This window comes from Arthrobacter sp. 05N429, from assembly GCF_056397045.1.
This window is the reverse complement of sequence record NZ_JBFTMQ010000003.1, coordinates 227,408-284,221: the sequence shown is the minus strand read 5'-3', so window position 1 is coordinate 284,221 and position 56,814 is coordinate 227,408. Positions and strand designations below refer to the sequence as shown.

Sequence of the window (56,814 nt, the reverse complement as noted above, 5' to 3'; positions counted from 1 at the left end):
CTGCTCTTCGCCTTCGGCCGGATCGACTGGAATGTCGTCGGGCTGATCGCCGTGAGCTCGCTGATCGGCGGCGTGATCGGCTCCAAGGTCGGACGCCGGCTCTCACCGGTGGTCCTGCGCGGGGTCATCTTTGTCCTGGGCCTCGTCGCCCTGGGGTTCATGATCGCCAACCTGTTCAAGTGATCCCGTCCCGTGACTCCTGAACCTTCCCCGAATTACTCCGCTGAAATGGCCCGCCCATGACCTTCCACCATCTTGAGTCCGCCGACGACCCGCGGGTCTCCGACTACACCCAGCTCACCGACGTGCACCTGCGCAAGCTCCGTGAACCCGCCGAGGGCATGTACATCGCCGAGTCCTCCCGGGTGCTCCGCCGCGCCCTCGCGGCAGGACACCGGCCGCGGTCCTTCTTCCTCGCCGAGAAGTGGCTCGAGGACCTCGCCGACGTTTTCGAGCAGTACCCGGACGTCCCCGCATACATCGGATCCGCCGCCCTGCTCGAGGACATCACCGGCTTCCACCTCCACCGCGGCGCCATGGCGGCCATGCAGCGCCCAGAACCGGTGCCGCTGCCCGAGCTCCTCGCCGGGGCACGCCGGGTCGCCGTGCTGGAGGACATCGTGGACCACACCAACGTCGGCGCGATCTTCCGTTCCGCCGCAGCCCTCGGCGTCGACGCCGTCCTCGTCTCCCCGCGCTGCGGGGACCCGCTGTACCGCCGCAGTGTCCGGGTCAGCATGGGAACGGTGTTCCAGGTGCCGTGGGCCCGGCTGGAGAACTGGCCGGGGGACCTCCAGGCACTCCGGGACCAGGGCTTCACCGTGGCCGCCATGGAGCTCACCGGCGACGCCGTGGACCTCGATGAGCTGGCTGCCCGCCAGCCGGGGAAACTCGCCCTTGTCCTCGGCACCGAGGGTGCCGGGATGAGCGCAGGCACCCTCGCCGCCGTCGACCTCGCCGTCAAGATCCCCATGCGCCCGGGCGTTGACTCGCTCAACGTCGCGGCCGCGTCCGCCGTCGCGTTCTGGGAACTCCGGCCGCGCGACTGAACCGTGTGGCTGAACCGCGCGACCGAACCGTATGCCGGGAAACGGAACAGCTGGTCAGGCGGCGAACGCGCCGATCTTCCGCTATGATTGATAGCTGGTCGTCCGGTACATTCCGCCGGCCATCCCATTCATACCTGGCAACTGGCAAAATCCAGTTGTGCGAACAAAGGTCCAATTATGAAGTCTAATACTCACCCGAAGTACGAAGCTGTTGTTTTCAACGACCTGGCTTCCGGCGTCAAGTTCCTGACCAAGTCCACCGTGTCTTCCAAGAAGACCATCGAGTGGGAAGACGGAAACACCTACCCGGTTATCGACGTCGAAATCTCCTCCGAGTCCCACCCGTTCTACACGGGCAAGCAGCGCATCATGGACTCTGCAGGCCGCGTCGAGCGCTTCAACGCTCGCTTCAAGGGCTTCGGCGGCAAGAAGTAACTTCTTCTCCCCAAGGTCTTTTGGAAAAGCCCGCACCGGCGACGGTGCGGGCTTTTTGCGTCCTGCGCCACTGTGCCTGCAGGCCGGCCGCCGCGTGGCAGGATTGAGGGCATGACAACCCTTCGCCCGGATCCCGGTTCCAACAGCGCTGACGACGGCGGCACGCGCCGCCACGGGGAGTACAAGGTTCCCGGCGGCAAGCTCGTGGTGGCCGATCTCGACGTCGTCGACGGCGCCCTCGCGAACGTCTCGCTCAGCGGCGACTTCTTCCTGGAGCCGGACGAGGCGCTGCTGGCGATCAACCGGGCGCTCACCGGCCTCCCGGCGGAGTCCGGCGCGGCGGACATTTCCGCCGCCGTGGCGGCTGCCCTGCCCGCCGACGCCGTCCTGTTCGGTTTTTCCGCCGACGCCGTGGCGGTCACCGTCCGCCGTGCCCTGGCGAAAGCCACCGGCTGGGCGGACCACCACTGGAACATCATTGGGCCCTCTGTGCTGCCCACCCACATCAACGTCGCTCTCGACGAGGTCCTGACCGAAGAGGTCGGCGCGGGCCGCCGCAACCCCACCCTGCGCTTCTGGGACTGGGAGGAACCCTCCGTCGTGATCGGCAGCTTCCAGTCCGTCCGGAACGAGCTCGATCCGGACGGCGTCGAACGCCACGGCATCAGCGTGGTCCGCCGGATCAGCGGCGGGGGAGCGATGTTCATGGAGGCGGGCAACTGCATCACGTATTCGCTGTACCTGCCGCAGACCCTGGTGGATGGCATCAGTTTCGCCGATTCCTACGGCTTCCTGGACGCCTGGGTGATGGCAGCCCTCGAGAAGATGGGTATCAGCGCCTTCTATGTGCCGCTGAACGACATCGCCACGGAGCAGGGAAAGATCGGCGGCGCCGCGCAGAAACGGCTCGCGAACGGCGGCATGCTGCACCACGTCACCATGAGCTACGACATCGACGCGGACAAAATGGTGGAGGTCCTGCGGATCGGCAAGGAGAAGCTCTCCGACAAGGGCACCCGCAGTGCGAAGAAGCGGGTGGATCCGCTCCGCCGGCAGACCGGCCTGGCCCGGACCGACATCGTCGCGGCCATGATGGACGTCTTCGCCGAACGCTACGCTGCGACGCCGTCGGAGCTCACCGACGCCGAACTGGCCGCGGCCCATCACCGGGTGGAGTCCAAGTTCGGCACCGAGGAGTGGCTGCACCGCGTCCCGTAGGGCCCCACCAGCGCGTCGGTTGCTCCGCAACAGCCCCCAGAGCACGTCCACAGCGGCCGTTTGCATCGGATGGGTGGCTGGGCACGCGGCGCTCTTCATCGACGCGCCACAAGTGGCCGCTATGCCCACCCGTCTAGCGGCCATTCGTGTCAGTTGGTCGCCCCGGGCCGCAGCATGGCGGCCATTCGCGTCAGATGGGTGTCCAGACGGACGGCGCTCCTCATCGATTCGCCACAAGTGGCCGCTATACCCACCCGTCTAGCGGCCATTCGTGTCAGTTGGGCGCCCCGGCCCGCATCATGGCGGCCAATCGCGCCAGATGGGTGTCCAGACGGACGGCGCTCCTCATCGATTCGCCACAAGTGGCTGCACCGTGTTCCGTAGGCCGCTTGAGTTCCAGGGCCCCCACCACCCGTCGATTGCTCCGCACCGGCACCCTCGCCTCGCAAGCTCGGCCAGGGAACCCTGCCGGCGTGGGCCCAGCTGCCGTTATGGGCCGCCAAAAGGGCCGTTACGGAGCAATAGATGGGGAGTTAGTGCACGGCCTGTGCCGTGAGGGAGCGGTGCAGGTGGCTGCGCTGTTCGATGATGATGCGGCGCAGCGCCCGCGGGGCGTCCGCGTGCCTGGCAAGCCACTCATCTGTCCGGACGACGACAGCGTGCGTGTCCGGAGTGCCGCCGTCGAGGTCCTGGCCCGCCGGGTACAGCCCGCGGACAAGCCGGCTGGCGATTTCAATGCTGCGCCCGGCCCACACGTCCTCCAGGCACTCAAAGTAGCGGTCCACGAATCCACCCAGCAGGGCCGCCGGGGCCGTGTTGAAACCGGCGATCGTGGCGCTCAGCAGCTGGTTGGAGAGCGAGGTGCCATGCACCGCCTCCTGCCAGGCCGCCTCCCTGACGGCGGTCTCGGGGCGGGCGGCGAGGGCGGTGGCAAGCCCGGATTTTCCGGCGGCAGTGTTGTCCCGCGCCAGTTCGCCGTGGAGCTCCTCGACAGTGGCTTGTCCGTTGGCGGCCAGGGCGTGCCAGAGGTTCCACCGGAGCTCCGCATCCACGGACAGGCCGTCAATCACGGTGCTGCCGTCCAGGATGCCGCGGAGCAGGTCCAGCCGGCTGCCGTCGTAGCGGCTGGTCGCGGCGACCGTGCGTGCCCACGCCAGCTGCTGGTCGGAGCCCGGCGCGGCCCGCTGCAGCTCGTCGGCTGCCAGGGACAGGAAGCCATGGCGGACCGCGTCCCGCCGGGACGCGGGCACATAGCGTTCGATCGCCGTGGACGCGTTGCCCAGGACGTTCAGCAGCACTCCGATGCCGGTCTCCGCGGGGCCGAAGCGCTGCACGGCGTCCACGTAGAGGGACGACGGCGTGACGGCGTCACGCGCCGAATCCCAGAGCGCGGTCCAGCACAGGGCCCGGGCCATCGGATCCGTGAGCGCGCCGAGGGAGGCCCGGACGGTGGCCTCGGAGCGCGGGTCCAGCCGGACCTTGGCGTAGCTGAGGTCATCGTCGTTGACCAGCAGCAGGGCCGGTTGAGGCTTGCCGGACAGGGCTGCCACCTCGGTCCGGGCGCCGCTGACGTCGGTCTCGATGCTGTCCGTGCGGACCAGGGCGCCGGCGTCGTCCATCTCGTACAGGCCGATCCGCAGGCGGTGCGGCCGCGGCTCTTGCCGGCCCGTCGTCGGGTCCTCGGCGTCCTGGTGGAGGGTCACGGTGCCGAGGACACCGTCGTGCTCCTCGATCCCGGTGGTGAGGGTCGAGATCCCGGAGGTCTGCAGCCACTGGCGGGCCCAGTCCGCGAGGTCGCGGCCGGAGGCGGCGCTAAGCGCGGCCAGCAGGTCAGCCAGGGTCGTGTTCCCGTAGGCGTGGTCCTTGAAGTACCGGCGCGAGCCGGCGATGAAGTCTTCGAATCCCACATAGGCGACGAGCTGCTTGAGTACCGAGGCGCCCTTGGCGTACGTGATGCCGTCGAAGTTCTGCTTCGCCGCCTCAAGATCGGGGATGTCGGCGACGATCGGGTGCGTCGTGGGCAGCTGGTCCTGCACGTAGGCCCAGGCCTTGCGATTGTTCGCGAAGTTCACCCAGGCGGTGGCCCAGTCCGTGGTGCGGTCCACGCCGAGGGTTCCCATGTAGTCCGCGAAGGACTCCTTGAGCCACAGGTCGTCCCACCACTGCATCGTGACGAGGTCGCCGAACCACATGTGGGCCATCTCGTGCAGCAGGGTGTTGGCTCGGGCCTGGTACTGCGAATCGGCGGCCCGGGAGGTGAAGACGTAGTTTTCCGTGAAGGTCACCAGTCCGGGGTTTTCCATGGCGCCGAGGTTGTACTCGGGCACGAAGGCCTGGTCGTACTTGCCCCACGGGTACGGGAAGTCGAAGAGCTCGTTGAAGAAGTCCAGGCCGTTTTTGGTGAGGGTGAAGAGCGCCCCGGGGTCGAACGACGGCGCCATCGATGCGCGGCAGTAGAGGGCGAGGGGCACCTCCAGGCTGCTGCCGTCCCCGAGGGTCCCGCGCCAGGAATCCTCGGCCTTAAAGTAGGGGCCGGCCAGCACGGTGGTGATGTAGGTGGACATCGCCTTGGTGGGGGCGAAGTCCCAGCGGCTGGTGTCCGGGTCGCTGGTCAGGAGCGTGCGTCCGGCCTCGACGCCGTTGGAGGCCACCTGCCAGGCCGAGGGGGCCATGACGTGGAAGGTGAATTCCGCCTTGAGGTCGGGCTGTTCGAAGTTCGCGAAGACCCGGCGGGCGTCGGCGGGCTCGTACTGGGTGTACAGGTAGCACTGGCCGTCGGCCGGGTCGAAGAAGCGGTGCATGCCCTCCCCGGACGTGCTGTACAGCGCGGTGCCAGTGACGGTGACCTGGTTCTCCGCCTGGAGGTTGTCCAGCCGGATCCGGGAACCGTCCACGACGTCCTTGACGTCAAGGCCCTTGCCGTTGAGGAAGACGCTGTGCACCTCACTGCTGATGAAGTCCAGGAACGTGGAGGACCCGGTCTCGCCGGCGGAGAAGTTGATGACGCTGCGGCTCGTGTACCCGGCGACATCCTGGTCCGCAGCCTGCCGGACGTCCAGGGAGACGTCGTAGCTGTGCGTAGTGATCAGGGCTGAGCGGGTTGCGGCTTCATCGCGGCGCAGGTTCTGGTTCGACACCCAGCTATCTAATCATGAGGAACGCGGCGCCCAGCCCCAGCGCGGCAATCAGCAGCCAGGACGCCAGCGCGGCCAGCAGGGCCCGCGAGCCCGTGTGCAGCAGCTGGCCCACCCGCACCGCCGAACCGAGGCCGAACAGGGCCATCCCCAGCAGGACGTCCTGAAGCACCGCGGCGGCGTCGAGGACTGCAGGGGAGAGCCAGCCCGTGGTCCGCAGGGCCGCCAGGGCGACGAACCCGAGCACGAACAGCGGGACGATGGGGGGCCGCTTCAGTCCTTCGCCGGCGTCGGCGGTGCTGCGGTGGTGCAGGCCCGCGGCGGCGACGATGGGAGCCAGCAGGATCACCCTGGTGAGTTTCACGACGACGGCGACCGCCAGCGCCGATGCCCCCGCGGTCTGCGCGGTGGCCACCACCTGTCCGACGTCGTGCACCGAGGCCCCGGCCCAGGCGCCAAAGACTTCCGGGCTGAGTTCCAGCGGCCGGATCAGCAGCGGCATCACCCCGATGGCCAGGGTCCCGCACAGGGTCACCAGGGCGACCGGGAGCACAGTGTCGTGTTGCCGGATGCGGCGCACCGCCGCCATCGCCCCGATCGCCGAGGCCCCACAGATGGAAAAACCGGTGGCGATCAGCAGCGATACCTGCGGCGGCAGCCGGAACAGCCTGCTGATCCCGTACGTTCCGGCGAAGGCCGCCAGGACCACGCCCGTGATCAGCAGCAGCGCGCTCCAGCCGAGACCGAGCACATCCACCAGGCTCACCTTCAGGCCCAGGACCACGATCCCGGCGCGCATCAGGTGCTTGCCGGCAAAATCCAGGCCCGGCCGGCCCGCTCCCGCAGTCCAGCCGGAGAGCCCTGGGACGTTTGCGGCGAGGAGTCCGAACGCCACGGCCAAAGTCATGGCCGGGAGGACGGGAACCAGGGTGTGGACGGCCAGGGCCAGCACGACGGCGGCTGCCGCGGCCAGCAGGCCCGGGGGCAGTCCCGGGAGCGGGCTGGCCCTGAACAGCGGGCGGAGAGTTATCAGTGGCACGCACCAACTTTGCCCCAACGGTCGGGAAAAGCCTTAACCGCCACGGCTGCCGCCAGGTGGTGCGCGCCGGTTTCCGGCCCGCAGACCCCCTTCCGCCAGGCCTTCCCCCCGCTGCCGGCGCCACCCTGCCGCCGGTCCGGAAATGAATTCGCAACAAAAAATGTGATTGTCTAGTGACCATGTCTGACCTATTCCAGGATTACTCAGTGGCCGCCGAACGCACCGGCGCCTACGACGAGATGTTTACCCCCGGGCAACAGGCGCGGAAGTCCTACGGGCAGGTGGCCGGGGCCCTGCGTGAACTCTCGCTCGCTGATGTCACCGCCCGCGCCGACTCCATGGCGCGGACCTTCCTGGACCGCGGCGTGACCTTCGACTTCGCGGGGGAGGAGCGGCCCTTCCCGCTCGACATCGTGCCCCGGGTCATCCCGGCCGACGAGTGGACCGTGCTGGAGCAGGGCGTCGCCCAGCGCGTGCGGGCGCTCGAGGCGTTCCTCAACGACGTCTACGACAAGATGGCCGTGGTCACCGACGGCGTCATCCCGCGCCAGCTCGTCACGACGAGCGCACACTTCCACCGCCAGGTGCACGGTTTCGAACCGGCCGGAGGCGTCCGCGTCCATATCTCCGGCATCGACGTCGTCCGCGACGCCGCCGGGACCTTCCGTGTGCTCGAGGACAACGTCCGCGTCCCCTCCGGAGTCAGCTACGTCCTGGAAAACCGCCGCGCCATGGCCAAGGGCCTGCCCGAGGCCTTCGGCCAGCAGCTCATCCGGCCGGTCGAAGAGTACCCCCGCCGGCTGCTGTCCGCCCTGCGCAAGACGGCACCGTCCGGCGTCGACGACCCCACAGTCGTGGTCCTGACCCCCGGCGTCTTCAACAGCGCCTACTTCGAGCACACCCTGCTCGCCGGCCTGATGGGCGTGGAACTCGTCGAGGGCCGCGACCTCATCTGCCGCGGCAACCGGGTCTACATGCGCACCACCGCCGGGGAACAGCGCGTGGACGTGATCTACAAGCGCATTGATGACGAGTTCCTGGATCCGCTGCAGTTCCGCGCCGACTCCATGCTCGGCTGCCCGGGCCTGGTCAACGCCGCACGCGCCGGAGGCGTCACGATCGCCAATGCAGTGGGCAACGGCGTCGCCGACGACAAGCTGGTCTACAGCTACGTCCCTGACCTCATCCGCTACTACCTCAACGAAGAACCCGTGATCGCCAACGTGGACACCTTCCGGCTCGAAGAGAAGGAAGCCCGGGAAGAGGTCCTGGACCGGCTGGACGAGCTCGTGGTCAAGCCCGTGGACGGTTCCGGCGGCAAGGGCCTGGTGATCGGCCCGGATGCCTCCAGGGAGGAACTCGATGCCCTGCGCAAGCGGGTCATCGCGGACCCCCGCGGCTGGATCGCGCAGCCGGTCCTGCAGCTCTCCACCGTCCCCACACTCAGCGGCGACAAGTTCGGCCCGCGGCACGTGGACCTGCGCCCCTTTGCCGTCAACGACGGCGACGACGTCTGGGTCCTGCCTGGCGGCCTGACCCGCGTGGCGCTCAAGGAAGGCTCACTCATCGTGAACTCCAGCCAGGGCGGCGGCTCCAAGGACACCTGGGTCCTCGCCGATTCGCCGGAGGTGCCGGTGGAGACTCTGCCGCGCCCGGCCATCACCGTCCGCGAACGGGTTTCCGTGTGGCCGGTCGAGAGCAACTGGCGCGACAGCCAGAAGGAGCAGCAGCAATGACCTGCGGCACCGCGTCGACCAATTTTCCGCTGACCTGCTCTTTTCAGATTTCCGATGCGCTGGAGGTAACCGCGAATGCTTAGCCGTATCGCCGAGTCCCTGTTTTGGATCGGCCGCTACGTGGAACGGGCCGACGGCACCGCCCGGATCCTCGACGTCCACCTTGAGCGGCTCAACCACCTGCCCATGGAGGAACAGCGCAGCGTTGCGCAGGAACTCCTCGCCGTCATGGGCGCCCGGGCGCAGAGCGAGGACTTCGGCCTCCCCGAACTCCTCAACGCCCTCGCGTACGACAAGCAGAGTGCCACGTCCATCGCCGGCTCCCTCGGCGCGGCGCGGGAGAACGCCCGCCGTGCCCGGGAAACCGTGTCGTCCGGACTGTGGGAGAGCCTGAACACCACGTACTACGGGCTGAACCAGCACCGCAAGGACGTTGTGGGCACCTACCGCTTCTGCAACTGGGTGCTGGAACGCACGGCCATGGTCAGCGGCCTCGCGGACACCACAGTGAGCCACGACGAGAGCTGGCAGTTCCTGGTCCTGGGCCGCTCGCTGGAACGCGCCGACATGACCGCGCGGATGCTCTCCACACGTGATGTGCTCTCCGCCGGGATGTCGTGGGTGAACATGCTCCGCTGCGCCGGTGCCTACGAATCGTTCCTGCGCACCCGCCGGGCCGCCTTCGGCGACCAGCATGCCGCCGAGTTCCTGCTCCTGGACCGGTTGTTTCCACGCTCCATCGTGTACGCGCTGCGGGACGCCGACGAGTGCCTCGCGAAGCTGGACCCCTCGGCCCAGCGCGTCGGCTTCATCAATGACGCCCGCCGGATCGTGGGCCAGGCCCGTACCTTCCTCGAGTTCCACCGCACCGACGATCTGATGTCGGAGCTGCCGGAGCACATGGAACGCGTGCAGAAGGCCGTCTCACAGGCCTCCGACGCCATTTCCCGTAAGTACTTCAATCAGGCAGACGAACTGGCCTGGGTGGGAGAAGTTTCATGACCCGGCTGAGCATCATCCACAAGACGGCGTACAAGTACAACAAGCGGGTCACACTCTCTTACAACGAGGCCCGCATGACCCCGCTGACGGATCCCCAGCAGGTGGTGCTGGAGTCCTCGCTGAAGGTCTCGCCGTCCCAGGCCGCGCTGAGCAGTTACCGCGACTACTGGGGGACCCGGGTTTCCGCGTTCGACATGCAGATGCCGCACGAGCACCTCGAAGTCCTGTCCACCACCACCGTTGAGGTGCACCGGGTGGAGCGGATCCCCTCCGAGGCGGACATCGTGGGCTGGGACGTCCTGGAGGCCCCGGAAACCCTCAACAAGTTCAGCGACTGGATTCCGCAGTCGCAGCTCACGGGTCCGGGCGCCGAAGTGCTCGCGATCATCCCCGGCGTCGTCGAGGGCCGCAACCCGCACGAGGCCGCCATGGCGGTCTTTGAATGGATGCGCGGGGAAATGACCTACATGAAGGGTTCCACGGGCGTCACCACCAACGCCGAGCAAGCCTGGAACCAGCGGCAGGGCGTCTGCCAGGACCTGGCACACCTTGCGATCGGTGCGCTGCGCAGCCGCGGCATCCCGGCCCGCTACGTGTCCGGTTACCTGCACCCGCGCTCGACGGCGGACCTCGGCGAGACAGTCGCCGGGCAGTCGCACGCCTGGCTGGAATGGTGGGACGGCGAATGGCGCAGCTGGGACCCCACCAACCACAAACCGGCCGGCGACTTCCACGTGACCGTGGCACGGGGCCGGGACTACCGCGACGTGCCGCCGCTCAAGGGGATCCTGTCGGGCGGCGGCGGCTCTGCCCTCAGCGTGAGCGTGGAGATCACCCGCCTAGCCTGAGCCCCGGCGCCAGCCAGCAAACGTTGCGCTATCAGTTTTGGGTGCTCTGAAGCCCTCAGAACAGCCACAACTGATAGCGCACCGGGGGTACGCGGGGATTATTCGAGGCCGGAACGGGTGGCGTCGTCCAGGGGCGTCCACCAGGTCAGTGGCGGGGCCACCTTGAATCGGCGTCCCGTAACAGTGTCCGGGGTGATCCGCACGAAGTGCTCCTTCTTGCCCGCCTGCCACGGGAACAAGAGCAGACCCACGGTGTCCAGGACCTCCTGCTGGTTCTGCACCGGCGCGGCCTGTCCCTTGACCACTACACTCCAAGCGATGCCGCTGTCCGCGTCCACACCGTCGGCCTCGACCGCCACCGGCGTGTTGCCGGTGGCCGCCTGGAGCTTGGTCCCGTCTGCCGTGCGGAACACGAGCGAACCGTGGTCCACCTTGTAGTTGATCGGGAAGATGTCGGGATGATCGTCCACCCACACCGCCAGCCTGCCCACGGAGACGCCGCGTAAGAGCCGCCAGCATTCGTGGTGGTCAAGGTTTTCGACTTCATACGCCTGTTGGTGTTTGCCCAGGTTCGGATCACTACTCATGGCGCCGAGCCTACGCCCGGACCGCGGCGGGGAGTAGGGCATAAGGTCACAATCCAAGGCAATATAGTCCGACCTCTAGGGTCTTTGAACCCGCTACGGGGTATTCTGGCATCACCATCGTCAGCGCCGACGATCGTTGTGTTCGTTGTAGGGAATTGGGGCCATGAGCATGCATTCAAGCGGGGGAAATCCGGACCAGGCAGCCGCTGAGCCGCAGCCCATGATTGACGGCGTGCTGAAGGGGTTCGTGTCCCGGGCCGAGGAACTGCTCCAGTCCCAGGAGCGGACGGCGGGGCTGCTGGAAGCAGTCGTTGCCGTCGCCGAGGACCTCAGCCTGGATGCCGTGCTGGAGCGCGTGGTGCAGTCCGCGTGCCGGCTTCTTCACGCCCGCTATGGCGCCCTAGGCGTCATCGGCGATGACCGCGCGCTCAGCCACTTCATCACGGTCGGCATCGACCAGGAACTGGCCGACCGGATCGGGCCGCTGCCTACCGGTCATGGGGTCTTGGGCCTGCTGATTTCTGAGCCCCGCCCGCTTCGGCTTCACGATCTGCGCCGACATCCGGAGTCCTATGGCTTCCCGGCGAACCACCCGCCCATGCAGTCCTTCCTCGGCGTCCCGGTGCGGGTCCGGGATGTGGTCTTCGGCAACTTATACCTCACGGAAAAGGAAGACGGCAGCGACTTCTCGGACGAGGACGAGGGCCTCGCCGTGGCGTTGGCGGCGGCCGCCGGGGTCGCGATTGAAAATGCCCGGCTCTACGACGACGCGCGGCGCCGCGCCCGCTGGCTGGAAGCCTGCATGGACGTCGCCGGGCTTATGCTCAGCAACGACCGCGACTACACCTCCGGGGGACTGGACCCCATCGCAAGCCGGGCACTGCAGGAGTCGGGCTCCCACCTTGCCCTGTTGGTGGCACCCGCCGCAGACGGCAACGGCCACATTGTGGCCGGAGCCGCCGGCCAGCGCAGTCCGCAGTTCTCCGGCCGCCGGCTCACACTGGACTCACCCTTGCTTGAAGGCGTGCTCGACGGCGGGGAGCCAGTGGTGCTGGATAAGGCCTCCGCCCTGTTCGGGGAGATCGACGGCGGGATCACAGGACCGCTGCTGGCGGTGGCGCTCAGCACCCAGGGCGCGCATCACGGACTCCTGCTGCTGGTCCGGGACCCGGGCGCGCTCCACTTCGCCCGCACGGACATCGAGATGGGCGCGGTTTTCGGTTCCCATGTCGCCCTCGCCCTCGAGCTCGCCCGCGTCCACCGGCTCCGCGAAGAACTGCTGGTCTTCACCGACCGGGACCGGATCGCCCGCGACCTCCACGACCTCGTCATCCAGCGGCTGTTCGCTGCCGGGCTGAGCGTCCAGAGCCTGACCCGCTTCACCAGGGATGAGCTTGCCACCGAACGGATCCGCACCATCACCGGCGAGCTCGACGAGGCGATCCGAAGCCTGCGGGACACCATCTACTCGCTGAAAAGCAGCGGCGGGGAAACGGAGCTGCTCAGCGGCCGGATCCGGCGGGTGACGCGCAGCTCGGCGAAGTCCATGCCGTTCACACCGCGCCTGACCATCACTGGACCCGTGGACGCCGTCACGCCCGACAAGGCGGACAATGTCGTGGCGGTGGTGTCGGAGGGCCTCAGCAACGCCATCAGGCATTCCGGTGCGGACGCCATCTCCGTCTCGGTCGGCGTCGTCAAGGGCAGGGTCACGGTTGTCATCACGGACAACGGCGCCGGCTTCGACGAACCGGAAAAACGCAGGGGACTCGCCAACCTGGAGGATCGGGCGCGCATGCTCGACGGCGAATGCACCATCACCAGCGCCCCGGACGCCGGTACCAGCCTTGAGTGGTCAGTGCCGGTTTAGCTGCTGCCGGTCACAGCGGGCGCGGACGATCAGCTAGCGGACGCTGTGCGGGCGGCCGGCTTCGGCATGGCTTCCGGGCGCTGCTGGCAACGCGGGACCGGCGATGAAGACGGCGGCCTGGGTGCGCCGTTCGAAGCCCAGCTTTGCCAGCAGTGAGGAGACGTAGTTCTTGACGGTTTTCTCAGCGAGGAACATTTCCGCGGCAATCTGGCGGTTTGTGAGCCCCCCGCCCACCAACTCCAGCACCCGGCGCTCCTGGGGCGTGAGGGAGGACGTCCGGGGGTCAACATCTTCGGCCTCGACGAGGCTGTCGACGACGCCGGCAGCGACTCCCTCCGCGAAGATCGACTCTCCCGCGGCCGCCCGGCGCAGCGCCCCGATCAGGTCGGTGCCGCCGATTTCCTTCAGGACATACCCGCTGGCGCCCGCCAAGACGGCCCCACGCAGGGCTTGTTCGTCGTCGAAACTGGTCAGGATAATGCAGTTGAGCGAGGGGTCCACGGAGCGTACGTCACGGCAGACCTCAATGCCGGTTCCGTCCGGGAGCCTGGCGTCGAGGACGCAGACGTCAGGATGAAGGGCAGGAATGCGGCGGGTCGCCTCGACGGCGGAACCCGAACTTCCCACCACCAGGAACCCTTCACCCTCTAGGAGCTCCTGGAGGCCACGCCTGACGAGTTCGTGGTCATCCAGAATGAAGACACGGATGACAACCGGAACCCCGTCGGGTGCAGTGAGACCTGCGTCTGACCAGGCAATCATGGTTCTCCTGTCGGGCAGCTTGTGCTGCCAATTATCGTGCGGTGCTCCCCAGCGTGCTCCGCAGACCGAGCCTGCGGATCGTGCGCGCTCAGTCTATTGTCGCCGACTTAAGCGTCGCTGTCGCCGTTGCCGACTGCTGCAATTTTGCGCTCCGGCCCGAACCCGGACAAGGGTCCTTGGTCCTGCTGCGGCGTCACCATCGCTGCCCTAATGACTTTTGGCCCTTGCTGTCCCCATGGTTGCCGGGACATTCTAGGCTGGACGCGCCGGCTGCTCGACGAAGGGAACTGCAATGACGGAAGCCAGGGACATTCGGACCATCGTGGTGGGGGTTGATGGTTCCGGTGCGTCGGTGGAAGCGCTGCGCCAGGCTCAGAGCCTCGCCGTACCGCTCTCGGCGACGCTGGTTGCAATGGCCAGCTGGGACGTCCCCCCGGTCTATGACGGCTACGTGGCCATGGGCATCAACGACTTCGACGTCCGTGCAGGCGAAATCCTGCAGGAGACGGTGGAGAAGGCGTTCGGGGTGAAAATCCCGGCCAACGTCGAAACGCGGCTCGTTCAGGGGCACCCACGGCACACCCTGATTGAGGCCAGCCGGGATGCCGACCTCGTGGTGGTGGGACGCCGCGGCCACGGGGGCTTCGGCGGAATGCTGATCGGGTCCGTGAGTTCTGCGCTGGTGGCGCATGCCCACTGCCCGGTGCTGGTGGTCCATTCCCCGGAAACAAAGGACAAGAAAGAGGCCAAGTAGCCGGGGTGAAGCGGGCCGCGGCCCGTCCGGTCTGCAGCCGGCTATTCGAAAGACGCCCGGCGGGGATCTGAGAGCCGCGTGCTCCACAGATCCGGCTTGTTGACCTTGAACCGGCGCCCGGTCATGGCCTTGGGGGACAGGCGCACGTAGTAGTTCTTGTCGCCTGGCTGCCACGGCTCGAGCAGTTGTTCGTCGACGGCGTCCTTCTCCTGCTGGCTTTCAATCAACTGGGCCTCGCCGCGGGCCACCACACTCCAGGCCTGCTGCTCGTGGGCGTCGTAGCCGTCGATTTCAAAGGCGATCGGCTTGGCCGTCATCGCCGCCCACAGCTTGGACCCGCCGGCGGTGCGGAACACAATGGAGCGGCGCTCCAGCGCGAAGTTCACCGGAAAGATCTCGGGATGGCCGTCCACAATCAGGGCGATCCGGCCCACAACTTCCGTATCCAGCAACACCCAGCACTGGTCAAGGGACAGTCCAAAATCGGGCGCAGGCGTCGTCTCAGTGTTCATGTGGACCCACGTTACGTTCCGGCCCGGGACCTCATCAGGGCCATAAGGCCCGTTGCCCGCAGGGACGGCCCTGCGTGCCGCGGGCGGTTACCAGGGGCTCGGCTTGTAGTCCTTCAGGAAGACCCCGAACTGGTCCTCGCCGGACTCGCCCATAACGATCGGGTCATAGACCCTGGCTGCCCCGTCGACGAGGTCCAGCGGGGCGTGGAAGCCCTCCTCCATCAGGCGCACCTTGGTGTAGTGCGGCCGCTCATCGGTGATCCAGCCGGTATCCACGGCCGTCATCAGGATGCCGTCGGCGTCGAGCATCTCCTGTGCACTGGTCCGGGTCATCATGTTCAGGGCCGCCTTGGCCATGTTGGTGTGCGGGTGGCCGGGGCCCTTGTAGGCGCGGGAGAACTGGCCTTCCATGGCGCTGACGTTCACGATGTACTTCCGCCTGGCGGTGGAGCGCTTCATCGCCCCGCGCAGCCGGCTGACCAGGAGGAACGGCGCGGTGACGTTGCACAACTGGACCTCGAGCATTTCCAGGGGATCCACTTCGTCCACCACCTGCGTCCAGCTGTTGATCGTGGCCAAGTCCGGAACCAGGCCGCCGGCGTCGATGGCGGTGCCTGAGGCGATCCGCTCCAGCGACGCGGATCCGGTGGACAGCGCCAAGGACGTGATGGCGTCGCCGGCCAGTACCGGGTGCTCCAGAACGGTGCTCGCCAGGGCGAGCGGGTGCTTGTCGTGGGCGTGGCCGAAGGTCACCAGTTCGGGGCCGCCGTTTGCGGCCTGCAGGGCCGCCGGAAGGGGCTCATCCTCGGCGTCGACCAGCGGCTTATACGCGTTGCCGGAGCGGCGGACGGTCTGGGCCGCGTTGTTGATGATGATGTCCAGCGGGCCAGCGGCGTCCAGGGAGTCGGTCAGCGCCATGACCTGGGAAGGGTCGCGCAGGTCAATGCCGACGATCCGCAGCCGGTGCAGCCACTCGCCGCTGTCCTCCATGGCGGCGAAGCGCCGGGCGGCGTCCTTGGGGAAGCGGGTGGTGATGGTGGTGTGGGCGCCGTCGCGGAGCAGCCGCAGGGCGATATACATGCCGATCTTCGCCCGGCCGCCGGTGAGAAGGGCGCGCCGGCCGCTCAGGTCCGTCCGCGCGTCGCGCTTGCTGTGGCTGAAGAGCGCACATTCCGGGCAGAGCTGGTGGTAGAACGCGTCCACCTGGGTGTAGTGCTGCTTGCAGATGTAGCAGGGCCTGGACTTGATCAAGTGCCCGGCGATGCTGCCCGTGGTGGAGGGCGCGAGCTTGTTGCCGCGGGTTTCGTCGTCGATCCGGTCCGGGGCCGCCGTCGCGGTCTGCGCGAGCACGGCGCGGTCCGCTTCGGCGATCAGGTCGCGCTTGCTGACCCGGCGGTGGCGCTTGACGGCTTTGAACATTTTTCCGGTGGCGCGGCGCACCGATACGTAGTCCGGGTGCTCCTCGTCGTAGACGTGGATGCTGTTGAGGACCTTCAGGCAGGCCTGGATTTCCTCGGGGGTCAGATCGGACGGCAGATCGGGGGAGCTCATTTCCCTAATTTTACAGCCTGCAGGGAGCCCGGCCCGACGCCGGTGCCGGGCTCCCGTCCGTTCTGGATCCTCGTTGGAAGAAAGGCTCAGTGGCCTTTGGGCGACCCGCCGCCGGGGACCGAGACGCCGACGGCGGCGGCCTGGACTTCCGCCACCTTGTCCACCGACTCCCGCAGGGCAGGCCAGTTCTCCGTGGCGGCCTTGACCGCATCCGGCACCAGGATCAGGTTGGCGGCCGACAAGGCGCGCTCGTCCTCGCCCGGTTCGGGGACAAGCTGCCCCTTCGACAGGACGGTGATGCCTGAATCGGTGACCTTGAAGCCGCGGGCCCGGTCCAGCTCGGGGTCGAGGCCGATCGCGGCGCCCGCCGGGACCCGGACGTTCTTGTCGATGATGGCGCGCTTGACGACGGCGCCTTCACCGATGTTGACCTTGTCCATCAGCACCGAGTCCAGCACCCGGCTGGAGGTGCCGACGTAAACGTCGTTGGATAGCACGGAGCCTTCCACGATGCCGCCGGAGATGACGGTGCCGCTGGCGACGATCGAGTCCAGGGCGGTGCCCACCGTGTTCTTCTGGCCGCGGACGAACTTGGCCGGCGGCGAGATGCTCTGCCGCGTGTAGATCGGCCACTCGGAGTTGTAGAGATTGAACACCGGCACCGGCGAGATGAGATCCATGTGCGCGTCGTAGAACGAGTCAATGGTGCCGACGTCGCGCCAGTACGTGCGGTCGCGTTCGGTGGACCCGGGGATCTGGTTGAGGGTGAAGTCGTAGACTCCGGCCTCGCCCTTGTCGACGAAGTACGGAATGATGTCCCCGCCCATGTCGTGCTTGGTGTCCAGGCGTTCGGCGTCGACGTGCAGGGCTTCGACGAGGGCGTCGGCATTGAAGACGTAGTTGCCCATGGAAGCGAGGAACTGGGTGGGGTCGGCGGCGAGGCCCGGGGTGGAAGACGGCTTCTCGACGAAGGCCGCGATCTTCTCCGGGTTGTCCTGGTCCACTTCGATGACACCGAACTGGTCGGCCATGTGCAGGGGCTGGCGGACGGCGGCGACCGTGGCCTTGGCGCCGCTGGCGACGTGCTGGTCAACCATCTGGGCGAAGTCCATCCGGTAGACGTGGTCTGCGCCCACGACGACGACGATGTCCGGATTCGCGTCGTGGATGAGGTTCAGTGACTGGTAGATGGCGTTGGCGCTGCCGAGGAACCAGCTCTTGCCCACGCGCTGCTGGGCCGGGACCGAGGCGATGTAGTTTCCCAGCTGCGTCGACATCCGCCAGGTTTCGGAAATGTGGCGGTCCAGGCTGTGCGACTTGTATTGCGTCAGGACGACGATCTGCAAATAGCGGGAATTGACCAGGTTGGACAATGCAAAGTCAATAAGCCGGTAGCTTCCGGCGAACGGAACGCCGGGTTTGGCCCGGTCTGCCGTCAGTGGCATGAGCCGGTTTCCCTCGCCACCGGCGAGGACAATGGCCAGAACTTTTTTATTCGGCATGGTGATCGCTCCTGAACGCCTTTGTACTTCCCCAAAACAGTCCGGCACGCCCGAACGTCTTCACACTAGATCAGTTCCACCGTAACGACTACCTTGGGGTTTGTGCGTATAGACATTGTGACCAAAGAATTCCCGCCCGAAATCTATGGCGGCGCCGGGGTCCACGTGGCCGAACTCAGCCGGGTGCTGGCCCAGCACGTGGATCTGCAGGTGCGCGCCTTCGGCGCGCCCCGTGAGCCGGGCTACCACGGTGCCACGGTCACGTCCTACGCCGTGCCCGAGGACCTCGCCGGCGCGAACGCCGCCGTGCAGACCCTCGGGGTGGATCTGCGGATCGTTCCCGACATCGCCGGCGCGGACCTGGTGCACTCGCACACCTGGTACGCCAACATGGCGGGGCACATCGCCTCACTGCTGCACGGCATTCCGCATGTGCTCAGCGCCCACAGCCTGGAACCGCTCCGCCCCTGGAAGGCCGAGCAGCTCGGCGGCGGCTACGCCGTGTCCTCCTGGGTGGAAAAGACCGCGTACGAGGCCGCGGCCGCCATCATTGCCGTGTCCGAGGGCATGCGCCAGGACATCCTGCGCAGCTATCCCGAGGTGGACCCGGCCAAGGTCAAGGTGGTGCACAACGGAATCGACGTGAGCCTCTGGAACCGGGACGAGGGTGACGACGTCGTCCGCGCCCTGGGGATTGACCCCGAGCGGCCGAGCGTGGTCTTCGTAGGCCGCAACACGCGCCAGAAGGGCGTGCCCTACCTGCTCCGCGCGGCCGCCCAGCTGCCAGCCGATGTCCAGCTGGTGCTGTGCCTCGGTGCCGCCGACACCCCCGAGCTCGCGGCCGAAACCGCCCGCCTGATCGAGGAGCTGCAGACCCAGCGCGGCGGTGTGATCCTGGTGGAGCGGATGCTGCCGCGGAACGAGCTCATCCAGGTCCTCAGCCATGCGACCGCGTTCGCCTGCCCGTCGATCTACGAACCGCTTGGCATCGTCAACCTGGAGGCCATGGCCTGCGGCGCCGCCGTCGTGGCCAGCGCCACCGGCGGGATCCCCGAAGTTGTCCAGCATGGCGAGACCGGCTTGCTGGTGGACATCGAGCAGGTCACGGACGGGACCGGAACCCCGCTGGACCCGGAGAAATTCGTCACCGAATTCGCCGCGGCCCTGACCGAGGTCGTGTCCGATCCCGAACGGGCCAGCGCCATGGGCCAGGCCGGGCGACGCCGTGCCGAGGAGCACTTCTCCTGGGAATCCATCACGGAAACCACCCTTGAGGTCTACCGCTCGGTGCTCCCCGGCGGTTCCTGACCCACGGCCACCAAAGCGCAGACGACGACGGCGCCGCCCCGGCTGAGGGGCGGCGCCGTCGTCGTCGTTGTCGGGACGGGCAAGGGGCCGGGCTATTTGCTTTCGCGGGTCTGGGTCCCGTGGCTCTTGCGGGCCAGGAGGATCTTCTCGTCCACCGGGGCGTCGCCGCTGGCGCGCTGCTGCCTGAAGTATTCGCGGGCTTCGTCCTGGCGTACCCTCTCGGCGCCCGTGGCGATCTCGGCGCGGAGGTGTTCCGGGCCGAACCCGAAGGCGTCCACCAGGTCCAGGGCGTGCGGGCGGATCTTGACCAGCAGCCGGTTGATGTATTCGCCCACGGTCCGGGCACGCTGCATGGAGAGACGGCCGTTCATCAGGTACCAGGACAGGTTTTCCTCGATCAGGGACAGGCCGAAGAGGTCGCGGAGCCAGGTCAGGACCTTTTTGGTGCCCGGGTCCGTGACCTTGCCCAGCGCTTCGGTGAAGGCCTCCCATTGCAGCAGCTCGGCATGCGCCTGGGCAGCTTCGATGAGTTCGTTCTGGTGGTTGTTGAACAGGGCCGCGCCCTGCTCCTGTGGCAGCCTGTTGGCGCCCTTGAGAGCCGAGCCCACTTCGGCGACCATGGTCTGCACCCGGTCGGTCAGCAGCGCGCGCTGGCTCGCCTCGTCCTTGATGGCGATCGCTGCCTTCTGCACCGAGCCGGAGTCCGCCATGAACTGCGCGACGCCGCGCAGGCCGGTGCGGTGGATGGCGGCGCCGGTGGCCTGGCCCACCACGTAGCGGGCCAGCACACCGAAGTTCACGGTGCGGAATTCCTTGGCGTAGTCGGCCAGCAGCCGCTTGGCGACCAGTTGCAGCAGGACGGTGTTGTCACCTTCGAACGTGGCGTAGACGTCCAGGTCGGCGCGCAGTGAGGCAAAGCGGTTCTCGATCAGGAAGCCGGCGCCGCCGCAGGCCTCGCGGCATTCCTGCAGGGTGTCGAGGGCGTGCCAGGTGCTGAGCGGTTTGAGTGCCGCCGCGAGGGTTTCCAGGTCCTGGCGGTCCTCGTCCGTGTCGGTGCGGCCGGAGAAGACGTCGTCGAACTTCTGCAGCAGCTGTTCGCTGGCGAAGCCCGCGGCGTACGTCGTGGCGAGCCGGGTGAACAGCCGGCGCTGGTGCCGCTGGTAGTCCAGCAGAACTTCCTCGTCGGTCTGTGAGGAGGCGTTGAACTGGCGGCGTTCCGTGGCGTACTGGATCGCTGTCTTCAAGGCCAGCTTCGAGGCAGTGACGGCGGCGCCGTCGAGCGAGACGCGGCCTTGGACCAGGGTGCCGAGCATGGTGAAGAACCGGCGGCCCGGGCTGGCGATGGGCGAGCTGTAGCTGCCGTCGGCGTCGACGTTGCCGTAGCGGTTCAGCAGGTTGGTGCGCGGGATCCGGACGTGGGTGAAGTGCAGCCGGCCGTTGTCGATGCCGTTCAGGCCGCCCTTGACGCCGTCGTCCTCGCCGCCGATTCCCGGCAGGAAGTCCTTGGTGACGGGGTCGCGGAGATCCATGTAGAAGGCATGGACGCCGTGGTTGACGCCCTGCGTGACGAGCTGCGCGAAGACGACGGCGGCGAGGCCGTCCACGGCGGCGTTCCCGATGTAGTCCTTCCAGGCGGCCCGGAACGGCGTGTGCACCACGAATTCCTCGGTTGCCGGGTCATACGTGGCGGTCGTGGCAATGCTGGCGACATCCGAGCCGTGGCCGGTCTCCGTCATGGCAAAGCAGCCGGGAATGTCCAGGCTCATGATGCCCGGCAGCCACTTATCGTGGTGTTCCTTCGTGCCGAGGTGGTTCACTGCGGAGCCGAACAGGCCCCACTGGACGCCGGCCTTGATCTGCAGGGAGGGGTCGGCGATGACGAGTTCCTGGAAGCCGGCCACGTTGCCGCCGTGTTCGTCGGCGCCTCCGACGGACACGGGGAAGGCCCGGTGCACGGCGCCGTTATCCACCAGGATCTTGAGCTGGCCGAAGGCGCGCTTGCGGTGCTCGGTGTGGGTCAGTCCCTCTGTCTTGTGCAGCTCCAGGCGGCCTGCGAGCGCCCGGGAGGCGCGGCGGGTGTCGGCCCACTTGCCCAGGAGCAGCTCACCCAGCGCGGCGACGTCGACGGCGGGAGCCGGCGTAGCTGAAAACTCCGGCGTCGGGGCGGAGGTGCTGCGGGTGGCGGTATTGCGTCCTGCTGTGTTGCGGGCTGTCGTGTTGCGGGCTCCGCCTGAGGGGCGGGCGGCGAGTTCGGTCATGTCGATTCCTTCTTTGGTTCTGACAAGGTCGGTGCTGAAGTCGGTGGTGTTTGGTTCGGGGCTGCCGTGCGCAGCTCGGGGGCGATGCCGAGGCACAGCCAGTCGGTAATCTGGCGTGCCATGGCCTCCTGGCCGGGCTTCGAGGGGGATGGAGGGCTGGCGAGCCATTGTTCGCCGGCGTTCCGGACCAGGCCGATCGCCGCGTTCGGCCAGTATCCGATCACGGCCTCGCGCCCGTCGCCAAGGTGGCTGCGCATGGGCCGGGCGATCATGTCGCTGATCGCCGCGAAGAAGTGGCCCAGGGCACCCGCGGTGGCAATGGTGCCGTTGGTGGCGTCCGCGTCCCCGGGGGTGTAGCGCGTGACGAAGGTGTACACATTCGGGCTGGTTTCGGCCATCTGGAGGTAGGCGGAAACCATGGCGAAAAGGCCCTCGCGGGGAGTCTGTGCGCTCTGGGCAGCTTCCTGGATGCGGCGCTGCATCTGGCTCAGAACAACTTCACCCACTGCCTGCTGCAGCCCGGCCTTGTCCCCGAAATACCGGTAGAACACGGATTTCGAGGTGCCTGCCGCCGCGGCAATGTCCTCCATCGACGCGTCACTGCCGAGGGCATGCACGGCCTTGCGGGCTGACTTGATCAGCTCCCGGCGGCGCTCTTCACGGTGCGACTGCCAGCGGGAGGCGCGGCCGTCCACACTGCCGGCGCCGGCGGCAGCGGATCCGGCCACGGTTTCGCCGGGAAGATCAGGATGGGGGATGTTCACGATACCCAGCGTATCAGGTACGCTGGGTATCGGTAACCCGCTTTGATCGAAGGAGACAGCCCATGTCCGTCAACGGACAGTCCGCACCCGGACCAAAGGAATCGACCCCCGCGACGCCCACAGCAGCCACAGCAGCTCAGCCGGCCAACGTGCCCGCGGCAGCTAACGCGGCGGCGCAGCTCCGCAAGGCGGTCATCGTGGGCGGCAACCGCATTCCGTTTGCCCGGACCGGGGGCGCCTACACCAAGTCCTCCAACCAGGACATGCTGACCGCTGCCCTGGACGGGCTCATCGCCCGTTTTGGGCTGCAGGACGAGCGCATCGGCGAGGTAGCGGCCGGGGCCGTGCTCAAGCACTCCCGCGACTTCAACCTGACGCGTGAAGCCGTGCTCGGCTCCGCTCTCTCCGCAGAGACCCCGGCCTACGACCTGCAGCAGGCCTGCGCCACGGGACTGGAGACGGTCCTTGGCCTCGCCAACAAGATCAAGCTCGGCCAGATCGATTCGGCCATCGCCGGCGGCGTCGACTCCGCCTCGGACGCGCCGATCGCCGTCAGCGAAGGCCTGCGCGAAGTGCTCCTTGACCTGAACCGCGCCAAGACGCTGCCGCAGCGGCTGCAGGTCCTTAGCCGGCTCCGGCCGAAGGACCTCGCACCCGATGCCCCGAACACGGGCGAACCGCGCACCGGGCTGTCCATGGGGGAGCACCAGGCGCTCACCACGGCCCAGTGGAAGATCACCCGGGAGGCGCAGGATGAACTGGCCTTCAACAGCCACCGCAACCTCGCCGCCGCCTACGACGCCGGGTTCTTCGATGACCTGCTGACCCCGTACCGCGGCCTCACCCGCGACTCCAACCTGCGCGCCGACACCAGCCTCGAAAAGCTGGCCACGCTCAAGCCCGTTTTCGGCAAGAGCCTGGGTTCCGCGGCGACCATGACGGCCGGCAACTCCACCCCGCTGACCGATGGCGCCTCGACCGTGCTGCTCGGCTCCGAGGAGTGGGCCGACGCCCACGACCTGCCCAAGCTGGCCACGGTCGTGGACGGCGAGGCGGCGGCAGTCGACTTTGTCCACGGCAAGGACGGCCTCCTGATGGCTCCGGCGTTCGCCGTGCCGCGCCTGCTGGCCCGCAACGGCCTCAGCCTCGACGACATCGACTTCTTCGAAATCCACGAGGCCTTTGCCGGTACCGTGCTGAGCACCCTCGCCGCCTGGGAGGACGAGGAATTCGGCCGCACCCGGCTGGGTCTGGACGGGGCGTTCGGCAGCATCGACCGGTCCCGGCTGAACGTGAACGGGTCCTCCCTCGCAGCCGGCCACCCCTTCGCGGCCACCGGCGGACGGATCGTCGCCTCCCTCGCTAAAATGCTGCACGCCAAGGGCCGCGTCGACGGCCGCCCGGCCCGGGGACTGATCTCCATCTGCGCCGCCGGCGGCCAGGGCGTCGTCGCCATTCTCGAAGCACACTAGGGGACTCCCATGACCGACAAATACACCCAACTCGTGACCAAGGGCGTGGGCCGGGACATCGCCAGGAAGCTGGGACTGCCCCAGCCCGTGGTCCTTAGGCGCCACCAGCCGGGCCAGCCCCTCATAACCGGCCCCGTCCTGGTCCAGGGCACCGGCAGCGGTGCCGATGAGCTGGCCTCGACCCTCCTGTCCTGGAACCTCGATGTGCGCCGGCATGCGGTGCCCAAGGAGAAACTGGGCGCCATCATCCTGGTGCTGGATGAACTGGCCCGCCCCGAGGACCTGGCCAAGCCGGTGCTCACCGCGGCCACTTCGCTCCGGGACCTGGCACCCAACTCCCGCGTCATCACCGTCTCCCGCGCTGCGGCGGAAGCTGCGGACCCAGCCGCCGCAGACCCCGCAGCCGCGGCCGCCCGCCAGGGCGTGGACGGACTCCTCCGCTCGCTCGCCAAGGAGCTCCGCGCCGGCGCCACCGCCAACGGCATCCTGCTCGCCGGCGGCGCCGGCACCACCAGCCCCAGCACCCTCGGCGCGCTCCGGTTCTTCCTCTCCGGCCGCTCGGCGTTCGTCGACGGCCAGTTCCTGACGGTCAGCTCCGCCGAAGGCCATCTGCCGGCCGACGCCGAGAAACCGCTCGCCGGCAAGGTCGCCGTCGTGACCGGTGCGGCGCGCGGCATCGGCGCCGCGATTGCGCGCACCCTCTACCGCGACGGCGCCACGGTGGTCGCCGTCGATATCCCGGCGGCCGGGGACCACCTCGCGGCGGTCGCCAACGAGGTGCACGGCACCGCCCTGCAGTTGGACATCAGCCGGGAGGACGCCGGGCAGCGGATCATCGACCACGCCGTCGAACGCCACGGGCGCCTGGACATCGTGATCCACAACGCCGGCATCACCCGGGACAAGCTGCTCGCCAACATGGACCAGGGCCGCTGGGACTCGGTCATTGCGGTCAACATCGCCGCGCAGCTGCGGATCAACGAGGCGCTGCTGGCATCGGAGCACTTCCGGAACTCACCGCGGATCGTTTCCGTGGCCTCCACCAGCGGGATCGCCGGCAACCGCGGCCAGACCAACTATGCCGCTTCGAAGGGCGGCGTGATGGGCATGGTTCGGGCCACGTCGCCGCTGATCGGCACGCACGGCGGTTCCATCAACGCCGTCGCCCCGGGCTTCATCGAAACCGAGATGACGGCGAAGATCCCGTTCGCCACTCGAGAGATCGCCCGCAGGCTCAACTCCCTGCAGCAGGGCGGCCGGCCGGGGGACGTCGCCGAAGCCATCGCGTTCCTGGCCAGTGACGCCGCCGGCGGCATCTCCGGCGGGGTACTGCGCGTCTGCGGGCAGAACCTGGTGGGGGCATGACCCCATCCGGGCCCGTCATCCTGGGCGAGATGCCGTCGCTGTCAAAGCTGTATGTCAACGCGGCAGCCACGGCCGCCCGCCGCCGGGTTCTGGGCACCCATGCGGGCACCGGGCTCCCCGGGTCGCAGCACGAGGTCCGCGGTGTAAAGGCTGCAGTGGAGAACCTCACGGCGTACCAGCACCTGATCGGCGAGACGGCCAGCGATGTGCTGCCCGCCGGGTTCATCCATGCCCTGGCCTTCCCGCTGGCCATGAGCGTGATGAACCGGGACGACTTCCCGCTGCCCCTGCTGGGGATGATCCATCTGGAAAACCACGTGGTGCAGTCCGCGCCACTGCGGTTCACGGAGACCCTGGACATCCGCGCCCGGGCGGAGAACCTGCGCGGGCACCGGTCCGGCACTCAGCTGGACCTCGTCACGGAGGTGCGCCGCACGGGGGAGGGCGCCGTCAGCTGGCGCGGTGTCTCAAGCTACCTGGCCAAAGGCGTGTTCCTGCCCGGCATCGACAAGCCCACGGCCGCCTCCGTGCCGGCTGACTTCAAGGCGCCGGATCCCACCGCGCTGTGGCAGCTGGGCGTCGACACGGGGCGTGCCTACGCCGCCGTGTCCGGCGACTTCAACCCGATCCACCTGAGCGTCCTTTCGGCCAAGGCCCTGGGGCTGCGCCGGTCGATCGCGCACGGCATGTATCTGGCGTCCAGGGCGCTGGCGGACGTGGGCGCCGCCAAGGGCGAGGCTTTCAGCTGGGATGTGTCCTTCGAGGCACCGGTGTTCTTGCCGGCCCGCGTGGCGCTGGACATCAGCACGACGCAGGACCCCGACGGTGCCTGGCAGCGCTCCGACTACCTCGCCTGGAACTCGCGTTCCGGACGCAAGCACTTCAGCGGATCGGTTGCCGCGCTCTAGCTGCCGGCCGCAACAAACGACGGCGGTGTCCGCCCCGGAACGGGGGCGGCCACCGCCGTCGTTGTCTGTGCGCTCTGCGCCGGAGTGCCTGCGCCGCACCCGGGAGGGCTACGTGCTGCTGTCCGCCGAAGTCTTCACTACCCGCAGCATCCGGTGCAGGCTCAACAGGATCGATTCGACGGCGCTGGGGGCGTCGGTTGCCGATTCCTCGGCGCCGACACGCGCCGTCAGGGCCTTGACGGTGCCGTCGGCAGCTTCGCTGAGCTCGGACTGCCGCTCCGGGGTCTCCTCCTCGATCGAGGACAGGACGTCGCCCACGGCAAACATGGCGTCGGCGAGGGGCGCAGCGTATTCATCCGGCACCACAAAGGGGGTGTCCTTGGCCCAGATGACATCCGAGAGCACCTGCGTGACGTCCTGGACGTGGAAGGTTATCCGTTCGAGGTCCCGCAGGTTGCGGTAGTCCTGCTCTACGTCCCGCGGATGGAGCCGGCGCCTGGGGTTGGCCTGCCGGCTGGCGTCCGCCTTCTCCACCGCCAGGCGGACGGAACGCGCTGACGCTTCGAGGGCACCAGACCGCGTGGACCACTCTTCGTGCTCCGGCGGCCAGCTCTCCTTCAGCGCCTTGGCCATGTCCCGCAGTTGCTGGGCGAGTGCGAGGCGCAGTTCGGCGATGCTGAGCTCGGCGGCGCGGAAGTGCAGCGGCGGAAAGACGAGCAGGTTGACGAGGATTCCCACTGTTACCCCGGCCGCCATCTGCAGAAGGTAGCCGAAAGAGAACTGGTCCGGATTGTGTCCGCCCACCAGCAGGACCAGGAGCGCCGCCGTCGGGATCCAGTCCCGGCCGGCGCCGAGTTTGGGGAGTCCGGCCAGGACGACACCGAAGGCCATCACGACGCCGACCGTCAGCGGCGTCGGGCTGCCGAGGATGAACAGCACGAAGGCCAGCCCCACCCCGATCGCGAGCCCGACGAGCGTCTGTACGCCCTGGCGCATGGAACCGGCGACATTCTCGTACATCGCGACCAGGGCGCCCAGCGGAGCGTAGTAGGGGTAGTCGGCTGCGGAGCCGGGCATGAACGGGGCGATTGCGAAGGCAATCCCCGCTGCCAGCCCTGCCTTGAGGGCCAGCTGCAGCCGGGGCCACAGCAGGGCCGTGCGGACATTGCCGGACACGATCCGCCAGAGCCGCCGGACGAGCGAGTGGTGTCCGGCGCGGGTCGTCTCGTCTGTAGTTGTCACTCGGCTCACCCTAGGGCGGGGACGTTGCTGCGACAAGTGGACGAACCCTCGGCCCGGCGCCCTGCAGCTAGTCCGCCCCGTGCCCGGGAGCGACTTCCTCCCCGGACCGGACCGGGCCAGGCGGCGTGCCGTCGCCGAAGGGGCGGCCACCCAGCGCTTCCCTGCCGTGGGCGCTCAGCCAGTTGCCGAGCTCCGGCCCTGCCGGAACGATCCCGGTGGGGTTGATGTCCTCATGGACGAGGTAATAGTGCTGCTTGATCTGCACGAAGTCGGTGGTGTCGCCGAATCCGGGGGTCTGGAACAGGTCGCGGGCGTAGGCCCAGAGCGCGGGCAGCTCGCTGAGTTTCTGCCGGTTGCACTTGAAGTGCCCGTGGTAGACCGCGTCGAACCGTGCCAGCGTTGTGAAGAGGCGGACGTCGGCCTCCGTGATCGTATCTCCCACGAGGTACCGCTGGCTGGCGAGGCGCTCCTCCAGCCAGTCCAGGGCGGTCCAGAGCCGGGTGTAGGCGGCATCATAGGCCTCCTGGGATCCGGCGAAGCCGCAGCGGTACACACCGTTGTTCACCTCGGTGAAGACCCGTTTGTTGACCGCGTCGATCTCCCCGCGCAGCGCCTCGGGATACAGGTCCGGCGCGCCCGGCCGGTGGTATTCGGCCCACTCGGTGGAGAAGTCCAGGGTGATTTGCGGGAAGTTGTTGGTCACCACCTGGCCGCTGGCGACGTCGACGATAGCCGGAACGGTGATGCCACGCGGATAGTCCGGGAACCGGCGGAAGTACGCCTCCTGGATCCGCTCGATGCCGAGCACCGGATCCTTCCCGCCGGGATCCAGGTCAAACGTCCAGGAACGCGCATCGTGGGTGGGGCCGGGCTGGCCGAGGGAAATGACGTCCTCGAGGCCCAGCAACCGCCGCACGATCACGGTCCGGTTGGCCCACGGGCAGGCGCGGGCCGCGATCAGCCTGTAGCGACCCGGCTCCACCGGCCACCCAGGCTCGCCGTTGCGGCCGGGCGTGCCGGCGCGGGTGATCCGGTCCTCGATGTAGTTGGTGTCCCGGGTGAACTCCTCGCCGCCGGTGACGTAGGCACCCTTTGTGCTGAATCCGGGGTCGTCCGTGTGTGTTTGGCTCATGGTCCCAGCCTATGCCGGGGTGCCGCCGGGTCCCTGCCAAGGTGGATGCGGCAGTGTCGCGAAGACCTGCGACAAGGGCTGCCAGGCGAACCACCAGGCGGCACCGACGACGGTGGCGAACAGGACGATCCACACGGCCGCGGGGATGCGGGTGGCCCGGGACAGAAGGTAGGCGTCAGACGTGGCCAGCCGGTCCCGGCGCCGCAGGTGCACGGTGGCCACCTTGCCGAGGTCCCGTACGGCGGCGACCAGGAGCGCCAGACCGAGCGCGATCATCACATGGCCGTTGAATTCCGGCGGGACGAACAGAACGAGCAGGACAGCGGCCAGGACCGCAGCCGCGGTGATGAGCAGCCCGATGCCGTTGCGGATGAACAGGAACGAGGCCAGCAGGATGAGGGTGCCGACCGACATCGCGGCCGGGCCCCAGCCGTTGAAGCCGCTCCAGACCATGGCGGCTCCAACGACGGCCGGCACCGGGTAGCCCCAAAACGTGGACCAGACGGCGGCCAGCGGGCGCCTGCTGTAGGTGGTGGTGGTGCCCGAGTGGTCAAGGCTCAGGCGGATGCCGCCCACGCGCTGCCCGGTCATGAGTGCGGCGAAGGCGTGGCCGAGTTCGTGGGTCACCGTGGCCAGCAGTCCGAAGTACCGCCAGGTCACCCGCGGCAGGGAGAGCGCGACGGCGAGGAGGATCACCAGGGCGAGTTCGGTGCCGGTGACATGCGGGACGGGGGCCTGGCTGAATCCGGCGGCTATCCGGTTCCACCAGGTCTCGGCGGCGTTGGTCATCCCGTGACCCGCGCCGGTGCTCCTGCGGGGCCCGAGGGGCCCGCACTGTGCCGGATGCAGTACGGAGTCCAGGGCCTGGCCTCCAGCCTGCCTTCCGCGATCCCTTCCCCGCACACGGCGCAGATGCCGTACGTGCCGGCTTCGATCCGCTCCAGGGCTGCCTCGATCTGGGCAAGGCCTTGGCGGCTCTGGTCCAGCAGGGCCGATGCTTGGGAGAGCTCAAACGCAATGGTCGCGCCCTCGGGGTCGTGTTCGTCGTCGACGTTCGAGTCCTGCCGGGCGGCGTTCACGCCGGTGATGTCCCGGCGGAGCGCGGGCAGGAGTGCAAGTTTTTTGTGGCGCTCCTCCTGGAGGAGTATCCGGAACCGTTCGACGTCGACCATAGGCTGCAAGGCTAGCGCGGCTGACCCGCCGGAGTCGAAAGCGCACCCGGGCCGGGCCGAAAGTCCCCGGCGCCCGGGGGAGTCTCCGCCGTACAGTGTGAAGAGGAGACTGTGGCCAGAACTCTTCGACCAGGAAAGCCAGGAGACGTCATGGATCAGGAAGCGGCCCACGCCCTGAACGCCCTGAACAAGAACACAGATGAGGAAGCACGGGCCCTGGCCGCGGTGGAGCGGCACCACGCGGGCATGCTCAAGCGGCTCGACGCCCTGGCAACCGCACTCACCCACGCCGTGAGGTCCGGCGACACCGTGGCGGAGCACGACGCCCACGAGGTGCTGGTGGAATGGTGCGAGACCGAACTCGTCCCGCACGCGCTCGCCGAGGAAGGGCCCCTGTATGGGGGAGCCCGGAACCTGCCGGAAGGCACACTGCTGGTGGACGGGATGCTGGCCGAGCACCAGGCGATCGCGGGCATCGTTGAGGAACTCCGGGGATCGGCCGGCGTGGACGCCGCCGTGGCGGCCGGCTCCCTCCGGAACATTTTCGCCCTGCACCTGGAGAAGGAGAACAGGCTCCTGCTGCCGTTCATCGTGGCGTCGCCCGGGCTGTCACTGGCGCGCACAGTGGAGGGCCTGCAGGAACTGGTCGGGGAAGCCCATGTTCAGCAGCACGGGACGGCACGCGGGGGCAGCGTCTAGAGTTGCCCCATGGCGGATGGCATGCACCCTGACAGCGCTCCCGACGCAGCCGCATTGCTGAGGGAACTCGCGGCAGCCCACGGCGTGGGAACCTCCTACTGGGGCTGGGACGGCGTCGAACGCTCCGTCCCGGAAAGCACCTTACGCGGCGTCCTCGACGCGCTGGGCGTCCCGGCCGCGGACACGGACACGATAGAGCGGTCACTGGGCGAGGCGCGGCTGGCGCCGTGGCGGCGCCTGCTGCCGCCGGTCGCCGTCGCCCGTGAGGGGCAGGAACTCCTCATCAACGTCCATGTGCCGCACGGAAGCGACGTCAGCGTATGGATCGCAGCCGAAGACGGCAGCACACACAGGGCAGCGCAGCGGGAGAACTGGGACGCGCCGGTCGACGTCGACGGCGTCCTCACCGGCCGGGCGACCTTCGCGCTGCCGGGTACGGTGCCGCTCGGCTGGCACACGCTGCTGGCAGACAACGCCGGCACTGTGGCCCGGTGCCCGCTCGTCGTCACACCGCGGAGGCTCCACACAACCGAGGCGCTCATTTCATCCGGCAGGCCGGGTCGGCGGAACTGGGGTCTGACCGCGCAGCTCTATTCCGTACGGTCCGCCCGGTCCTGGGGCATCGGAGACTTCGCCGACCTCGCGGACCTCGCCACCATGAGCGGGCAGGAGGGCGCCGGATTCCTGCTGGTCAACCCGCTGCACGCCGCCGAGCCGCGTCCGCCGGTCGAAGACTCGCCCTACCTTCCGACGACCAGGCGGTTCTTCAACCCCCTCTACCTCCGGGTGGAAGAGATCCCCGAATACGGCTACCTCGGCCCGGCCGGCCGGGCCCGGGTGGAGCGGCTCGCGGAACAACAGCACCCCGCCAACCACTCCACGGATCTGCTGGACCGGAACTCCATCTACGGGGCGAAACTGGCCGCCCTGGAGCTGGTGTTCGGAGTCCAGCGCGACCCCGCCCGCTCCCTCGCGTTTGCGGACTTCTGCCGCGACCAGGGGCAGGGACTCGACGATTTCGCGCTGTGGTGCGCCCTGGCCGAGAAGCTGGCCCCGGAGGCCCCGCAATGGGCTGCGGAGGCGGCCACCCCGGACACCGCCTACTGCAAGGAGCAACGGGCCCTGCTGGCCGGCCGGATCGAATTCCACCGCTGGCTTCAGTGGCTCTGCGACCAGCAGCTTGAGGCCGCCCAGCGCTCGGCCCGGCGGTCGGGCATGGAAATCGGCGTCATCCACGATCTTGCGGTCGGCGTTAAACCGGGCGGCGCGGACGCCTGGACCCTTGCCGGGGTGCTGGCCCGCAACGTCACGGTCGGCGCGCCACCGGACATGTTCAACCAGCAGGGCCAGAACTGGACCCAACCGCCCTGGCACCCGGTACGGCTCGCCGAGTCAGGGTACGCCGCCTACCGGGACATGCTCCGGACCGTGCTGCGCCATGCCGGCGGGATCCGCGTGGACCACATCCTCGGCCTGTTCCGGCTGTGGTGGATCCCGGAAGGGGCAGGGCCCGGGGAGGGCACCTACGTCTATTACGACCATGAGGCGCTCATCGGCATCCTGGCGCTGGAGGCACAGCGCGCCGGTGCGGTCGTGATCGGCGAGGATCTGGGGGTATTTGAGCCGTGGGTCCGGGACTACCTCGCCGAGCGCGGGATCTTCGGGACCTCGATCCTCTGGTTCGAGCACGACGCCGACGGCCCGATTCCGCCGGAGCGGTACCGGCAGCAGTGCCTGACCAGCGTCAACACCCACGACCTGCCCCCGACGGCGGGCTATCTGGCCGGCGAGCACGTCACCCTCCGTGAATCCCTTGGCTTGCTGCGGCGTCCGGTGGACGAGGAACGCGCCGAGGCCCTGGCCGAGCAGCAGGCGGTGCTCGGGATGCTGCGGGAACGCGGCCTCCTGCCCGAGCCCAGGCACGAAGACGTGCAGGGCACCGTCGAGGCGCTGTACGCCTTCACCGCTCTGACACCGTCGTCGCTGCTGGGCGTCGCGCTGGTTGATGCGGTGGGCGAAACCCGGACCCAAAACCAGCCAGGAACCAGCACGGAGTACCCCAACTGGCGCATACCGCTCGCCGGCCCGCGGGGACCGGTCCTGCTCGACAGTCTCGCCGAGGATCCCGGCTTCCGCTCGCTCCTCGGCACCTTCCGGACTGCGCTGCACGCCGGGGACTAGCCGCGCGCTGGCCGCCAACTGCCAAGCCGTCACCGATCCACGCCTGCCCAACTACATGGCCCTGACCAGCGGCGCACTATCCGCGCCCGGCGACCCGGGCTCGTGCTCTTCCCTCTGGTGCCCTCCAGTCGGCTGGACCAGGACCTCGGATCTGCTTTCAGCCTCCCGAACTAGCCCTGACGGGCATAAGTGGGACGCGCCGCAGATGAGTGACCTGCTCAAGTAGTTTGCCGCGTGCTGTAGAGGCGTTGCTTGACCGGAGGACAAGTAAGACTACTCGTTCCTTCCATGTCCGCTCCGTCTAATCTGATCGCCAACAGCCGCAGAAACTATCGTCGCGCAGGCGTGTCCGATGCATATCCGATGATCATTGGGGGGAAACAAATGAAAAGCAGTTTGCGGGTGGCTAGTGCCGGTCTGGCTCTGGCAATGGGAATCGCTGGAAGCGTAGCCGGCACTGCAGGAGCCGCCACGAGTTACAGCTTCGCCGTCATCGGCGACATGCCCTACGGCAGCACCCAATTGAGCCTTTTTCCGAAACGCATTGCGCAGATAAATGCGGATCCGAATGTGCGCATGGTCGGGCATCTTGGCGATATCGGCACGGGTGTTTGCTCCGACGCCTATTACAAGAAGATCAAGGCAAGCTTCGACAAGTTTGTCGACCCGCTGGTGTACACCCCCGGTGACAATGAGTGGGCGGACTGCCACAGCGCCAGAATAGGCAAAGCCAATCCGCTGCAGCGGCTGGCTGCCATCCGCTCGGTCTTCTTCCCCCGAGGCGGCCGGACCCTGGGCCAGAACCCGATCTCCGTCACGGCCCAGTCCGGCTACAAGGAGAACGTGATGTTCGCCACCGGACGGCTGACCATCTCGACCCTGCACATCGTTGGTTCAGAGAATGACCTCCGGCCGTGGAGCGGCCTCGGCTTCACGAACGCCACCACTGAACAAGTGGCCGAGGAGAAGGCCCGGGTGAATGCCGCCGTCGCGCAGATCCGAAGCGCCTTCGCAACGGCGAAGGCCAAAAACAGCAGGGCAGTGGTCCTGATGACCCAGGCGGACATGTTTGCTCCCGGCACCCAGAACTCGGGCTACCGCGACGCCTTCCAGAGCATCGTGCGGGCCATCGCCAGTGAAAGCAAGGCATTCAAGAAGCCGGTGTTCCTTTTCAACGGCGACACTCACATCTACGCCAAGGACAAGCCGCTCAACAACGAGAAGTGGCTGTCCTTCTACGGGATTTCCGGCGCGGCGTCCAACCTCACGAGGGTCTCAATCGAGGGCGAAACCTACGTGGATGAATACGTGAGGGTCAACGTCGTCTCCACTTCGGAGGTCCTGCAGATCCAGCGGGTTGCCTACAAGTAGCGGGCCCGCAAAATCCGAGGCGACTCGACTGAGTCATCCTCCCCAGGGCTCAAAATGGGAGGGCCGATCCGCGGTGTCCACGCTTAGTCACCGGCGTGGCATCAGTGAAGCCCCGGCAGGCTGCAGTCACGCTTCAGGGTCAGCGTCCGGGCCGAAGTTCCGCAGAGACAGCAAAAAGCCCCCGGAATCCTTGGATTCCAGGGGCTTTCCTGTTGTGCGCGGAGGGGGACTTGAACCCCCACCCCCTTTCGAGGACTAGCACCTCAAGCTAGCGCGTCTGCCATTCCGCCACCCGCGCAGGTGGTATTCGGTGAACCTTTTCGCCTTTCAGCGTTTTGGATTTCTCCGAAGCAGCGAGAAAGACTCTAGCATGAAGTTTCCCGAAACAAATAATCGGGGCCTGATCGGGCATGTGGGTAGGCTGAAGCCAGCAACAGAGCCGACGCCACGAGGAGTGAAACATGACTGAGATCAGGCCCGAGGACGAAGTCGTCAGGATCTGCCAGGAACTGATCCGGATCGACACGTCCAACTACGGCGACGGCTCCGGCCCGGGGGAGCGGGCGGCTGCCGAATACACCGCGGGGCTGATGACGGAAGTGGGGCTGGACGCCGAAATCTTCGAGTCCGCCCCGGGCCGCGCCAGCGTGGTGACCAGGCTCGCCGGCGAGGACCCGTCCGCCAGCGCCTTGGTGGTCCACGGGCATCTGGATGTTGTCCCCGCGCTCCGCGAGCAGTGGTCGGTGGATCCCTTTGGCGCCGAACTCAAGGACGGCATGATCTGGGGCCGCGGCGCCGTGGACATGAAGGACATGGACGCCATGATCCTCGCTGTCCTGCGGAATTTTGCCCGGACCGGCCGCAAACCCAAACGGGACCTGATCTTCGCGTTCTTCGCCGACGAGGAGGCCGGCGGCACCTATGGTGCCCGGTATGCGATCGAGAAGCGGCCAGAACTTTTTGACGGAGCCACGGAGGCCATCTCCGAAGTCGGCGGCTTCTCCGCCACCATCGGCGGCCAGCGCACGTACCTGCTCCAGACCGCCGAGAAGGGCCTGTCCTGGCTCCGCCTGGTCGCCCACGGCCGTGCGGGCCACGGCTCGCAGATCAACACGGACAATGCCGTCACCCGGCTGGCCAGCGCCGTGTCCCGCATCGGGGAATACCGGTGGCCGGTGGAGCTGACCCCCACCACCCGGCAGTTCCTCGACGGCGTGACGGAACTCACGGGCGTCGAGTTCGATCCGGACGATCCGGACAAGATCCTCAAGGAACTCGGCACCGTGGCCCGCTTCGTCGGCGCCACCCTGCAGAACACCACCAACCCGACCCTGCTCAAGGGCGGCTACAAGCACAATGTGATCCCGGAGTCGGCCGAAGCCCTCATCGACTGCCGCACCCTGCCCGGCCAGGAGGAGCACGTCCTTGAAAAGGTCCGCGAACTCGCCGGCAAGGGCGTGGACGTGAGCTACGTGCACAACGACGTCTCGCTGGAGGTCCCGTTCGCGGGAAACCTGGTGGACTCCATGATCGACGCGCTGCACGCCGAGGACCCGGGAGCCAAAGTCCTGCCCTACACCCTCTCCGGCGGCACGGACAACAAGTCCCTGAGCCGGCTGGGCATCACAGGCTACGGCTTCGCCCCGCTCCAGCTCCCGGACGAGCTGGACTTCACCGGGATGTTCCACGGGGTGGACGAACGCGTCCCCACCGAATCCCTGAAATTCGGGGCCCGCGTGCTGGATACCCTGCTCACCAACTACTGAGCTCTGAGAGACACCGCCCATGCGCCCTGAAGACGTCCTGCCCGAATCCCTCCTCGAACGGATCCGCGGCCGCGCCGCCGGCTACGACCGGGACAACGCCTTCTTCCACGAAGATCTCGAGGAGCTGGCTGCGGCCGGCTACCTCAAGATTTTTGTCCCGGCGTCCGACGGCGGACTGGGACTCGGGCTGTCGGCGGCGGCGCAGTTGCAGCGGAGGCTGGCGACGGCGGCCCCGGCCACCGCGCTGGCCGTCAACATGCACCTGGTGTGGACCGGCGTCGCGCACGTCCTGGCCGCCCGCGGTGACTCTTCGCTGGATTTCATCCTCAAGGAGGCCGCGCAGGGCGAGATCTTCGCGTTCGGCAACTCGGAGGCGGGGAACGACTCGGTGCTCTTCGACTCTCTCACCTCCGCGGTCCCGCAGTCCGGGGGCGGCTACTCGTTCACCGGCCGCAAGATCTTCACGAGCCTCTCGCCGGCATGGACCCGGCTGGGGATTTTCGGCAAGGACACCTCGGCAGCGGACGGCGACGGACAGCTGGTCCACGGCTTCATCACCAGGGACACCCCCGGGTACGAAATCCTGGCCGACTGGGACACGCTCGGCATGCGGGCCAGCCAGTCCAACACGACGGTCCTTGCTGGCGCGGTGGTGCCGGCTGAACGGATTTTCCGGAAACTTCCGGTGGGCCCGAATGCGGACCCGCTGATCTTCGCCATCTTCGCGTGCTTCGAGACGCTGCTTGCCGCCGTCTACACGGGCCTCGGCGAGCGGGCCCTTGACCTGGCGGTCGACGCGGTGAAGCGGCGGACGTCGTTCAAGAACGGCGGGCGCAGCTACGCCCAGGATCCGGACATCCGCTGGAAGGTCGCGGACGCCGCAATGGCGATGGACGCGCTGTACCCCCAGCTGTCCAGCGTCGCCGCGGATGTGGACGCATTGGCCGAGCATGGCAGCCAGTGGTTCCCGAAGCTGGTCGGGGTGAAAGTCAGTGCGACGGAGACGGCCCGCACGGTCGTTGATCTGGCGGTCAGGGTCTCCGGGGGATCGAGCTACTTCCGCGGTTCCGAGCTGGAACGGCTGTACCGTGACGTGCTGGCGGGAATGTTCCACCCCTCCGACGACGAATCGGCGCACAACACAGTGGCCAACGCGTGGCTGGGACCGCTCGAACCCTAGACGGTCCTTTGGCCGCCACACCCTAGACGGTCCTTTGGACCTGCGTCACCCGGCGGCGCAGCCAGAAGCGGCGGCCCCCGCCCAAATACAGCACGCTGCGCTCAAGTTCCCACTTGCCGTACTCGGAGTGCTCGACCAGGCGGCGGCGCGCTTCAGGCAGGGAATCCTCAGGGCTGACCGTCAGTACGAGGTACTCGTACTGCCTCACATAGTCTCGTTCCCGCCGGACCGAGCTGCTGAGAAAATGTTCCTTCATTGCTCTCCATTTTCTTCCTTTTCCGGCTAACGTGAAGTCATGAGCATCGATCCGCGTGTCGCGCTTCAATCCCTGACGGCCGCCCTGGAAGAACACCTCGCTGCTGCGTCGGCACGCCGGGGAGATGGGGATCCCGCGGTCGAGGCAGCGTTTTTTGCCGTTGCTGATGCCTTTGAAGTCTACGACGATTCGCTCTACGAAGCGTATGGCGAAGTGACGCCGCTCGAGGTGATTGATGACGACAGCGATGAGGACGAGGAAGAAGACGTCGACGACGAGGAAGACCTCGAAATCCTCCAGGACTAGGCCCGGCCGGTAGGCAGGGCACTGACCATTCCGCTCAGGCGGGGTTCGACACGTCCTCCAGCGCCTGGGCGATCTGCGGCGGCAGCGGCGCCAGGGTCGAATCCAGGATCTCCTTGAGCTGCACGGGCGTGCGGGCGCCCACAATCGCCGTCGCGACACCGGGCTGGGACAGCAGCCAGCTCAGCGAGACATCCAGGGACGTCCGGCCCAGACCCTTCGCCGCCATGGCCACGGCCTCCACCACACTGGACGCGGCACCCTCCAGGTACGGCTCCACGTAGCCGGCCAGCCGCGAACTGGCCGCCCGCGAATCCGCGGGAATGTTCCCGCGGTACTTGCCGCTCAGCACGCCGCGCCCCACCGGACCCCATGCCATCAGGCCCAGCCCGGCGTCCTCGACGGCTGGAATGAGTTCAGCTTCGGGGGAGCGGTGGAGGAGGGAGTACTCCGACTGGTTCGCGATCAGCGGGAAGCCGGCCACCGCGGCAGCCTTCGCCGTCTGCCAGCCGTTGAAGTTGGACACGCCGGCGTAGCGGGCGCGGCCCGAACGCACTGCATATTCAAGCGCGGACAAGGTCTCTTCCAGCGGAACGTTGGGGTCCCAGGCGTGGGCGAACCAGAGGTCCACGTAGTCGGTACCCAGCCGGGCCAGGCTCGCGTCCAGGCCGGAGAGCATCCCATTCCGTGAGGTGTCGACGCCGCGCCGGCCATCCGAAAACGAAAGTCCGGCTTTGGTGGAGATGACCACTTCGGAGCGGGCCACGACGTCGCCCAGCATCCCGCCCAGCATCGCTTCGGCCTGGCCGTCGCTGTAGGACGCTGCCGTGTCGATCAGGGTCCCGCCGCCGTCCACAAAGGTGCGGAGCAGGGCCGAGGCATCCTGCTCATCGGTTTCCCGGGCCCAGGACATGGTGCCGAGGGAAAGGGAGGACACGCGCAACCCACTGTTGCCGACATAACGCTGCTGCATGTCAGCAAGCTTACGGGGATTCGGAAAGTTTCATGACGTAGGGTCTATAAACGTGAACTGGTTTGAAGCGGCCTTTTTGGGCCTTGTGCAGGGGCTGACCGAATTCCTCCCGATTTCCTCAAGTGCCCATTTGCGGATTGTGGGCTCCTTCCTCCCGAACGCGGCGGACCCCGGGGCGGCGTTTACCGCCATCACCCAGCTGGGCACGGAAACCGCCGTCGTTGTGTATTTCTGGCGCGACATTGTACGGATCGTCAAAGCCTGGGCCGGTTCCCTGGCCGGCAAAGTCTCCCGGCAGGACGCGGACGCCCGGATGGGCTGGCTGGTGATCCTGGGCAGCCTGCCGATCATCGTCCTCGGGCTGCTGTTCCAGGACCAGATCGAGTCCGTGCTCCGCAGCCTCTGGATCGTCGCCACCATGCTGATTGTCTTCGGCATGATCCTCGCCGTCGCCGACGCCGTCGGACGCCAGGACCGCGACCTGACCCAGCTGACCTATAAGCACGGCATCCTGTACGGACTGGCGCAGGCCCTGGCCCTGATCCCGGGCGTGTCCCGCTCCGGCGGCACCATCACCGCGGGCCTGCTCATGGGCTACACCCGAGAGGCGGCGGCCCGCTATTCCTTCCTGCTGGCCATCCCGGCCGTGTTCGGCAGCGGCCTGTACCAGCTCTACAAAGTGGTCTCCAAGGACGGCATCACCGGGCCCTACAGCCTCCCGGAAACAGCCCTCGCCACGGCCGTAGCCTTCGTTGTGGGGTACGTCATCATCGGCTGGTTCCTGAAGTACGTCTCAACCCACAGCTACCGGCTTTTCGTCTGGTATCGGATCCTGCTCGGCCTGGCCCTGTACCTGCTGCTCGGTTTCAACGTCATCAGCGCCTAGCACTAGGCTTGGTCTGTGAAGTCTTGGATCTCCCGCCCCGTTCCCCAGCTCCCGGGCAGCATGCCTGCCCTCCGCCTCTTCGACACCGCCAAAGGCAGTGTTGTGACCCTCGGCGCAGCCGGCGAACAGTCCATGTATGTCTGCGGAATCACCCCGTATGACGCCACCCACATGGGCCACGCGGCCAGCTACGTCGCGTTCGACCTGCTCAACCGTGCCTGGCGGGACGGCCGGCAGACGGTCTCCTACGTGCAGAACGTCACCGACGTCGACGACCCCCTGCTGGAGCGCGCGTCGGCGACCGGCGTGGACTGGCGTGACCTGGCCGCCAGCCAGATCGAACTCTTCCAGACGGACATGGAAGCCCTCAATGTGCTGGCCCCCGACCAGTACGTGGGCGCCGTGGAGGCCATTCCGCTGATCGTGCCGGCCATCGAACAGCTGCTGCAGCGGGGTCTGGCTTACCGGGTGGCCGGCGGCGCCGGCGAGCCTGACGGGGACGTCTATTACGACGTCGAAGCCGCCGGCAAGCACTCTGCCGAGGCCACGGATGCCTGGACGCTCGGCGCCATCTCGGGATTGTCCGACGCCGAGATGCTGGAGCTCTTTGCCGAACGCGGCGGCGATCCCGGCCGTGCCGGGAAACGCCAGGCGCTGGACCCGTTGCTCTGGCGGGTGGCCCGCGACGGCGAACCCAGCTGGCCCGGCGGCGAACTGGGGGAGGGCAGGCCAGGCTGGCACATCGAGTGCACGGTCATCGCCCAGAAGTACCTCCCCACCCCGTTCACGGTGCAGGGCGGCGGCTCGGACCTGGTCTTCCCGCACCACGAGATGGGCGCCGGGCACGCCTACTCGCTGTCCGGTGTGCCGCTGGCACAACACTTCGCGCACGCCGGCATGGTGGGCCTCGACGGAGAGAAGATGAGCAAGTCCAAGGGAAACCTGGTTCTTGTTTCCAAGCTCCGCGCCGCCGGCGAGGAACCCGCCGCAATCCGGCTGGCCATCCTGGCGCACCACTACCGCAGCGACTGGTCCTGGACCGATGCAGGGTTCGCCGCCGCCAAGGAACGGCTCCGCACCTGGCGGGAGGCCCTCGCCGCTGCGCCCGCCAGCTCAGCCGCCGGGCTGGTGTCCCGGATGCGGGCCGAACTGTCGGATGACCTGAACGCCCCGGGGGCCGTCGCCGCCGTGGATGCCTGGGCACAGGCGGCCCTCGCAGACGGCCATGACGCGTCGCCGTCGGACGCGTCACTGGTGAGCGACGCCGTCGACGCGCTGCTCGGCGTCGAACTCTAGGAGCGGAAGCCCCGGCGCCGGGCGCTAGGGCTTGTCCTTGCCGCGGCGCTTGAGGTAGCGCTCGAACTCCCGGGCGATCGACTCGCCGCTGGCCTCCGGAAGGTCGGCGGTGTCCTTCGCTTCCTCCAGCTGGCGCACGTACGCCGCGATCTCGGGGTCTTCGGTGGCGAGCTCATCGACGCCGCGCTCCCACGCGTCGGACTCCTCGACGAGTTCCTGGGTGTCGAGCGGAACCTGCAGCAGCTCCTCGATCCGGTGCAGCAGCGCGAGCTGCGCTTTGGGGGAGGGCGCCTGCGCCACGTAATGCGGCACAGCGGCCCACAGCGAGACGGTGGGCAGCCCGGCCAGCAGCGCGACCTCCGCGAGGACCCCGACGATCCCCACCGGCCCTTCATACTGCGAGGCCTCGAGGTCCATCCGCTCCCGCAGCGCAGGGTCATCGGTGGAAGAACTGACCGGAATCGGGCGGCTGTGCGGCACGTCGGCCAGGAGCGCACCGACCAGGATCACATAGTCCACGTGGAGCGCCTCGGCATGGACCAGCAGTTCGGCGGTGTACGCACGCCACTTGTAGGACGGCTCCGTGCCCTGGACGAAGATGACGTCCACATTGGAATCGGGAACACTCGCCTTGAAAATCCGGGTCGAGGGCCACTTGATTTTCCGCTCACCCGACGCCGTGCGGCGGATCGTGGGCCGGGTGAACTGGAAGTCGTAATACTCGTCGGCGTCGATCGAACCGGCTTTCTTGCCGCCCCAGAGCTTGTTGAGGTAGCGCAAAGCATCGCTCGCAGCCTCCCCGGCGTCGTTCCAGCCTTCGAAGGCCGCGAGCAGCACCGTGATGCGCTGTCCCTCGGGTACGGGCTGCAGCAGCCGTTCCGGCTCGGGCACGTCGCCCGTTTCCGTGGGGTCTACCTCGAAGCTATTCATCCCTTCACCCTACGTCCAAGGACCCGGACCACGCATGGAATGAAGCGCCGGGAATCGCTGGCGGGCAGCCGATATTCGCCGTAGGCGTAGTATCCGGCCCCTCACAGCACGGCACCGTAGACTGGAAAACATGCAATCCTCAGCTTCCCAGCCCCTCCTCAAAGCCGCGCTCTGGGACATGGATGGCACCATTGTCGACACCGAGCCGTACTGGATCGAAGCCGAACACGCCCTGGTCACCGCGCACGGTGGGCAGTGGTCCCACGAGAAGGCCATGCAGCTGGTGGGCCAGTCCCTCGTCTTCTCCGCGGGGATCCTGCAGGAAGCCGGCGTCGCGCTGGAGCGCCGGGAGATCATCGACATCCTGACGGCCCACGTCATCAGCCAGGTCCGCACCTCCGTGCCCTGGCGGCCCGGCGCCCGTGAACTGCTGGAAGAACTCCACACCGCGGGCATCCGCTGTGTCCTCGTGACCATGTCCGAGGCCCCGCTGGCCCGGGAGATCGTGGGCAGCCTGCCCAGGCCCTACTTCGACTTCCTGGTCACTGGCGACACCGTCACGCAGGGCAAGCCGCATCCCGAGGCCTACCTCACGGCGGTCGGACTGCTGCAGGAGCAGGACCCTGACCTCGGCCTGCACCACTGCATCGCGCTGGAGGACTCCAAGCCGGGCGTGGCCGCCGCCGTCGCCTCCGGGGTGCCGACGGTCGCCATTCCGCACATCGCGCCGCTGCCGCACGATCCCCGCCATGCCATGTGGGACACCCTGGAAGGGCGAACTGTGGCCGACCTCGAAGAGCTCGTCGCCCTGCGCCACGAGTTCCCGGAAGCGACCCTCGGCCTGGCCCGCGGCTCCGCGCCGGAGCCGGTCCATGACTGACACCGACACCCAGGGCCGCAGCGGCCAGGACCCCCGGAAACAGGGCCGCAAAGAGGGAATCCCGCTGGGCCGCATCGCCGGCATCCCCGTGATCCTCGCCTACTCGTGGTTCATCATTGCGGCGTTCACGGTGATCGCGTTCGGGCCCGTCCTGCAGAACGACTATCCCCGCCTCGGCGTCACCGCCTTCTTCGTCGCCTTCGCCTACGCGCTGCTGCTGCTGATCTCTGTCCTCGTGCATGAGCTCGCGCACGCCCTGACCGCCAAGCTGTTCCACTGGCCCACGGAGAAAATTGTCCTCAACCTCTGGGGCGGCCACACCGAGTTCCAGAGCTTCACTGCCTCTCCTGGTCGCTCCGTCCTGGTTGCGATGGCGGGACCGGCCGCGAACTTCGTCCTCGCGGGCGCAGGCTGGCTCCTGCTGACCGCCGGCGACCTCACGGGGGTGCCGGGAATCCTGGCCAATATCTTTGTCTGGGCCAACCTGCTGATCGGCATCTTCAACGTCCTCCCGGGGCTGCCGCTGGACGGCGGCCGGCTGGTCGAATCAGCCGTCTGGAAGCTGACCGGAAGCCAGGAAAAGGGCACCGTGGCTGCCGGCTGGGGCGGCCGCATCATCGTGATTGCCCTCGTGGCCTGGTTCGTGGCCCTGCCGCTGCTCAGTGGCGGCGAGCCGGACCTGTTCATGGCGCTCATCACTCTCCTTGTGTGCAGCTTCCTCTGGATGGGTGCCAGCGCCTCAATCCAGCAGGCCCGCCTGCGTGGCCGGCTGCCGGGCGTGGAAGCCGGCGCCCTCGCCGAGCGCGCAGTGGGCCTCCCGGAGTCGGCCACTGTGGCCGATGTGCTGGCGCTGGCACCGGATCCTGCCACCGGGACGGCTCCCGCCGTGGTGCTGTACCGCCATGACGGACGTCCGTCAGCAGTGGTCGACGCCGGTGCCCTCGCCACTGTTCCCGCGGCCGCCACCGCCGCCACACCCCTCACGGCGGTGTCCTACGCCCTTGGTGCGGGAGCCTACGTGCCCGAGTGGTCCAAGGGACAGGAACTGATCCAGTACCTGGCGCAGCTCGAGGGCATGGAGTACGCCGTCGTCGACCGGGACGGAACCGTCACCGGCCTGTTGCGGCAATCCGCCGTCCTGGGCGCCCTCACGGGCAAGGGTGAAGGCGCCGGCAAACGGATGTACGGCCAAAGCCGGTAGAGTTACCTGCCGGTCGTGTATTTCCGGCCTTGCATTTCCCATCAGGGGTTCAGGCCCCGGGCACGAGCCGCCGGCACGCCGGCACCATCCGCGGCCACACAGCTTTACAGGAGCGAGGAACATTTTCATGAGCAGCGACACCGCCGCAGGCACCAGCCCGGACGACACCGGAACAGCCGGCCGCGCAGCAACGATTGCTACCGCCGCCCCGGTGGGCGCAGCGCGCCGCCGCGGACCCTTCCGGGAAGGCGAGCGTGTGCAGCTCACCGACGAGCGCGGCCGCATGAACACGATCAGCCTCGAAGCCGGCGGCGCGTTCCACACGCACCGCGGCTTCCTGAACCACGACGAAATCATCGGCAAGCCGGACGGCTCTGTGGTGGTCAACAACGTCGGCCAGCAATACCAGACGCTGCGGCCCCTGCTCTCGGACTTCGTCCTCTCGATGCCCCGCGGCGCAGCGGTCGTCTACCCCAAGGATGCCGGCCAGATCGTCACCATGGCGGACATCTTCCCCGGCGCACGCGTCGTGGAAGCGGGCGTCGGCTCCGGCGCCCTGTCCATCTCGCTGCTCCGCGCGGTCGGGGACAACGGCTACCTGCACTCCTTTGAACGTCGGGAGGAATTCGCCGACATCGCCCGCGGCAACGTCGAGACGATCTTCGGCGGCCCGCACCCGGCCTGGCAGATCTCCCTTGGCGATTTCCAGGAGGAAGTGGTCCGCACCGAAGAGCCCGGCTCGGTGGACCGCGTGGTGCTGGACATGCTTGCCCCGTGGGAATGCCTCGACGCCGTCGCCACCGTGCTGGCACCGGGCGGCGTGTGGATCAACTACGTCGCCACCGTGACGCAGCTGTCCCGGACCGCGGAGGCCATCCGCGCCGACGGCCGCTTCACCGAACCCGATGCCTGGGAATCCATGGTCCGTGGCTGGCACCTCGAGGGCCTGGCAGTCCGTCCGGACCACCGGATGGTCGCCCACACCGGCTTCCTGCTGGTCACCCGGCGGCTGGCCGACGGCGTCACGGGCATCTCCGTGAAGCGCCGGCCCTCCAAGACCGACTTCAACGAAGAGGACGTCAATGCCTGGACCCCCGGGGCCGTGGGGGAGCGCGCCGTCTCGGACAAGAAGCTGCGCCGGGCCGCCCGGGACGCCATCGCCGGAACCAATGTCAAGGACGATCCGGATATTACGAAGTAGTCCGTATTTCGGAAGACTTCAGCGGCACCCGGCTTCTTGGGGCTAATGTCTTAATAGAAGCGTAGGAAGGGGCTGATGCACGATGGAGACTCCGAACACCGATCCGGGCCTGACACCGGCAGAGGACGCGGCAGCAGCCGCGGGACAAACGCACGCCGACGCTGACCGCTACGGCGCCGGCGAACTGTCCGTGGCCGAGCGGCAGGTCAATATCCTCCGGGACAAGCTCCGGCATATTGACCGCCAGCTCGCCGCCGCCACGCAGAACAACTCCAAGCTCGTGGCCATGCTGGAGACCGCCAAGCAGGAAATCCTCCGGCTGAAGAATGCCCTCGACCAGGAGGGCCAGCCGCCGTACAGCTTCGGCACGGTGCTGCAGCTGAACCCGAAACGTCACCCCGCCGCCGGCAACGGCGGCCAGGCCGCCACCGAAGAGTCCGTGGACATCTTCAACGCCGGCCGCAAGATGCGCGTGGGCATCAGCCCGCTGGTCAACATGAACCAGCTTGCTGTCGGCCAGGAGGTCCTTCTCAACGAGGCCCTCCTGGTGGTCGCCGGGCTGGGCTACGAACGGGCCGGGGACCTCGTCACGCTCAAGGAACTGCTCGGCGCGGACCGTGCCCTGGTGGTCGGCCGCGCGGACGAGGAACGGGTCATCCGGCTCTCCGGGCCCCTGCTCGCGCAGAAGCTCCGCGTCGGCGACGCCCTCTCGATCGATTCCCGCACCGGTTACGCCCTCGAGAAGATCCCGCGTTCCGAGGTGGAGAACCTGGTCCTCGAGGAAGTGCCGGACATCACCTACCAGGACATCGGCGGGCTGGGACCGCAGATCGAGCAGATCCGCGACGCCGTGGAACTGCCGTTCCTGCACCCGGACCTCTACCGCGAACACGGCCTCAAGGCACCCAAGGGAATCCTGCTCTACGGCCCCCCGGGCTGCGGAAAGACGCTGATTGCCAAGGCCGTCGCCAATTCGCTCGCGGCCCGGGCCGCCGAGCGCACCGGCAAGACGGACATGAAGAGCTACTTCCTGAACATCAAGGGCCCGGAACTGCTGGACAAGTACGTCGGAGAGACCGAACGGCACATCCGGCTGATCTTCGCCCGCGCCCGCGAAAAGGCCTCCGAGGGCAGCCCCGTGGTGGTGTTCTTCGACGAAATGGACTCGCTGTTCCGCACCCGCGGCACCGGCATCTCCTCCGACGTCGAAACGACCATCGTCCCGCAGCTGCTCAGCGAGATCGACGGCGTGGAGCGGCTCGACAACGTGATCGTGATCGGCGCGTCGAACCGCGAGGACATGATCGACCCCGCCATCCTGCGGCCGGGCCGGCTGGACGTCAAGGTCAAGATCCACCGCCCCGACGCGGAGGCCGCGGCCGACATTTTCAACAAGTACATCACCGCCGACCTGCCGTTCCACGAGTCCGATCTCGCCGAGCACCACGGCGATGTCCAGGCCACGGTGGATGCGATGGTCCAGCGCACCGTCGAGGCCATGTACTCCACCGAAAAGTCCAACGAATACCTCGAGGTCACGTACGCCAACGGCGACACCGAAATGCTCTACTTCAAGGACTTCAACTCCGGTGCCGTGGTGCAGAATGTCGTGGACCGGGCCAAGAAGTACGCCATCAAGGACCTGCTCACCGTGGGCCAGAAGGGCATCCGGATCGACCACCTGCTGCGCGCCGTCGTCGACGAGTTCCGCGAGCATGAGGACATGCCCAACACCACCAACCCGGACGACTGGGCACGGATCTCGGGCAAGAAGGGCGAACGCATCACCTACATCCGCACCATCGTCCAGGGCAAGGCGGGGCAGGAGCCCGGCAAGTCCATCGAGACGATGCCGACCACGGGCCAGTACCTGTGACGGCAGTTCCCGGCCGGCCGGCCGCCGATTCGGGCGGGCTGCCGGCTGGCGGAGCCATGCGGGTCATGGGGTCGGAGACCGAGTACGGCATCCACGCACCCTCTGCCCCCGGGGCCAACGCCACGATGATGTCCGCCCGGGTGATCCAGGCCTACGCCCAGGTGACACGGCAGCGCGCCGCCGGCGGCGCCGAAACCCGCTGGGACTACACCGACGAGGAACCGCTGCATGACGCCCGGGGCTGGACGCTGGAGCGCAGCAAGGCGGACCCCGACCAGTTGACCGACCAGCCTCCCGTCCTCGACGCCGAGGCTGTCGCCCTCGCCTACGGGCGGCAGGAACTGGAGGCCGACGGCGAGGACGAATCCGGCACGCTCCTGATGAACATGGTCCTCGGCAACGGCGCCCGGTTGTACGTCGACCATGCCCACCCCGAATACTCCAGCCCGGAAGTGACCAACCCGCGCGACGCGGTCGCCTGGGACGCAGCCGGAGACCTCGTGGCCCTGGCGGCGGTGCGCCGGCTGGCGGGGGACCCTGAACTGCCCCCAGTCAATCTTTACAAGAACAACACCGACAACAAGTCGGTGTCCTACGGCTCCCACGAGAACTACCTCATGCCCCGCAATGTGCCGTTCGGGGACATCGTGCGCGGCCTGACACCCTTCTTTGTCACCCGCCAGATCATCTGCGGGGCCGGCCGGGTCGGCATGAAGCAGGACGGCTCCCGGCCCGGCTACCAGATCAGCCAGCGGGCGGACTTTTTCGAGACCGAGGTGGGCCTTGAGACCACCATTCGCCGCCCCATCATCAACACCCGCGACGAACCCCACGCGACGGCCGACAAATACCGGCGGCTGCACGTCATCATCGGCGACGCCAACCTCAGCCAGGCCTCCAACTACCTCAAATTCGGCACCACCGCCATGGTGCTGAGCCTGATCGAGGCCGGCCTGGCGCCCCGGCTCGAAGTCCATGAGCCGGTAGCCGCGCTGCAGGCCGTCAGCCATGACACCTCACTCACGGCCACCTTCCGGCTGCTCGACGGGCGGCGGATCACCGCCCTGGACCTGCAGTGGATCTACTACGAAGCGGCCGCGAAGCACGCCCAGGACACCGGCGTCGCCGACGCCGTGGACGGGGACGGCCACACGCATCAGGTGCTTGAACGCTGGCAGGCGACACTGACGGAGCTGGGCAGCGACCGGGCGGCAGCCGCGTCCTCCGTGGAGTGGCTGGCCAAGCTCTCGCTGCTGGACGGCTACCGGGAACGTGACGGACTCGACTGGGGCCACGCACGGCTGGGCCTGGTGGACCTGCAGTGGGCGGACATCCGGCCGGAAAAGGGACTCTATTACCGCCTGCTGGCACGTGACCGGATGCAGCGGCTCGTCGACGACGGCGCCATCCAGCGGGCGGTCACCGAACCGCCGTCGGACACGCGGGCGTTCTTCCGGGGCCGGTGCGTCAGCCGCTTCGGGGCCGACGTCGTCGGCGCCAGCTGGGACTCCGTGATCTTCGATGTGCCCGGCCGCGGCAGGCTTCAGCGGGTCCCCACCCGCGAACCGCTGCGCGGAACCGAGGCCCTCACCGGGGGGCTCTTCGCCCGTCACCGCGAAGCGGGACCGTTCCTCTCCGAACTGCTGGGACTCCCACCCGGTTCCTAGGGACAAAGAGTCCCGCAGCGGCCCCGGGCGTGGCAATATGGCTTACAGGATGTCCCTCGCGCAGACGGGACGGACAGAAGGAGAAAACAATGGCAGGCCAGGAGCAACAGCAGCCGCAGCCGCGGGACACCGAAGTCGACGAGGACATCCCCGCCGCCCCGCCGGCCCCGGCGGAGGGACAGGCATCGGCCGCCACCCAGGGCGTCGACGATCTGCTCGATGAGATCGACGGTGTGCTGGAGTCCAACGCCGAAGAGTTCGTCCGGGCGTTCGTCCAAAAGGGCGGCCAGTAGGCCGGCCGGACCACGGCGGCCCAGGGGTTGCGCCGACACGGGGCTGAGTGCCGGAAGTCGTTGATTCACTACGTTGAGGGAGTGCACCAGTGCAGGAAACCACAGCCAACCAGGTAGCAGCCAACGCCACGTCCTCCTTCACTGAACATCTGCAGCGCCAACGCCCCGATCTGCTGCCGTTTGGCCAGCACCTTGGTGCGGGGGCAGCCGCAGTGGGCACAGCACAACCCCTGCAGGCGCCGCACGGGACCACGATCGTCGCGCTGGGTTATGCCGGCGGGGTGCTGATGGCAGGGGACCGGCGCGCCACCATGGGCAACATCATCGCCAGCCGGCACATCGAGAAAGTCTTCCCGGCGGACCAGTTTTCGGTGCTCGGCATCGCCGGGACCGCGGGCATCGCCCTCGACATCACCCGGCTCTTCCAGGTCGAACTCGAACACTACGAGAAGATCGAGGGGACACTCCTCAGCCTGGACGGCAAGGCCAACCGCCTCGGGGCCATGATCCGCAGCAACCTGCCAATGGCCATGCAGGGACTCGCGGTGGTGCCCCTGTTCGCGGGCTTCGACCGGCCGGCCGGCGTCGGACGGCTCTTCTCCTATGACGTCACGGGCGGCCGGTATGAGGAGCAGGAGCACCACTCCGTCGGTTCGGGCTCGATGTTCGCCCGCGGCGCGCTCAAGAAACTCTGGCGGCCCAACCTCACCGAGGAGGAGGCCGTCGCCGTCGCGGTCGAGGCGCTCTACGACGCCGCCGACGACGACTCCGCCACCGGCGGCCCGGACCCCGTCCGGCAGCTCTGGCCGGTGGTCTACATCGTCAACCGAACAGGTGCCTTCCGCGTTCCGGAGCGCGAGCTCGCGGCGAGGGCGGCCACCATCATAGAGTCCAGGGCCGCGGCCCAGCGGGAGGCCTGAGATGACCCAGCAGTTCTACGTATCGCCCGAACAACTGATGAAGGACCGCGCGGATTTCGCGCGGAAGGGCATCGCGCGAGGGCGCTCCGTGGTGGTCATCAGCTGCCGCGACGGGATCGCCCTCGTGGCCGAGAATCCGTCCCCTTCGCTGCACAAAATCGGGGAAATCTACGACAAGATCGCGTTCGCGGCCGTCGGGAAGTACAACGAATTCGAAAGCCTCCGCCAGGCCGGGGTGCGGTACGCCGACGTGCGCGGCTACTCCTACGACCGGGAGGACGTTACGGCCCGGGGCCTCGCCAGCGTCTACGCGCAAAGCCTGGGTGCGGTGTTCACGGCAGAACAGAAGCCCTTCGAGGTTGAACTGGCCGTGGCCGAGGTGGGGAACTCCCCGGAGGAGGACCACCTCTACCGGCTGACCTTCGACGGGTCGATCGCCGACGAGAACGGCTTCATTGTGATGGGCGGCCAGGCGGACAAGGTCTCGGAAGCGGTCGCAGCGGGCTGGCAGGGCCAACTCGACTTTGCCGGCGCCATCAGGCTCGCCCTGTCCGGCCTCGTCGCGGACAAGGAGACCACCACGCTCCCGGCGTCGGCCGTGGAGGTGGCCGTCCTGGACCGCGGCTCGGAAAGCAGCCGCGGCACCCGCCGCGCCTTCCGCCGGCTCGAGGACGCAGACATCACGGCATTGCTGGCTGAGGAGAACTGAGATGGACAAGCGCATTTTCGGCATCGAAACCGAGTTCGGGATTTCCTATTCCAGCCCGGAGTCCCGTCCGCTGGCCCCCGAAGAGGTGGCCCGCTACCTGTTCCGCAAGGTGGTCAGCTGGGGGAGGTCCTCCAACGTGTTCCTGACCAACGGGTCCAGGCTGTACCTCGACGTCGGATCCCACCCGGAGTACGCCACCGCGGAATGCGACGACCTCGCCCAGCTGATCGCGCACGACCGGGCCGGGGAACTGATCCTGGACGACCTCGTCGACGAGGCGCAGGAACGGCTCGCGGCAGAAGGCTTCAACGGCACCGTATACCTTTTCAAGAACAACACCGACTCCGCCGGGAACTCCTACGGCAGCCATGAAAACTACCTCATCCCGCGGCGCGGCGAATTCTCCCGGCTGGCCGAGATCCTGATCCCGTTCCTGGTGACCCGGCAGCTGATCGCCGGCGCCGGCAAGATCCTCAAGACCCCGCATGGGGCCACGTTCGCGTTCTCCCAGCGCGCCGACCACATCTGGGAGGGCGTCTCCTCCGCCACGACGAGGTCCCGCCCGATCATCAACACCCGCGACGAGCCGCATGCCGACGCCGAGTTCTACCGCCGGCTGCACGTGATCGTGGGCGACTCCAACATGTCCGAGACGACGGCGCTGCTCAAGGTCGGGACCGTCGACCTCATCCTGCGGATGATCGAGGCCGGGGTCATCATGCGCGACATGCGGATGGAGAACCCCATCCGCAGCATCCGCGAAATCTCCCATGACCTCAGCGGACGCGCCCTGGTCCGGCTCGCCAACGGCCGGCAGCTCACCGCCCTGGAAATCCAGCGCGAATACCTTGGCAAGGTGACAGCATTCGTCGCGGAAAACGGCGCCCACAATGCGCACGTCCCGCTGATCCTGGACCTCTGGGAACGCACACTGGACGCGATCGAACTCGGCGACACCAGCAAGATCGACACCGAAGTGGACTGGGCCATCAAGAAGAAGCTCATGGACAACTACCGCGAACGGCACAACCTGGGCCTCGACGCGCCCCGGATCGCGCAGCTGGACCTGACCTACCACGACATCTCCCGCACACGCGGCCTCTACTACCTGCTGCAGTCCCGCGGGGCCGTGCGCCGCGTGGTGGACGATACCGCGGTCAAGGACGCTGTGGACGCACCGCCGCAAACCACCCGCGCCAAGCTGCGCGGCGACTTCGTCCGCCGGGCACAGGAACTGGGGCGCGACTACACCGTGGACTGGGTGCATTTGAAGCTCAACGACCGCGCCCACCAGACCCTGTTGTGCAAGGACCCGTTCCGCAGCGTCGACGAGCGCGTGGATGCCCTGCTGAACTCTATGGGCTGATACCCAGCTTTCCGCGTTATTCTGGAATGGTGCCGTTCGCGGCCAACGCTTGCTTTGCCGCTGGCACCTGCCCGGCGAGGCGTCCATCCTGCCCCGACGAAAGTTCTTAAGTGCGCCGACTACTAGCAATTCTTCTTCCCGGACTGCTGCTGCTGACTGCTTGCGGCGGCGGTGAACCTGCCGCCCCGGAACCCACCAGCCAGTCCGCCGGTGAGACCGCCAAGCTCGACTCCATCAAGTTGACGGAGAACGGCGACAAGAAGGCGCCCGGTGTTGAATTCGCCAAGCCCCTCGAGGTCAAGGAACCCACTGTCAAGGTGGTCACGGAGGGCGACGGCGACCGGGTCAAGGCGAACCAGATTGCTTCCATCTCCATCGTTGCCCTCAGCGGCAAGGACGGCTCCACCCTGGAGGACACCTTCCCGAAGGATCCGGAAGAGCTCGAACTGAACGACGAGCTCAAGACCAGCAGCGCCGTCATCTACAACGCCTTCGTGGGCGCGAAGGTAGGCTCCCACCTGGCCCTCGCCGTTCCCGGCGCCGCAGCTGCCGAGGGCGCCGAAGCGAAGCCCACCCAGCTCCTAGTCGTCAAGGTGCTCTCCGCCAAGGACGCCCCGCCGGTCCTGGACAAGCCCGAGGGTGAGACTGTCACCCCGCCGGCAGGCCTGCCGACCGTCAAGGACAACGACAAGGGCATCCCGGAAATCTCCGTCGAGGGCGTCGCCGCCCCGACCGCACTGGTGTCCCAGGACCTCATCAAGGGCACCGGCCCCGAGGTCAAGGAAACCGACACCCTCACCGTGAACTACGTCGGCGTTGCGCTGGCCGGCGGCAAGGTCTTCGACTCCAGCTTCGACCGCGGCGAGAAAGCCACCTTCCCCCTCACCGGCGTCATCAAGGGCTGGACCCAGGGCCTGGCCGGCAAGACAGTCGGCTCCCGCGTCCTCCTCGTCATCCCCCAGGACCTTGCCTACGGCGCGGAAGGCCAGGGCGACGCTAAGGGCGACCTCGTCTTCGTCGTCGACATCCTCGGCGTCAAGTAACCACCTCACCCAGCACCACCACCCAAGCCAACGAAGGAGCAACCATGTCATTTGGACAGCGCAACATCGACCGCCAGAAGCCGGAAATTGAGTTCCCCGAAGGCGACGTGCCCACCGAGCTGGTCATCACCGACCTGATCGAAGGCGACGGCGCCGAAGCCAAGGCCGGGGACACCGTCTCCACCCACTACGTCGGCGTGGCCTGGTCCACCGGCGAAGAGTTTGACGCCTCATGGGGCCGCGGGGCACCGCTGGACTTCCGCGTCGGCGTCGGCCAGGTCATCCAGGGCTGGGACCAGGGCCTGCTGGGCATGAAGGTCGGCGGCCGCCGCCGGCTGGAAATCCCTTCCGAGCTGGCCTACGGCTCCCGCGGAGCCGGCGGAGCGATCGGCCCCAACGAGGCCCTGATCTTCGTCGTCGACCTCGTCGGCGTCCGCTAGTCCCCACCCGCCCCCTATCCTCGCAAGCTCGGACAGGGAACCCGGCGGGCGTGGGCCCACCACCCGCCCGCGAACGTACTGCACAAAGCGCGGTAACAATCGGAAAGTTCTTCCGGTTGTTACCGCGCTTTTTGTCAGTTTCGGGCAGGGACTTTAGTACCCTTGCGGGGTGTCCGCCTCACGTACAGAACGCCTCCTGAACCTGCTCATCGCGCTGCTCAACACCACCTACGGCCTGCGCCGCAGTGAGCTGCGGGACAAGGTCTACCGCGACAGCACCAGCACCGACGTGGCCTTCGGCCGGATGTTCGAACGCGACAAGGGCGAGCTGCGGCACTTCGGCTTCGAGGTCGAGACCGTCACGGACAAGGGCTGGGGGTCCGACGATCCGGCGACCACCCGCTACCGGATCGGCAAGGAATCCAACCGGCTGCCGGACGTCAGCCTCACGCCGGCAGAGTGCACCGTCCTCATCCTCGCGGCCCAGCTCTGGGAGCACGCGGCCCTCGGCTCGGCCGCCGTCAACGCGGTGCGCAAGCTCCAGGCCTCCGGCGGACTGGTCGACGCCGAGCTCCCTGCCGGCGTTCAGCCACGGATCCGTCCCGCCGGCCAGGCCTTCGAAGACCTGGTCACTGCCATGCACGCCCAGCACCCCGTCAGCTTCCGCTACCTCGCCGGCAGCACGGGCAAGGAGGAGGAACGCCTGGTGGAGCCGTGGGGCCTCGGCAGCCGCTTCGGCCAGTGGTACCTCGTTGCCCAGGACAGGACCCGCGGGGATAAGCGTTTCTTCCGCCTCTCCCGCCTCACGTCCGCAGTGACCGTGCTGGAAAAGGAAAGCTTCACCCCGCCGGCGGACTTCAACGTGCGTTCCGAGCTGGCCTCACTGGCGGAGCTGCCGGTGAGCACCGCAGTCCTGGACGTCCAGGCGGGCAGGCTGCATGGCCTCCGTACCCGGGCCCTCAGCGCTCCCGTTGCGGAACCCGGGGCCGGACTGCCCAAAGCGGGCCGGGACCGCCTCAGCGTGCCATACCGGGACGCGGAGACCCTGGCCGAGGAACTCGCTTCCTACGGGCCGCGGGTCCGTGTGGTGTCCCCGCCCGAGCTCGTCACGTCCGTGCGGCGCCGCCTGGCGGCCGCCGAACGGTTCGCCTCGGCCCCTGTCCCGTCGGTCGCTTTCCCCGCGGCCTCCTCCCTGTCCGCTTCCTCGCAAGGCGGTGCACCCCGCCGCGGCCGTAAACGCACCTCCGAGGACCAGCTGACCCGGATGCTGCAGCTCGTGCCGTTCCTGGTGCACAACCAGGGCCTTCACATCAGCGAAGTGGCCGCAAACTTCGGGATCACCCGCAAGGAGCTCGAGGCGGACCTGCGGATCCTGATCTGCTCCGGCCTGCCCGAGGGCTACCCGGACGACCTGCTGGACATCCAGTGGGACGACGACCACGTCACCATCACGCAGGACCTCGACCTGAACCGGCCGGTCCGCTTCACCGTCGAGGAGGCCTGCGCCCTGCTGACCGGGCTGGAAACGCTCAACGGCCTGCCCGAACTTGCCGAAGGCAGCGCGCTGGAATCCGTCACGCTTAAGCTCATGGCGGCGGCCGGGGAGGAGGGGCTCAAGGCGGCAGCCCTGTCCGCCCCCGAGGTGGGCCCCGGCAACTCCGCCGCCCTGGAAACGGCGCGGGAAGCGATCCGGACGGGCGCCCAGCTGCGGCTGCGCTATTTCTCGCCGCTCCGGGATACCGTCTCCGACCGTGCCATCGACCCGCTGCGGCTCTATTCGCTGGACAACACCTGGTATCTCGAGGCTTACTGCCACTCCGCACAGGGCCTGCGCAACTTCCGGCTGGACCGGATCGAAGCGCTGGAACCCAACAGCCTGCCCGTCTCGGAGTCCGCAAAGCCCGGCGACAGTTTCCCCGTCAAGCTCTTCACCCCCAACGACGACGACGCAGTGGTAGTGGTCGAACTCACCCGCCGCGGCACGGGCCTCGCCGATGAGTACTACGCGGAGCGGACGGCGGAACTGCCTGACGGCGGGCTGCTGGCCGAAATCCGCTTCGGCAGCACTGACTGGCTCCCGATGTTCGTGGCCCAGCACGGCGGGACCGCCCGTATTGTCCAGCCGGAAGAGCTTGCGGCGACCTCCCGCCAGTGGCTGTCCGCCGCCCTCGCCCAATATGAAGACTAGCCAGCGCGGCGGCTAGACTACTCAGCATGCCTTGGTGGTCCTGGATCGTGATTTGGATAGCGCTTGTCGCGCTGTCGCTGTTGTTCTTCGTTGTGCTCGGCGTCCGGCTGTACCGGCAGTTCATGGCCGCGGCCAAGGAACTCGGAGAAGCGGGGGAGCGGTTCTCCGCCGTCCCGTCCGGCCCGGGCGCCTTCGGTTCAACCGCTGTTCATGTCGGCCGCGTAGGCTCGGACGGCGATGACGCGGGGGACGGATCCAGCCCCCTGCCGGAACCCGGATCCGCCGTTTTTGCCTCACCCGTCCAGATGGGACATGATTACCGCGCATCCAAATTCGCCCGTCAGGAAGCCCGCCGCAGGCGGCGCGTCCAGCGCAAGACGGACCGCGGCCAGCCCCAGCGGCTGCGCGACATCGAATTCAATTAGACATAGACGTAGGATGTATTTCAACGAAAGGACCTCCCGCCATGAGGCTTGAAGGCTGGCATCTCATCATCATCATCATTCTGGCACTGGTGCTGTTCGCTGCACCGAAGCTGCCCGGCATGGCCCGGAGCCTCGGCCAGTCGATGCGCATCTTCAAGTCGGAAGTCCGGGAGATGAAGAAGGACGGCGCCACGGACGCCGCGGACGGCTCCGACCCCGTTGAGGGCCGTGTCGTGAACCACCCGAAGTCCGCCGGCACGGAGACCCGCGCCGGAGACGGAACCGACGTTCCGCCGCCGAACCGCGCCTAACACCGCGTGGCAGTAACCATGAGCCGCCGGTCGAACCCCGAGGGGAGGATGGCGCTCCTCGACCACCTGAAAGAACTGCGGAACCGCCTCTTCAAGTCGGCGATCGCCGTCGTCCTCGGAACCGTCGTCGGGTTCCTCGTCTATCAGCCCATGCTTGAGGCGCTGATCAAACCGATCAGCGACCTCAACACGCATGAGGGCCGGCAGGCCACGCTGAACTTCGACGGCGTCGCGAGTTCCTTCGACCTGATGATCCAGGTGTCCGTCTTCCTGGGCCTGATCGTCGCCAGCCCGGTCTGGCTGTATCAGCTGTGGGCCTTCATCGTCCCCGGCCTGCACAAAAAGGAACGACGGCTCGCCCTGTCCTTCGTGGCAGCGGCAGTCCCGCTGTTCGTGGGCGGCGTCCTGCTGGCCTGGCTGGTGCTTCCAAACGCCGTCCGGGTGCTGACCGATTTCACGCCGTCCGGCGGCTCCAACTTCATCAGCGCCCAGGTGTACCTGTCCTTCGTGCTGCGGCTCCTGCTGGCGTTCGGCATAGCCTTCCTGTTGCCGGTGATTCTGGTCGGGCTGAACCTGGCGGGCATCGTCAAAGGCAAGCAGCTCGTCAAGAGCTGGCGGATCACCGTGTTCCTCGTCTGCCTCTTCGCCGCCATGGCTGCGCCAGGAGCGGACGCGATGAGCATGTTCTACCTTGCCGGCCCCATGCTGCTCCTCTTCTTCGCCGCCATCGGGCTGTGTTTGCTCAACGACCGCCGGCGCGAACGGCGCGCCATCAAACGGGCCGCCGAGACCGAAGCCACGGCGGACAAGGCGACTCCCAGCTCCGAGCTGGA

Annotated in this window: 52 protein-coding genes and 1 tRNA gene (2 of these 53 only partly in view); 36 read left to right on the top strand and 17 right to left on the bottom strand. The window is 67.6% G+C overall.

Annotated features, from left to right (window positions below; genetic code table 11):
- The 4 genes from AC1DF4_RS08245 to AC1DF4_RS08230 form a co-directional block, all read left to right on the top strand.
- A protein-coding gene (locus AC1DF4_RS08245) for a sulfite exporter TauE/SafE family protein (RefSeq protein WP_476912413.1) crosses the window boundary here: on the top strand, positions 1-183 show its 3' end. Its footprint begins 603 nt before the window's first position; only the last 183 of its 786 coding nucleotides appear in the window; its start codon lies beyond the left edge, outside the window; its stop codon occupies positions 181-183.
- Positions 184-239: 56 nt separating this feature from the next.
- On the top strand, positions 240-1,049 hold the full coding sequence (locus AC1DF4_RS08240; protein WP_476912412.1) for a TrmH family RNA methyltransferase: 810 nt from the start codon (positions 240-242) through the stop codon (positions 1,047-1,049).
- A gap of 177 nt (positions 1,050-1,226) precedes the next feature.
- Positions 1,227-1,484, top strand: coding sequence for a type B 50S ribosomal protein L31 (locus tag AC1DF4_RS08235; protein ID WP_011691973.1), 258 nt, complete (start codon positions 1,227-1,229; stop codon positions 1,482-1,484).
- A gap of 111 nt (positions 1,485-1,595) precedes the next feature.
- Complete coding sequence (locus AC1DF4_RS08230) at positions 1,596-2,702, top strand: lipoate--protein ligase family protein (protein ID WP_476912411.1); 1,107 nt, start codon at positions 1,596-1,598, stop codon at positions 2,700-2,702.
- 533 nt (positions 2,703-3,235) lie between these two features.
- Here AC1DF4_RS08230 and pepN read toward each other — a convergent pair.
- A complete protein-coding gene (gene pepN / locus AC1DF4_RS08225) occupies positions 3,236-5,839 on the bottom strand; it encodes an aminopeptidase N (RefSeq protein ID WP_476912410.1) in 2,604 nt (867 codons plus the stop codon).
- 4 nt (positions 5,840-5,843) lie between these two features.
- The gene (locus AC1DF4_RS08220; protein ID WP_476912409.1) at positions 5,844-6,875 is read right to left on the bottom strand and encodes a YeiH family protein; all 1,032 of its coding nucleotides are present in this window, start codon (positions 6,873-6,875) and stop codon (positions 5,844-5,846) included.
- Between the two features lie 179 nt (positions 6,876-7,054).
- Between AC1DF4_RS08220 and AC1DF4_RS08215 the strand changes: the two genes are divergently transcribed.
- The 3 genes from AC1DF4_RS08215 (at position 7,055) to AC1DF4_RS08205 (ending at position 10,461) form a co-directional block, all read left to right on the top strand.
- Complete coding sequence (locus tag AC1DF4_RS08215) at positions 7,055-8,611, top strand: circularly permuted type 2 ATP-grasp protein (protein ID WP_476912408.1); 1,557 nt, start codon at positions 7,055-7,057, stop codon at positions 8,609-8,611.
- 75 nt (positions 8,612-8,686) lie between these two features.
- The gene (locus AC1DF4_RS08210; protein WP_024366688.1) at positions 8,687-9,613 is read left to right on the top strand and encodes an alpha-E domain-containing protein; all 927 of its coding nucleotides are present in this window, start codon (positions 8,687-8,689) and stop codon (positions 9,611-9,613) included.
- A complete protein-coding gene (locus AC1DF4_RS08205) occupies positions 9,610-10,461 on the top strand; it encodes a transglutaminase family protein (protein ID WP_476912407.1) in 852 nt (283 codons plus the stop codon). The genes AC1DF4_RS08210 and AC1DF4_RS08205 overlap by 4 nt, the downstream gene beginning before the upstream one ends.
- Positions 10,462-10,559: 98 nt before the next feature.
- Here the strand turns inward: AC1DF4_RS08205 and AC1DF4_RS08200 are convergent, their stop codons facing one another.
- Positions 10,560-11,048, bottom strand: coding sequence for a pyridoxamine 5'-phosphate oxidase family protein (locus AC1DF4_RS08200; protein WP_476912406.1), 489 nt, complete (start codon positions 11,046-11,048; stop codon positions 10,560-10,562).
- Between the two features lie 169 nt (positions 11,049-11,217).
- Between AC1DF4_RS08200 and AC1DF4_RS08195 the strand changes: the two genes are divergently transcribed.
- On the top strand, positions 11,218-12,918 hold the full coding sequence (locus AC1DF4_RS08195) for a GAF domain-containing sensor histidine kinase (RefSeq protein WP_476912530.1): 1,701 nt from the start codon (positions 11,218-11,220) through the stop codon (positions 12,916-12,918).
- Positions 12,919-12,951: 33 nt separating this feature from the next.
- On the opposite strand, the gene AC1DF4_RS08190 is transcribed toward AC1DF4_RS08195, so the two are convergent.
- Complete coding sequence (locus tag AC1DF4_RS08190) at positions 12,952-13,680, bottom strand: response regulator (RefSeq protein ID WP_476912405.1); 729 nt, start codon at positions 13,678-13,680, stop codon at positions 12,952-12,954.
- A gap of 292 nt (positions 13,681-13,972) precedes the next feature.
- Here AC1DF4_RS08190 and AC1DF4_RS08185 point away from each other — a divergent pair, with 292 nt between their 5' ends.
- The gene (locus AC1DF4_RS08185; RefSeq protein WP_476912404.1) at positions 13,973-14,434 is read left to right on the top strand and encodes a universal stress protein; all 462 of its coding nucleotides are present in this window, start codon (positions 13,973-13,975) and stop codon (positions 14,432-14,434) included.
- Positions 14,435-14,475: 41 nt separating this feature from the next.
- Here the strand turns inward: AC1DF4_RS08185 and AC1DF4_RS08180 are convergent, their stop codons facing one another.
- The 3 genes from AC1DF4_RS08180 to glgC form a co-directional block, all read right to left on the bottom strand.
- On the bottom strand, positions 14,476-14,946 hold the full coding sequence (locus tag AC1DF4_RS08180) for a pyridoxamine 5'-phosphate oxidase family protein (RefSeq protein WP_476912403.1): 471 nt from the start codon (positions 14,944-14,946) through the stop codon (positions 14,476-14,478).
- Positions 14,947-15,033: 87 nt separating this feature from the next.
- The gene (locus tag AC1DF4_RS08175; RefSeq protein ID WP_476912402.1) at positions 15,034-16,497 is read right to left on the bottom strand and encodes an SDR family NAD(P)-dependent oxidoreductase; all 1,464 of its coding nucleotides are present in this window, start codon (positions 16,495-16,497) and stop codon (positions 15,034-15,036) included.
- Positions 16,498-16,583: 86 nt separating this feature from the next.
- Positions 16,584-18,005, bottom strand: coding sequence for a glucose-1-phosphate adenylyltransferase (glgC, locus tag AC1DF4_RS08170; RefSeq protein ID WP_476912529.1), 1,422 nt, complete (start codon positions 18,003-18,005; stop codon positions 16,584-16,586).
- Positions 18,006-18,101: 96 nt separating this feature from the next.
- On the opposite strand from glgC, the gene glgA reads away from it, so the two are divergent.
- Positions 18,102-19,307 carry a glycogen synthase gene (glgA, locus tag AC1DF4_RS08165; RefSeq protein ID WP_476912401.1) on the top strand — a complete coding sequence of 402 codons (1,206 nt, stop codon included), beginning with the start codon at positions 18,102-18,104 and terminating at the stop codon, positions 19,305-19,307.
- 92 nt (positions 19,308-19,399) lie between these two features.
- Here glgA and AC1DF4_RS08160 read toward each other — a convergent pair whose 3' ends face one another.
- Both AC1DF4_RS08160 and AC1DF4_RS08155 read right to left on the bottom strand, forming a co-directional pair.
- Entirely contained in the window at positions 19,400-21,565 is a 2,166-nt protein-coding gene (locus AC1DF4_RS08160) for an acyl-CoA dehydrogenase family protein (RefSeq protein WP_476912400.1), read from the bottom strand.
- Entirely contained in the window at positions 21,562-22,329 is a 768-nt protein-coding gene (locus AC1DF4_RS08155) for a TetR family transcriptional regulator (protein ID WP_476912399.1), read from the bottom strand. The genes AC1DF4_RS08160 and AC1DF4_RS08155 overlap by 4 nt, the downstream gene beginning before the upstream one ends.
- Before the next feature lie 62 nt (positions 22,330-22,391).
- Between AC1DF4_RS08155 and AC1DF4_RS08150 the strand changes: the two genes are divergently transcribed.
- Genes AC1DF4_RS08150 through AC1DF4_RS08140 form a run of 3 tightly spaced genes read left to right on the top strand, consistent with a single transcriptional unit; the run spans position 22,392 to position 26,074 of the window.
- The gene (locus AC1DF4_RS08150; RefSeq protein ID WP_476912398.1) at positions 22,392-23,801 is read left to right on the top strand and encodes an acetyl-CoA C-acetyltransferase; all 1,410 of its coding nucleotides are present in this window, start codon (positions 22,392-22,394) and stop codon (positions 23,799-23,801) included.
- A gap of 9 nt (positions 23,802-23,810) precedes the next feature.
- Entirely contained in the window at positions 23,811-25,166 is a 1,356-nt protein-coding gene (locus tag AC1DF4_RS08145; protein ID WP_476912397.1) for a 3-oxoacyl-ACP reductase, read from the top strand.
- Positions 25,163-26,074, top strand: a complete 912-nt coding sequence (locus tag AC1DF4_RS08140) for a MaoC family dehydratase (protein ID WP_476912396.1) — start codon at positions 25,163-25,165, stop codon at positions 26,072-26,074. The genes AC1DF4_RS08145 and AC1DF4_RS08140 overlap by 4 nt, the downstream gene beginning before the upstream one ends.
- A 108-nt stretch (positions 26,075-26,182) precedes the next feature.
- Here the strand turns inward: AC1DF4_RS08140 and AC1DF4_RS08135 are convergent, their stop codons facing one another.
- The 4 genes from AC1DF4_RS08135 to AC1DF4_RS08120 form a co-directional block, all read right to left on the bottom strand.
- The gene (locus tag AC1DF4_RS08135) at positions 26,183-27,223 is read right to left on the bottom strand and encodes an FUSC family protein (protein WP_476912528.1); all 1,041 of its coding nucleotides are present in this window, start codon (positions 27,221-27,223) and stop codon (positions 26,183-26,185) included.
- A 160-nt stretch (positions 27,224-27,383) separates the two neighbouring features.
- Positions 27,384-28,448, bottom strand: coding sequence for a glutathione S-transferase family protein (locus AC1DF4_RS08130; RefSeq protein ID WP_476912395.1), 1,065 nt, complete (start codon positions 28,446-28,448; stop codon positions 27,384-27,386).
- Between the two features lie 9 nt (positions 28,449-28,457).
- Positions 28,458-29,237, bottom strand: a complete 780-nt coding sequence (locus AC1DF4_RS08125; RefSeq protein WP_476912394.1) for a M50 family metallopeptidase — start codon at positions 29,235-29,237, stop codon at positions 28,458-28,460.
- Positions 29,234-29,620: a TraR/DksA family transcriptional regulator gene (locus AC1DF4_RS08120; RefSeq protein WP_476912393.1), complete on the bottom strand. Its 387-nt coding sequence runs from the start codon at positions 29,618-29,620 to the stop codon at positions 29,234-29,236. The genes AC1DF4_RS08125 and AC1DF4_RS08120 overlap by 4 nt, the downstream gene beginning before the upstream one ends.
- Before the next feature lie 150 nt (positions 29,621-29,770).
- Here AC1DF4_RS08120 and AC1DF4_RS08115 point away from each other — a divergent pair, with 150 nt between their 5' ends.
- From AC1DF4_RS08115 to AC1DF4_RS08105, 3 genes are all read left to right on the top strand, one after another.
- On the top strand, positions 29,771-30,319 hold the full coding sequence (locus AC1DF4_RS08115) for a hemerythrin domain-containing protein (RefSeq protein ID WP_476912392.1): 549 nt from the start codon (positions 29,771-29,773) through the stop codon (positions 30,317-30,319).
- A gap of 9 nt (positions 30,320-30,328) precedes the next feature.
- Positions 30,329-32,500 carry a 4-alpha-glucanotransferase gene (malQ, locus tag AC1DF4_RS08110; protein ID WP_476912391.1) on the top strand — a complete coding sequence of 724 codons (2,172 nt, stop codon included), beginning with the start codon at positions 30,329-30,331 and terminating at the stop codon, positions 32,498-32,500.
- Between the two features lie 288 nt (positions 32,501-32,788).
- Positions 32,789-33,871: a hypothetical protein gene (locus AC1DF4_RS08105; RefSeq protein WP_476912390.1), complete on the top strand. Its 1,083-nt coding sequence runs from the start codon at positions 32,789-32,791 to the stop codon at positions 33,869-33,871.
- A 215-nt stretch (positions 33,872-34,086) separates the two neighbouring features.
- On the opposite strand, the gene AC1DF4_RS08100 is transcribed toward AC1DF4_RS08105, so the two are convergent.
- Positions 34,087-34,169, bottom strand: a tRNA-Leu gene (locus AC1DF4_RS08100).
- Between the two features lie 163 nt (positions 34,170-34,332).
- On the opposite strand from AC1DF4_RS08100, the gene AC1DF4_RS08095 reads away from it, so the two are divergent.
- Both AC1DF4_RS08095 and AC1DF4_RS08090 read left to right on the top strand, forming a co-directional pair.
- Positions 34,333-35,637 carry a M20/M25/M40 family metallo-hydrolase gene (locus AC1DF4_RS08095; RefSeq protein ID WP_476912389.1) on the top strand — a complete coding sequence of 435 codons (1,305 nt, stop codon included), beginning with the start codon at positions 34,333-34,335 and terminating at the stop codon, positions 35,635-35,637.
- A gap of 19 nt (positions 35,638-35,656) precedes the next feature.
- Positions 35,657-36,817: an acyl-CoA dehydrogenase family protein gene (locus AC1DF4_RS08090; protein WP_476912388.1), complete on the top strand. Its 1,161-nt coding sequence runs from the start codon at positions 35,657-35,659 to the stop codon at positions 36,815-36,817.
- 22 nt (positions 36,818-36,839) lie between these two features.
- Here AC1DF4_RS08090 and AC1DF4_RS08085 read toward each other — a convergent pair whose 3' ends face one another.
- Positions 36,840-37,073, bottom strand: coding sequence for a DUF5703 family protein (locus AC1DF4_RS08085; RefSeq protein WP_024366712.1), 234 nt, complete (start codon positions 37,071-37,073; stop codon positions 36,840-36,842).
- A 39-nt stretch (positions 37,074-37,112) separates the two neighbouring features.
- On the opposite strand from AC1DF4_RS08085, the gene AC1DF4_RS08080 reads away from it, so the two are divergent.
- Positions 37,113-37,379 carry a hypothetical protein gene (locus AC1DF4_RS08080; RefSeq protein WP_224046513.1) on the top strand — a complete coding sequence of 89 codons (267 nt, stop codon included), beginning with the start codon at positions 37,113-37,115 and terminating at the stop codon, positions 37,377-37,379.
- Between the two features lie 34 nt (positions 37,380-37,413).
- Here the strand turns inward: AC1DF4_RS08080 and AC1DF4_RS08075 are convergent, their stop codons facing one another.
- Positions 37,414-38,349 carry an aldo/keto reductase gene (locus AC1DF4_RS08075; RefSeq protein WP_476912387.1) on the bottom strand — a complete coding sequence of 312 codons (936 nt, stop codon included), beginning with the start codon at positions 38,347-38,349 and terminating at the stop codon, positions 37,414-37,416.
- Positions 38,350-38,401: 52 nt separating this feature from the next.
- On the opposite strand from AC1DF4_RS08075, the gene AC1DF4_RS08070 reads away from it, so the two are divergent.
- A complete protein-coding gene (locus AC1DF4_RS08070; protein WP_476912386.1) occupies positions 38,402-39,235 on the top strand; it encodes an undecaprenyl-diphosphate phosphatase in 834 nt (277 codons plus the stop codon).
- 15 nt (positions 39,236-39,250) lie between these two features.
- The gene (gene mshC, locus AC1DF4_RS08065) at positions 39,251-40,531 is read left to right on the top strand and encodes a cysteine--1-D-myo-inosityl 2-amino-2-deoxy-alpha-D-glucopyranoside ligase (protein ID WP_476912385.1); all 1,281 of its coding nucleotides are present in this window, start codon (positions 39,251-39,253) and stop codon (positions 40,529-40,531) included.
- Positions 40,532-40,555: 24 nt separating this feature from the next.
- Here mshC and AC1DF4_RS08060 read toward each other — a convergent pair whose 3' ends face one another.
- Positions 40,556-41,461 (bottom strand): PAC2 family protein, encoded by a 906-nt coding sequence (locus tag AC1DF4_RS08060; protein ID WP_476912384.1) that lies wholly within the window; start codon positions 41,459-41,461, stop codon positions 40,556-40,558.
- Positions 41,462-41,591: 130 nt separating this feature from the next.
- On the opposite strand from AC1DF4_RS08060, the gene AC1DF4_RS08055 reads away from it, so the two are divergent.
- The 15 genes from AC1DF4_RS08055 to tatC all read left to right on the top strand — a co-directional run.
- Complete coding sequence (locus AC1DF4_RS08055) at positions 41,592-42,341, top strand: HAD family hydrolase (RefSeq protein WP_476912383.1); 750 nt, start codon at positions 41,592-41,594, stop codon at positions 42,339-42,341.
- Complete coding sequence (locus tag AC1DF4_RS08050; protein WP_476912382.1) at positions 42,334-43,542, top strand: site-2 protease family protein; 1,209 nt, start codon at positions 42,334-42,336, stop codon at positions 43,540-43,542. The genes AC1DF4_RS08055 and AC1DF4_RS08050 overlap by 8 nt, the downstream gene beginning before the upstream one ends.
- A gap of 127 nt (positions 43,543-43,669) precedes the next feature.
- Positions 43,670-44,743: a tRNA (adenine-N1)-methyltransferase gene (locus tag AC1DF4_RS08045; RefSeq protein ID WP_441404104.1), complete on the top strand. Its 1,074-nt coding sequence runs from the start codon at positions 43,670-43,672 to the stop codon at positions 44,741-44,743.
- 82 nt (positions 44,744-44,825) lie between these two features.
- Entirely contained in the window at positions 44,826-46,619 is a 1,794-nt protein-coding gene (gene arc / locus AC1DF4_RS08040) for a proteasome ATPase (RefSeq protein WP_476912381.1), read from the top strand.
- Between the two features lie 56 nt (positions 46,620-46,675).
- Complete coding sequence (gene dop / locus AC1DF4_RS08035; protein ID WP_476912527.1) at positions 46,676-48,286, top strand: depupylase/deamidase Dop; 1,611 nt, start codon at positions 46,676-46,678, stop codon at positions 48,284-48,286.
- A gap of 89 nt (positions 48,287-48,375) precedes the next feature.
- Positions 48,376-48,579 carry a ubiquitin-like protein Pup gene (locus AC1DF4_RS08030; RefSeq protein WP_441404106.1) on the top strand — a complete coding sequence of 68 codons (204 nt, stop codon included), beginning with the start codon at positions 48,376-48,378 and terminating at the stop codon, positions 48,577-48,579.
- A gap of 89 nt (positions 48,580-48,668) precedes the next feature.
- Positions 48,669-49,499, top strand: coding sequence for a proteasome subunit beta (prcB, locus tag AC1DF4_RS08025; RefSeq protein ID WP_476912380.1), 831 nt, complete (start codon positions 48,669-48,671; stop codon positions 49,497-49,499).
- A 1-nt stretch (position 49,500) separates the two neighbouring features.
- The gene (prcA, locus tag AC1DF4_RS08020; RefSeq protein WP_224046524.1) at positions 49,501-50,208 is read left to right on the top strand and encodes a proteasome subunit alpha; all 708 of its coding nucleotides are present in this window, start codon (positions 49,501-49,503) and stop codon (positions 50,206-50,208) included.
- A gap of 1 nt (position 50,209) precedes the next feature.
- Positions 50,210-51,574: a Pup--protein ligase gene (gene pafA, locus AC1DF4_RS08015; protein ID WP_476912379.1), complete on the top strand. Its 1,365-nt coding sequence runs from the start codon at positions 50,210-50,212 to the stop codon at positions 51,572-51,574.
- Positions 51,575-51,684: 110 nt separating this feature from the next.
- A complete protein-coding gene (locus AC1DF4_RS08010; protein WP_476912378.1) occupies positions 51,685-52,617 on the top strand; it encodes an FKBP-type peptidyl-prolyl cis-trans isomerase in 933 nt (310 codons plus the stop codon).
- A 44-nt stretch (positions 52,618-52,661) separates the two neighbouring features.
- Positions 52,662-53,057: an FKBP-type peptidyl-prolyl cis-trans isomerase gene (locus AC1DF4_RS08005; RefSeq protein WP_224046527.1), complete on the top strand. Its 396-nt coding sequence runs from the start codon at positions 52,662-52,664 to the stop codon at positions 53,055-53,057.
- A 169-nt stretch (positions 53,058-53,226) separates the two neighbouring features.
- Positions 53,227-55,245, top strand: a complete 2,019-nt coding sequence (locus AC1DF4_RS08000; protein ID WP_476912377.1) for a helix-turn-helix transcriptional regulator — start codon at positions 53,227-53,229, stop codon at positions 55,243-55,245.
- 26 nt (positions 55,246-55,271) lie between these two features.
- Complete coding sequence (locus tag AC1DF4_RS07995) at positions 55,272-55,670, top strand: hypothetical protein (protein WP_476912376.1); 399 nt, start codon at positions 55,272-55,274, stop codon at positions 55,668-55,670.
- A 41-nt stretch (positions 55,671-55,711) separates the two neighbouring features.
- On the top strand, positions 55,712-55,981 hold the full coding sequence (gene tatA, locus AC1DF4_RS07990; RefSeq protein ID WP_224046530.1) for a Sec-independent protein translocase subunit TatA: 270 nt from the start codon (positions 55,712-55,714) through the stop codon (positions 55,979-55,981).
- A gap of 48 nt (positions 55,982-56,029) precedes the next feature.
- Positions 56,030-56,814, top strand: the 5' portion of a protein-coding gene (tatC, locus tag AC1DF4_RS07985) for a twin-arginine translocase subunit TatC (RefSeq protein ID WP_476912526.1). The gene runs 10 nt beyond the window's last position; 785 of the gene's 795 nt are visible here — the first part of the coding sequence; the start codon lies at positions 56,030-56,032; its stop codon lies off the right edge, out of view.

Coding starts and splice junctions, on each gene's coding strand:
- AC1DF4_RS08195 (WP_476912530.1), top strand. CDS start 11,218: ATGCATTCAAGCGGGGGAAATCCGGACCAGGCAGCCGCTGAGCCGCAG.
- AC1DF4_RS08210 (WP_024366688.1), top strand. CDS start 8,687: ATGCTTAGCCGTATCGCCGAGTCCCTGTTTTGGATCGGCCGCTACGTG.
- AC1DF4_RS08050 (WP_476912382.1), top strand. CDS start 42,334: ATGACTGACACCGACACCCAGGGCCGCAGCGGCCAGGACCCCCGGAAA.
- prcA (WP_224046524.1), top strand. CDS start 49,501: ATGACCCAGCAGTTCTACGTATCGCCCGAACAACTGATGAAGGACCGC.
- AC1DF4_RS08120 (WP_476912393.1), bottom strand. CDS start 29,620: ATGGTCGACGTCGAACGGTTCCGGATACTCCTCCAGGAGGAGCGCCAC.
- AC1DF4_RS08045 (WP_441404104.1), top strand. CDS start 43,670: ATGAGCAGCGACACCGCCGCAGGCACCAGCCCGGACGACACCGGAACA.
- AC1DF4_RS07995 (WP_476912376.1), top strand. CDS start 55,272: ATGCCTTGGTGGTCCTGGATCGTGATTTGGATAGCGCTTGTCGCGCTG.
- AC1DF4_RS08130 (WP_476912395.1), bottom strand. CDS start 28,448: ATGAGCCAAACACACACGGACGACCCCGGATTCAGCACAAAGGGTGCC.
- AC1DF4_RS08215 (WP_476912408.1), top strand. CDS start 7,055: ATGTCTGACCTATTCCAGGATTACTCAGTGGCCGCCGAACGCACCGGC.
- AC1DF4_RS08030 (WP_441404106.1), top strand. CDS start 48,376: ATGGCAGGCCAGGAGCAACAGCAGCCGCAGCCGCGGGACACCGAAGTC.
- AC1DF4_RS08060 (WP_476912384.1), bottom strand. CDS start 41,461: ATGAATAGCTTCGAGGTAGACCCCACGGAAACGGGCGACGTGCCCGAG.
- AC1DF4_RS08200 (WP_476912406.1), bottom strand. CDS start 11,048: ATGAGTAGTGATCCGAACCTGGGCAAACACCAACAGGCGTATGAAGTC.
- AC1DF4_RS08075 (WP_476912387.1), bottom strand. CDS start 38,349: ATGCAGCAGCGTTATGTCGGCAACAGTGGGTTGCGCGTGTCCTCCCTT.
- AC1DF4_RS08105 (WP_476912390.1), top strand. CDS start 32,789: ATGTCCGCTCCGTCTAATCTGATCGCCAACAGCCGCAGAAACTATCGT.
- arc (WP_476912381.1), top strand. CDS start 44,826: ATGGAGACTCCGAACACCGATCCGGGCCTGACACCGGCAGAGGACGCG.
- AC1DF4_RS08080 (WP_224046513.1), top strand. CDS start 37,113: ATGAGCATCGATCCGCGTGTCGCGCTTCAATCCCTGACGGCCGCCCTG.
- AC1DF4_RS08230 (WP_476912411.1), top strand. CDS start 1,596: ATGACAACCCTTCGCCCGGATCCCGGTTCCAACAGCGCTGACGACGGC.
- AC1DF4_RS08175 (WP_476912402.1), bottom strand. CDS start 16,497: ATGAGCTCCCCCGATCTGCCGTCCGATCTGACCCCCGAGGAAATCCAG.
- AC1DF4_RS08235 (WP_011691973.1), top strand. CDS start 1,227: ATGAAGTCTAATACTCACCCGAAGTACGAAGCTGTTGTTTTCAACGAC.
- malQ (WP_476912391.1), top strand. CDS start 30,329: ATGGCGGATGGCATGCACCCTGACAGCGCTCCCGACGCAGCCGCATTG.
- AC1DF4_RS08190 (WP_476912405.1), bottom strand. CDS start 13,680: ATGATTGCCTGGTCAGACGCAGGTCTCACTGCACCCGACGGGGTTCCG.
- AC1DF4_RS08145 (WP_476912397.1), top strand. CDS start 23,811: ATGACCGACAAATACACCCAACTCGTGACCAAGGGCGTGGGCCGGGAC.
- AC1DF4_RS08240 (WP_476912412.1), top strand. CDS start 240: ATGACCTTCCACCATCTTGAGTCCGCCGACGACCCGCGGGTCTCCGAC.
- AC1DF4_RS08005 (WP_224046527.1), top strand. CDS start 52,662: ATGTCATTTGGACAGCGCAACATCGACCGCCAGAAGCCGGAAATTGAG.
- tatA (WP_224046530.1), top strand. CDS start 55,712: ATGAGGCTTGAAGGCTGGCATCTCATCATCATCATCATTCTGGCACTG.
- pafA (WP_476912379.1), top strand. CDS start 50,210: ATGGACAAGCGCATTTTCGGCATCGAAACCGAGTTCGGGATTTCCTAT.
- AC1DF4_RS08125 (WP_476912394.1), bottom strand. CDS start 29,237: ATGACCAACGCCGCCGAGACCTGGTGGAACCGGATAGCCGCCGGATTC.
- AC1DF4_RS08115 (WP_476912392.1), top strand. CDS start 29,771: ATGGATCAGGAAGCGGCCCACGCCCTGAACGCCCTGAACAAGAACACA.
- AC1DF4_RS08090 (WP_476912388.1), top strand. CDS start 35,657: ATGCGCCCTGAAGACGTCCTGCCCGAATCCCTCCTCGAACGGATCCGC.
- AC1DF4_RS08085 (WP_024366712.1), bottom strand. CDS start 37,073: ATGAAGGAACATTTTCTCAGCAGCTCGGTCCGGCGGGAACGAGACTAT.
- AC1DF4_RS08140 (WP_476912396.1), top strand. CDS start 25,163: ATGACCCCATCCGGGCCCGTCATCCTGGGCGAGATGCCGTCGCTGTCA.
- AC1DF4_RS08205 (WP_476912407.1), top strand. CDS start 9,610: ATGACCCGGCTGAGCATCATCCACAAGACGGCGTACAAGTACAACAAG.
- AC1DF4_RS08150 (WP_476912398.1), top strand. CDS start 22,392: ATGTCCGTCAACGGACAGTCCGCACCCGGACCAAAGGAATCGACCCCC.
- AC1DF4_RS08160 (WP_476912400.1), bottom strand. CDS start 21,565: ATGACCGAACTCGCCGCCCGCCCCTCAGGCGGAGCCCGCAACACGACA.
- AC1DF4_RS08180 (WP_476912403.1), bottom strand. CDS start 14,946: ATGAACACTGAGACGACGCCTGCGCCCGATTTTGGACTGTCCCTTGAC.
- AC1DF4_RS08095 (WP_476912389.1), top strand. CDS start 34,333: ATGACTGAGATCAGGCCCGAGGACGAAGTCGTCAGGATCTGCCAGGAA.
- dop (WP_476912527.1), top strand. CDS start 46,676: ATGCGGGTCATGGGGTCGGAGACCGAGTACGGCATCCACGCACCCTCT.
- AC1DF4_RS08185 (WP_476912404.1), top strand. CDS start 13,973: ATGACGGAAGCCAGGGACATTCGGACCATCGTGGTGGGGGTTGATGGT.
- AC1DF4_RS08055 (WP_476912383.1), top strand. CDS start 41,592: ATGCAATCCTCAGCTTCCCAGCCCCTCCTCAAAGCCGCGCTCTGGGAC.